61 protein-coding genes, 4 tRNA genes and 2 rRNA genes (1 of these 67 running past the window's edge) are annotated in these 55556 nt (G+C 55.1%); 52 read left to right on the forward strand and 15 right to left on the reverse strand.

Going from position 1 to position 55556, the window contains the following annotated elements; all coding sequences use genetic code 11:
- The 5 genes from KGZ89_01080 to KGZ89_01100 all read left to right on the forward strand — a co-directional run.
- Window positions 1-187 (forward strand): 23S ribosomal RNA (locus KGZ89_01080); the annotation flags it as partial.
- A gap of 105 nt (window positions 188-292) precedes the next feature.
- Window positions 293-407 (forward strand): 5S ribosomal RNA (rrf, locus tag KGZ89_01085).
- Window positions 408-514: 107 nt separating this feature from the next.
- Entirely contained in the window at window positions 515-742 is a 228-nt protein-coding gene (locus tag KGZ89_01090) for a NifU family protein (GenBank protein MBS3973452.1), read from the forward strand.
- A gap of 108 nt (window positions 743-850) precedes the next feature.
- Window positions 851-3136, forward strand: coding sequence for a vitamin B12-dependent ribonucleotide reductase (locus KGZ89_01095; protein MBS3973453.1), 2286 nt, complete (start codon window positions 851-853; stop codon window positions 3134-3136).
- A gap of 12 nt (window positions 3137-3148) precedes the next feature.
- On the forward strand, window positions 3149-3709 hold the full coding sequence (locus KGZ89_01100; protein ID MBS3973454.1) for a dCTP deaminase: 561 nt from the start codon (window positions 3149-3151) through the stop codon (window positions 3707-3709).
- A gap of 83 nt (window positions 3710-3792) precedes the next feature.
- On the opposite strand, the gene KGZ89_01105 is transcribed toward KGZ89_01100, so the two are convergent.
- A complete protein-coding gene (locus KGZ89_01105; GenBank protein MBS3973455.1) occupies window positions 3793-4887 on the reverse strand; it encodes an FAD-dependent monooxygenase in 1095 nt (364 codons plus the stop codon).
- Window positions 4888-5239: 352 nt separating this feature from the next.
- Between KGZ89_01105 and KGZ89_01110 the strand changes: the two genes are divergently transcribed.
- Window positions 5240-6094 carry a hypothetical protein gene (locus tag KGZ89_01110; protein MBS3973456.1) on the forward strand — a complete coding sequence of 285 codons (855 nt, stop codon included), beginning with the start codon at window positions 5240-5242 and terminating at the stop codon, window positions 6092-6094.
- On the opposite strand, the gene KGZ89_01115 is transcribed toward KGZ89_01110, so the two are convergent.
- The 3 genes from KGZ89_01115 to KGZ89_01125 are packed head-to-tail and all read right to left on the reverse strand — an operon-like array spanning window position 6078 to window position 8401.
- Entirely contained in the window at window positions 6078-7379 is a 1302-nt protein-coding gene (locus KGZ89_01115; GenBank protein ID MBS3973457.1) for a DUF1015 domain-containing protein, read from the reverse strand. The genes KGZ89_01110 and KGZ89_01115 overlap by 17 nt on opposite strands.
- Window positions 7380-7409: 30 nt before the next feature.
- Window positions 7410-7736: an AzlD domain-containing protein gene (locus tag KGZ89_01120; GenBank protein MBS3973458.1), complete on the reverse strand. Its 327-nt coding sequence runs from the start codon at window positions 7734-7736 to the stop codon at window positions 7410-7412.
- A complete protein-coding gene (locus KGZ89_01125; GenBank protein MBS3973459.1) occupies window positions 7736-8401 on the reverse strand; it encodes an AzlC family ABC transporter permease in 666 nt (221 codons plus the stop codon). Before KGZ89_01125 ends, KGZ89_01120 begins: the two co-directional genes overlap by 1 nt.
- Window positions 8402-8622: 221 nt before the next feature.
- On the opposite strand from KGZ89_01125, the gene KGZ89_01130 reads away from it, so the two are divergent.
- On the forward strand, window positions 8623-9021 hold the full coding sequence (locus KGZ89_01130) for a hypothetical protein (GenBank protein ID MBS3973460.1): 399 nt from the start codon (window positions 8623-8625) through the stop codon (window positions 9019-9021).
- Here the strand turns inward: KGZ89_01130 and KGZ89_01135 are convergent.
- On the reverse strand, window positions 9018-9641 hold the full coding sequence (locus KGZ89_01135) for a rhomboid family intramembrane serine protease (protein MBS3973461.1): 624 nt from the start codon (window positions 9639-9641) through the stop codon (window positions 9018-9020). The genes KGZ89_01130 and KGZ89_01135 overlap by 4 nt on opposite strands.
- A 229-nt stretch (window positions 9642-9870) precedes the next feature.
- Here KGZ89_01135 and KGZ89_01140 point away from each other — a divergent pair, with 229 nt between their 5' ends.
- The 10 genes from KGZ89_01140 (at window position 9871) to ruvB (ending at window position 18087) form a co-directional block, all read left to right on the forward strand.
- On the forward strand, window positions 9871-10350 hold the full coding sequence (locus KGZ89_01140) for a LemA family protein (GenBank protein ID MBS3973462.1): 480 nt from the start codon (window positions 9871-9873) through the stop codon (window positions 10348-10350).
- A 73-nt stretch (window positions 10351-10423) separates the two neighbouring features.
- Complete coding sequence (locus KGZ89_01145; GenBank protein ID MBS3973463.1) at window positions 10424-11317, forward strand: M48 family metallopeptidase; 894 nt, start codon at window positions 10424-10426, stop codon at window positions 11315-11317.
- A complete protein-coding gene (locus KGZ89_01150; protein ID MBS3973464.1) occupies window positions 11318-12109 on the forward strand; it encodes a prolipoprotein diacylglyceryl transferase in 792 nt (263 codons plus the stop codon).
- A 358-nt stretch (window positions 12110-12467) separates the two neighbouring features.
- Window positions 12468-13505: a DUF3048 domain-containing protein gene (locus KGZ89_01155; protein MBS3973465.1), complete on the forward strand. Its 1038-nt coding sequence runs from the start codon at window positions 12468-12470 to the stop codon at window positions 13503-13505.
- Window positions 13506-13623: 118 nt separating this feature from the next.
- Window positions 13624-14517 (forward strand): pyridoxal 5'-phosphate synthase lyase subunit PdxS, encoded by an 894-nt coding sequence (gene pdxS, locus KGZ89_01160; protein ID MBS3973466.1) that lies wholly within the window; start codon window positions 13624-13626, stop codon window positions 14515-14517.
- Window positions 14507-15094: a pyridoxal 5'-phosphate synthase glutaminase subunit PdxT gene (gene pdxT / locus KGZ89_01165; protein ID MBS3973467.1), complete on the forward strand. Its 588-nt coding sequence runs from the start codon at window positions 14507-14509 to the stop codon at window positions 15092-15094. The genes pdxS and pdxT overlap by 11 nt, the downstream gene beginning before the upstream one ends.
- Before the next feature lie 6 nt (window positions 15095-15100).
- Window positions 15101-15850: a YebC/PmpR family DNA-binding transcriptional regulator gene (locus KGZ89_01170; GenBank protein ID MBS3973468.1), complete on the forward strand. Its 750-nt coding sequence runs from the start codon at window positions 15101-15103 to the stop codon at window positions 15848-15850.
- A gap of 69 nt (window positions 15851-15919) precedes the next feature.
- A complete protein-coding gene (gene ruvC, locus KGZ89_01175) occupies window positions 15920-16423 on the forward strand; it encodes a crossover junction endodeoxyribonuclease RuvC (protein ID MBS3973469.1) in 504 nt (167 codons plus the stop codon).
- Window positions 16420-17016: a Holliday junction branch migration protein RuvA gene (gene ruvA, locus KGZ89_01180; GenBank protein MBS3973470.1), complete on the forward strand. Its 597-nt coding sequence runs from the start codon at window positions 16420-16422 to the stop codon at window positions 17014-17016. Before ruvC ends, ruvA begins: the two co-directional genes overlap by 4 nt.
- The gene (gene ruvB, locus KGZ89_01185; GenBank protein MBS3973471.1) at window positions 17017-18087 is read left to right on the forward strand and encodes a Holliday junction branch migration DNA helicase RuvB; all 1071 of its coding nucleotides are present in this window, start codon (window positions 17017-17019) and stop codon (window positions 18085-18087) included.
- A gap of 15 nt (window positions 18088-18102) precedes the next feature.
- On the opposite strand, the gene KGZ89_01190 is transcribed toward ruvB, so the two are convergent.
- Both KGZ89_01190 and KGZ89_01195 read right to left on the reverse strand, forming a co-directional pair.
- A complete protein-coding gene (locus KGZ89_01190; GenBank protein MBS3973472.1) occupies window positions 18103-18351 on the reverse strand; it encodes a hypothetical protein in 249 nt (82 codons plus the stop codon).
- A 76-nt stretch (window positions 18352-18427) separates the two neighbouring features.
- Entirely contained in the window at window positions 18428-18775 is a 348-nt protein-coding gene (locus KGZ89_01195; GenBank protein ID MBS3973473.1) for a class II SORL domain-containing protein, read from the reverse strand.
- 116 nt (window positions 18776-18891) lie between these two features.
- Between KGZ89_01195 and KGZ89_01200 the strand changes: the two genes are divergently transcribed.
- Genes KGZ89_01200 through KGZ89_01220 form a run of 5 tightly spaced genes read left to right on the forward strand, consistent with a single transcriptional unit; the run spans window position 18892 to window position 22423 of the window.
- Window positions 18892-19476, forward strand: a complete 585-nt coding sequence (locus KGZ89_01200; GenBank protein ID MBS3973474.1) for an isochorismatase family protein — start codon at window positions 18892-18894, stop codon at window positions 19474-19476.
- Window positions 19477-19524: 48 nt separating this feature from the next.
- Window positions 19525-20382: a bifunctional methylenetetrahydrofolate dehydrogenase/methenyltetrahydrofolate cyclohydrolase FolD gene (gene folD, locus KGZ89_01205; protein ID MBS3973475.1), complete on the forward strand. Its 858-nt coding sequence runs from the start codon at window positions 19525-19527 to the stop codon at window positions 20380-20382.
- Window positions 20383-20400: 18 nt separating this feature from the next.
- Window positions 20401-21174 (forward strand): hypothetical protein, encoded by a 774-nt coding sequence (locus KGZ89_01210; protein MBS3973476.1) that lies wholly within the window; start codon window positions 20401-20403, stop codon window positions 21172-21174.
- A 30-nt stretch (window positions 21175-21204) separates the two neighbouring features.
- Window positions 21205-21855, forward strand: a complete 651-nt coding sequence (locus KGZ89_01215; protein MBS3973477.1) for a TMEM165/GDT1 family protein — start codon at window positions 21205-21207, stop codon at window positions 21853-21855.
- A gap of 7 nt (window positions 21856-21862) precedes the next feature.
- Window positions 21863-22423 (forward strand): epoxyqueuosine reductase QueH, encoded by a 561-nt coding sequence (locus KGZ89_01220; GenBank protein MBS3973478.1) that lies wholly within the window; start codon window positions 21863-21865, stop codon window positions 22421-22423.
- Window positions 22424-22729: 306 nt separating this feature from the next.
- Here KGZ89_01220 and KGZ89_01225 read toward each other — a convergent pair whose 3' ends face one another.
- Window positions 22730-23128: a hypothetical protein gene (locus tag KGZ89_01225; protein ID MBS3973479.1), complete on the reverse strand. Its 399-nt coding sequence runs from the start codon at window positions 23126-23128 to the stop codon at window positions 22730-22732.
- Window positions 23129-23145: 17 nt separating this feature from the next.
- A complete protein-coding gene (locus KGZ89_01230) occupies window positions 23146-23667 on the reverse strand; it encodes a DUF4352 domain-containing protein (protein ID MBS3973480.1) in 522 nt (173 codons plus the stop codon).
- A 514-nt stretch (window positions 23668-24181) separates the two neighbouring features.
- Here KGZ89_01230 and KGZ89_01235 point away from each other — a divergent pair.
- Both KGZ89_01235 and KGZ89_01240 read left to right on the forward strand, forming a co-directional pair.
- Window positions 24182-24267 (forward strand) — tRNA-Leu (locus tag KGZ89_01235).
- Window positions 24268-24400: 133 nt separating this feature from the next.
- The gene (locus KGZ89_01240) at window positions 24401-25117 is read left to right on the forward strand and encodes a PHP domain-containing protein (GenBank protein MBS3973481.1); all 717 of its coding nucleotides are present in this window, start codon (window positions 24401-24403) and stop codon (window positions 25115-25117) included.
- Between the two features lie 5 nt (window positions 25118-25122).
- On the opposite strand, the gene KGZ89_01245 is transcribed toward KGZ89_01240, so the two are convergent.
- Window positions 25123-26367 (reverse strand): hypothetical protein, encoded by a 1245-nt coding sequence (locus KGZ89_01245; protein MBS3973482.1) that lies wholly within the window; start codon window positions 26365-26367, stop codon window positions 25123-25125.
- A gap of 169 nt (window positions 26368-26536) precedes the next feature.
- On the opposite strand from KGZ89_01245, the gene KGZ89_01250 reads away from it, so the two are divergent.
- Window positions 26537-26941: a hypothetical protein gene (locus KGZ89_01250; GenBank protein ID MBS3973483.1), complete on the forward strand. Its 405-nt coding sequence runs from the start codon at window positions 26537-26539 to the stop codon at window positions 26939-26941.
- Here the strand turns inward: KGZ89_01250 and KGZ89_01255 are convergent.
- A complete protein-coding gene (locus KGZ89_01255) occupies window positions 26934-27233 on the reverse strand; it encodes a metal-sensitive transcriptional regulator (protein ID MBS3973484.1) in 300 nt (99 codons plus the stop codon). The genes KGZ89_01250 and KGZ89_01255 overlap by 8 nt on opposite strands.
- Window positions 27234-27326: 93 nt before the next feature.
- On the opposite strand from KGZ89_01255, the gene KGZ89_01260 reads away from it, so the two are divergent.
- The 14 genes from KGZ89_01260 to KGZ89_01325 all read left to right on the forward strand — a co-directional run bounded on the left by KGZ89_01260 (window position 27327) and on the right by KGZ89_01325 (window position 43364).
- Entirely contained in the window at window positions 27327-28271 is a 945-nt protein-coding gene (locus KGZ89_01260; protein MBS3973485.1) for a cation transporter, read from the forward strand.
- Entirely contained in the window at window positions 28261-29238 is a 978-nt protein-coding gene (locus tag KGZ89_01265; protein MBS3973486.1) for an EamA family transporter, read from the forward strand. Before KGZ89_01260 ends, KGZ89_01265 begins: the two co-directional genes overlap by 11 nt.
- Before the next feature lie 86 nt (window positions 29239-29324).
- Complete coding sequence (rpoN, locus tag KGZ89_01270; protein MBS3973487.1) at window positions 29325-30725, forward strand: RNA polymerase factor sigma-54; 1401 nt, start codon at window positions 29325-29327, stop codon at window positions 30723-30725.
- On the forward strand, window positions 30722-32227 hold the full coding sequence (locus tag KGZ89_01275; GenBank protein MBS3973488.1) for a PAS domain S-box protein: 1506 nt from the start codon (window positions 30722-30724) through the stop codon (window positions 32225-32227). Before rpoN ends, KGZ89_01275 begins: the two co-directional genes overlap by 4 nt.
- A gap of 15 nt (window positions 32228-32242) precedes the next feature.
- Window positions 32243-33595: a sigma-54-dependent Fis family transcriptional regulator gene (locus KGZ89_01280; GenBank protein MBS3973489.1), complete on the forward strand. Its 1353-nt coding sequence runs from the start codon at window positions 32243-32245 to the stop codon at window positions 33593-33595.
- Window positions 33596-33888: 293 nt separating this feature from the next.
- Window positions 33889-34113, forward strand: coding sequence for a heavy-metal-associated domain-containing protein (locus tag KGZ89_01285; protein MBS3973490.1), 225 nt, complete (start codon window positions 33889-33891; stop codon window positions 34111-34113).
- Window positions 34110-34835 (forward strand): cytochrome c biogenesis protein CcdA, encoded by a 726-nt coding sequence (locus KGZ89_01290; protein MBS3973491.1) that lies wholly within the window; start codon window positions 34110-34112, stop codon window positions 34833-34835. The genes KGZ89_01285 and KGZ89_01290 overlap by 4 nt, the downstream gene beginning before the upstream one ends.
- 100 nt (window positions 34836-34935) lie before the next feature.
- Window positions 34936-38202 carry a SpoIIE family protein phosphatase gene (locus KGZ89_01295; protein MBS3973492.1) on the forward strand — a complete coding sequence of 1089 codons (3267 nt, stop codon included), beginning with the start codon at window positions 34936-34938 and terminating at the stop codon, window positions 38200-38202.
- 6 nt (window positions 38203-38208) lie between these two features.
- Window positions 38209-39039 (forward strand): anti-sigma factor antagonist, encoded by an 831-nt coding sequence (locus KGZ89_01300; protein ID MBS3973493.1) that lies wholly within the window; start codon window positions 38209-38211, stop codon window positions 39037-39039.
- Between the two features lie 43 nt (window positions 39040-39082).
- Window positions 39083-39652, forward strand: a complete 570-nt coding sequence (locus KGZ89_01305; protein ID MBS3973494.1) for a nitroreductase — start codon at window positions 39083-39085, stop codon at window positions 39650-39652.
- A 6-nt stretch (window positions 39653-39658) separates the two neighbouring features.
- On the forward strand, window positions 39659-40381 hold the full coding sequence (locus KGZ89_01310) for an HAD-IA family hydrolase (protein ID MBS3973495.1): 723 nt from the start codon (window positions 39659-39661) through the stop codon (window positions 40379-40381).
- Window positions 40382-40400: 19 nt separating this feature from the next.
- Window positions 40401-41891: a menaquinone biosynthesis decarboxylase gene (locus tag KGZ89_01315; protein ID MBS3973496.1), complete on the forward strand. Its 1491-nt coding sequence runs from the start codon at window positions 40401-40403 to the stop codon at window positions 41889-41891.
- On the forward strand, window positions 41888-42757 hold the full coding sequence (ubiA, locus tag KGZ89_01320) for a putative 4-hydroxybenzoate polyprenyltransferase (GenBank protein MBS3973497.1): 870 nt from the start codon (window positions 41888-41890) through the stop codon (window positions 42755-42757). Before KGZ89_01315 ends, ubiA begins: the two co-directional genes overlap by 4 nt.
- Window positions 42758-42764: 7 nt before the next feature.
- The gene (locus KGZ89_01325) at window positions 42765-43364 is read left to right on the forward strand and encodes a UbiX family flavin prenyltransferase (protein ID MBS3973498.1); all 600 of its coding nucleotides are present in this window, start codon (window positions 42765-42767) and stop codon (window positions 43362-43364) included.
- 9 nt (window positions 43365-43373) lie between these two features.
- On the opposite strand, the gene KGZ89_01330 is transcribed toward KGZ89_01325, so the two are convergent.
- On the reverse strand, window positions 43374-44582 hold the full coding sequence (locus KGZ89_01330; protein MBS3973499.1) for a glycosyltransferase family 4 protein: 1209 nt from the start codon (window positions 44580-44582) through the stop codon (window positions 43374-43376).
- A 192-nt stretch (window positions 44583-44774) separates the two neighbouring features.
- On the opposite strand from KGZ89_01330, the gene KGZ89_01335 reads away from it, so the two are divergent.
- Window positions 44775-44930, forward strand: a complete 156-nt coding sequence (locus KGZ89_01335) for a hypothetical protein (protein ID MBS3973500.1) — start codon at window positions 44775-44777, stop codon at window positions 44928-44930.
- 31 nt (window positions 44931-44961) lie between these two features.
- Here the strand turns inward: KGZ89_01335 and KGZ89_01340 are convergent.
- Window positions 44962-45036: transfer RNA gene (locus tag KGZ89_01340), tRNA-Cys, on the reverse strand.
- 86 nt (window positions 45037-45122) lie between these two features.
- Window positions 45123-45198 (reverse strand) — tRNA-Gly (locus tag KGZ89_01345).
- Between the two features lie 136 nt (window positions 45199-45334).
- Between KGZ89_01345 and KGZ89_01350 the strand changes: the two genes are divergently transcribed.
- The 10 genes from KGZ89_01350 to KGZ89_01395 all read left to right on the forward strand — a co-directional run bounded on the left by KGZ89_01350 (window position 45335) and on the right by KGZ89_01395 (window position 52772).
- Window positions 45335-45409, forward strand: a tRNA-Val gene (locus tag KGZ89_01350).
- Window positions 45410-45468: 59 nt separating this feature from the next.
- Window positions 45469-46014: a Na+/H+ antiporter subunit E gene (locus tag KGZ89_01355; protein ID MBS3973501.1), complete on the forward strand. Its 546-nt coding sequence runs from the start codon at window positions 45469-45471 to the stop codon at window positions 46012-46014.
- Window positions 46011-46304, forward strand: a complete 294-nt coding sequence (locus tag KGZ89_01360; protein ID MBS3973502.1) for a pH regulation protein F — start codon at window positions 46011-46013, stop codon at window positions 46302-46304. The genes KGZ89_01355 and KGZ89_01360 overlap by 4 nt, the downstream gene beginning before the upstream one ends.
- Entirely contained in the window at window positions 46301-46603 is a 303-nt protein-coding gene (gene mnhG / locus KGZ89_01365; GenBank protein ID MBS3973503.1) for a monovalent cation/H(+) antiporter subunit G, read from the forward strand. The genes KGZ89_01360 and mnhG overlap by 4 nt, the downstream gene beginning before the upstream one ends.
- Window positions 46600-46905: a DUF4040 domain-containing protein gene (locus tag KGZ89_01370; protein MBS3973504.1), complete on the forward strand. Its 306-nt coding sequence runs from the start codon at window positions 46600-46602 to the stop codon at window positions 46903-46905. Before mnhG ends, KGZ89_01370 begins: the two co-directional genes overlap by 4 nt.
- A complete protein-coding gene (locus KGZ89_01375; GenBank protein ID MBS3973505.1) occupies window positions 46898-47623 on the forward strand; it encodes a sodium:proton antiporter in 726 nt (241 codons plus the stop codon). The genes KGZ89_01370 and KGZ89_01375 overlap by 8 nt, the downstream gene beginning before the upstream one ends.
- Entirely contained in the window at window positions 47607-47921 is a 315-nt protein-coding gene (locus KGZ89_01380; protein MBS3973506.1) for an NADH-quinone oxidoreductase subunit K, read from the forward strand. Before KGZ89_01375 ends, KGZ89_01380 begins: the two co-directional genes overlap by 17 nt.
- On the forward strand, window positions 47914-49395 hold the full coding sequence (locus tag KGZ89_01385) for an oxidoreductase (protein ID MBS3973507.1): 1482 nt from the start codon (window positions 47914-47916) through the stop codon (window positions 49393-49395). Before KGZ89_01380 ends, KGZ89_01385 begins: the two co-directional genes overlap by 8 nt.
- On the forward strand, window positions 49392-52421 hold the full coding sequence (locus KGZ89_01390) for a sodium:proton antiporter (protein MBS3973508.1): 3030 nt from the start codon (window positions 49392-49394) through the stop codon (window positions 52419-52421). The genes KGZ89_01385 and KGZ89_01390 overlap by 4 nt, the downstream gene beginning before the upstream one ends.
- A gap of 21 nt (window positions 52422-52442) precedes the next feature.
- Window positions 52443-52772, forward strand: coding sequence for a hypothetical protein (locus tag KGZ89_01395; GenBank protein ID MBS3973509.1), 330 nt, complete (start codon window positions 52443-52445; stop codon window positions 52770-52772).
- Here the strand turns inward: KGZ89_01395 and KGZ89_01400 are convergent, their stop codons facing one another.
- Complete coding sequence (locus KGZ89_01400; protein ID MBS3973510.1) at window positions 52773-53699, reverse strand: NAD(+)/NADH kinase; 927 nt, start codon at window positions 53697-53699, stop codon at window positions 52773-52775. It abuts the gene before it with no gap.
- Between the two features lie 126 nt (window positions 53700-53825).
- On the opposite strand from KGZ89_01400, the gene rnd reads away from it, so the two are divergent.
- Window positions 53826-55013, forward strand: a complete 1188-nt coding sequence (rnd, locus tag KGZ89_01405; GenBank protein MBS3973511.1) for a ribonuclease D — start codon at window positions 53826-53828, stop codon at window positions 55011-55013.
- Window positions 55014-55082: 69 nt separating this feature from the next.
- On the forward strand, window positions 55083-55556 hold the 5' portion of the coding sequence (locus KGZ89_01410) for a zinc metallopeptidase (GenBank protein ID MBS3973512.1). It continues 192 nt past the right edge of the window; only the first 474 of its 666 coding nucleotides appear in the window; it begins with the start codon at window positions 55083-55085; its stop codon lies off the right edge, out of view.

Consider the following 55556-nt stretch of genomic DNA (forward strand, 5'->3'; position numbering starts at 1 on the left):
GCTGGTTAGCTACGTTCGGTTTGGATAACCGCTGAAAGCATCTAAGCGGGAAGCCAATCTCAAGATTAGGTCTCTCACTGGGCTAACCAGGTAAGGCCCCTCGTAGACTACGAGGTTGATAGGCCGCAGGTGTAAGCACAGCAATGTGTTCAGCCGAGCGGTACTAATAGGCCGAGGTCTTGATCTTATTCGAGTGATTATTAAGCGCTATGCGGCTCTCAGGGTGCGATGCACCTATGGGAACGGCTTTGAAAAATAAATATTGTGCGTTCACCGAGAGCCGGTGGATGTGTTCAGTGGTTATGGCGGAGGGGGTATACCCGATCCCATTCCGAACTCGGCAGTCAAGTCCTCCAGCGCCGATGGTACTGCGGTGTAGTCCGTGGGAGAGTAGGACGCCGCTGAACACATCCACCGGCTCTTGTTGTAGTATTTTGTTGTAGATGCACCAACCAAGGGTCTGTCTGCTAGATAGTTGAAGTACGCAATCGTGCGATAGTCAAGGAGGAAACAGATGATCGATTCCGCTCGTGTAGAAAGTGCCCTGGACAAGATCAGGCCTGCCCTACAGGCAGATGGAGGGGATGTTGAGCTCGTTGAAGTTGCCGAGGGCGGAGTTATCAAAGTCCGCTTGACAGGTGCCTGTCACGGTTGCCCCATGTCCCAGCTTACGCTGACCAACGGTGTTGAGCGTGTGTTGAAAGAGGATATTCCTGAGGTATCTCGCGTAGAAGCTGTCTAATTTTCTATTGAATTCAATATGTAGGATGGCGTAGACTAGCAACACACAACATATTGTGTGTTGCTAGTTCAATTTAGGGACATCTGAAAAGAAATGAGAGGGGCGATTATGCCATCCGAAGCCACTCGTAGAGATACTTTATCTCGCGCTATCGACGATTTATTGACCCCTAACTCCCTGAAAGTTCTTCAGAAGCGATACCTCATGAAGGATGATGATGGTAATTGCTCGGAGCGGCCTAGTGACATGTTTTACCGGGTCGCTGCAAACATCGCCAGCGCAGAGTCCCTGTTCGGTGGCGATGACGCCAGAGTCGCCGAGATTACGAACGACTTCTATGAGCTGATGACTTCTTTGGACTTCTTGCCAAACTCTCCCACGTTGATGAATGCTGGTCGTGAGCTTCAGCAGCTTTCGGCGTGTTTTGTGCTTCCTATCGAGGACTCGATGGAGTCGATATTTAGCGCGGTAAGAGATACGGCTCTGATTCACAAGTCGGGCGGAGGAACGGGGTTTTCTTTTTCCAGACTGCGCCCCGGTGGCGATCAGGTGCGCTCTACTCAGGGAGTCAGTAGTGGGCCTGTTTCGTTTATGCGGGTCTTCAATCAGGCCACTGAGGCCGTGAAGCAGGGTGGAACCCGGCGTGGCGCGAATATGGGCGTTTTGAGAATTGACCACCCTGATATTCTTCACTTCATCAAGTGCAAAAGCGATGGGGATTTTACCAACTTCAACATATCTGTGGCCCTTACCGAGCGCTTTATGGAAGCAGTGAAGGCCGGTGAGGCTTACGACCTCGTCAATCCGAGGACTAAGGAGATAGGGGGGCAGCTTGATGCGGGGGAGGTGTATGATCTAATAGTTAGAATGGCATGGGAGACCGGTGATCCTGGCATCATATTCATCGACAGAATGAATAGGGACAACCCGACCCCGGCTGTTGGTGAGATAGAGTCCACAAATCCATGTGGTGAGCAGCCGCTGCTGCCGTACGAGGCGTGCAATCTCGGCAGCATCAACCTATCGCGCTTCGTTGTTTTTCGTGAGGGTGGGGTGGATGTCGATTGGGATCGGCTTGGTGACGTAATCCACCGGGCGATCAGGTTTCTAGACAATGTCATCGAGGTAAACGAGTACCCGCTCGAGAAGATCGGTGAGCTTGCGCGTGCCAACCGGAAGGTTGGCCTCGGCGTGATGGGCTGGGCTGACATGCTCATCAGGATGGGGATTCCCTACGATTCGGATGCAGCGGTGGCTCTCGGCAAGAAGGTCATGGGCTATATCGATGCCGAGGCGAAGTCGGCTTCGCGAAAGCTCGCCGAGGAGCGAGGCGCGTTCCCGAATTTTTCCGGCTCGATCTATGACCGTGAAGGGGTGCCGACGATTCGAAATGCAACGGTTACAACGATCGCGCCTACAGGGACACTCTCGATAATCGCCAATTGCTCGAGTGGAGTCGAGCCCCTATTTGCGGTCTCGTACGTTAGAACGGTCATGGACAACGATCGCTTGATCGAGGTAAACCCGATTTTCGAGGAGGTCAGTGTCAAGCGCGGATTCTATTCTCAGGAGCTGATGTCTCTTATTGCCAATCACGGCTCAGTTCATGGAATCGACGACGTGCCCGTCGACGTGCAGGAGGTTTTCGTCACAGCACATGACATAGCTCCCGAGTGGCATATACGGATGCAATCTGCTTTTCAGGCGCATACCGATAATGCGGTGTCCAAGACTGTCAACTTCTCTCACGACGCGACAGTTGACGATGTCCGGCGCGTGTACGATCTTGCGTATGAGTCCGACGTAAAGGGTGTAACCATATATCGCGATGGCTCCAAGTCTGATCAGGTGCTGTCTACCGGAAAGACATCGCAGGCTTCCAGCTCTCAGGAGGTGGTTGTCCGAGCAGGGGAAATAGAGCCCAGGCCTCGTCCGATTGTGACTCACGGTCGCACCGAAAAGATATTGACGGGGTGCGGCAACCTGTATGTCACCGTGAACTGGGATGAAGAGGGTATGTGCGAGGTCTTCTCGCAAATGGGCAAATCGGGCGGGTGTGCCTCGAGTCAGTCCGAGGCGCTTTCCAGAATGATCTCGGTCTCCTTGCGCGCAGGCGTTGATCCGGAAGCGATACTTAGGCATCTTCGAGGCATAAGGTGTCCCAGCCCCAGCTGGACCGAGGGGGGTAAGGTGCTCTCTTGCGCAGATGCAATCGGCATCGTGATGGAGCATGCAGTAACTTATATGCGAACCGGTGAGGCTGGGCGTGGAGTCTCAAAGTCTACCGAGAAACTCGACTACCACTCGGGGGCTTGTCCCGAATGCGGCGGTTCGTTAGAGCATGAAGGTGGTTGTGATGTCTGTAGGGCTTGCGGTTACAGCAAGTGTGCTTAGGGGCTGGTGAAAATGGTTTTGTCTGATCATACGATCAAGGAACAGTTGCTCGCGGGTCGAATCAGGATTGAGCCGCTCAATCCTTCGGACATACAGCCCTCGAGCGTGGATATTCACCTGGGCGAGAGCTTTCAGGTCTTTCGGAATTCACGCTATCCATACATCGATCCCAGCAGGGAGCAAGTCGGCCTCATGGAGCCTGTTGTGGCTACCGCCGAGGAGCCTTTCGTGCTACACCCTGGTGAGTTCGTGCTTGGAACGACGATCGAGCGCATTGCGTTGCCCGATGATATCGTCGGCCGACTTGAGGGCAAGAGTTCGCTGGGGCGTATAGGGCTGCTTATCCACTCGACAGCAGGCTACGTAGATCCAGGCTGGGAAGGCAGGCTTACCCTGGAGCTATCCAATGTTGCGAACCTGCCGATAGTGCTCATGCCAGGAATGCCGATAGGGCAGATATCGTTTTCCAAGATGACTACTCCGGTAGACCGACCATATGGAACTCCTGGCTTGGGCAGCAAATACCAGGGACAAAGCGATACTGTGCCGAGCAAGATGCACTTGAGCTTTTAGCCAAGGCCGGAGGCAGGGCGGCGCCGCATCATAAGCGGTCCCATGATCCGGCACCCGCTTTCAGGGCGAGCCCAGGGTCAGGCCTATAGGCCCTCGGTAACTTTGCTGACTATTGGGGTTGGCACGAAGCCCGCGATATATTTTCCGGCTCGGGATTCCATGAATGGGAGCCATCCTAGCTTCCGCCGTATGTTTTTGACTATGGGCTCGATCGTTTTGGAGTACTCTAGCAACCTGTCCGCAGGCTTGGACGTAGCTATTGCCCTGCCGGCCAATCTTCCGGAGTTCAGAGCGTATGAGATACCCTCACCGGAAGTGGGTGACATAAAACCACCGGCCTCACCTGCCAAAAGGACGTTGCCTGTGCCTGGCACAATGTCTCTCGATTGACGGATGTGCAGCGCCACGCTCGCCTCTCTAAGCGTGCTTTCGCCAAGCTGTGGAAGTTTCGACCGCAGCATTTCAATGGCTCTGTCTTGCAGGAGGTAGGGTTGTTTAGTTTTGGGATAGTAGACTGACCCCACTATGGCCACTTCACCTTTGGGGACTAGATAGCTGTACGCGAATCCATCAGCCATCTCGCGCATGTATATGCAATCAAAGTAGGGCTCGATCGGGTCGCTCAGTACCAGGAAGTCCTGCAGGGTGACGTAGGTTGCAACGTTTTCGACGCCAAGTTTGCGCCTGACTGCCGAGCGAGCACCATCAGCACCGACAAGGGTTCGACAGCGTATCTGGCTGATGTGTCCGTCACCACTTTTTATTTCAGCGGTAACGCCCGACGCATCTTGGGTGAAGTCGATTAGAGAGGTCGATCCCATAAGTTCGACGTTGTCCGGCAGCAACGTGGTCATCCAGTGATCCCATTGGGCCCTGTCAACATTTTGGAACCTCAGCTTCGTGGGCTTTTTGATTTTGCGATCCCAGTCCCAGTAGCGAAAATTCACGTACGCCGGCTCAAGCTCAAGTTCTTTAGGAACAGGTGAGATTTCGTTTAGGAATTTTTGCGAGTATTCATTTATCATCCCGCCGCAGCTTTTGTTTCTCGGCAGCGAAGATGAGTCGATCAGTAGTACTCGCCCGGCTTTGGACGCCTCCAGGGCTGCCACAATACCTGCTGGGCCAGCACCGGCTACAATGGTTTCAAACTCGGCAGAAAGCGAGAGCTTAGTGGTCATCCAACACCTCCGGGCAGACATCAGGTCGCATCATGGGATGCGGTTTCTGTCTGCTAGTGAGATCAGATGCCGGACCGCAAAGCCCGTAGACAACCGAAACATAGTATCATTTCCGCTATCCGGTGAACCACAATGGAGGTTACGCGATTATGGCAAAGTGCTGGGAACAAAGGGGTTGTGATGAGGAGATGCAAGCGAGCTGTCCTCACGCAAACGAACTAAACGATAACTGTCCTACCAAATGTGCTTTTGCGACATGCGAGCGCAGTCAGCATGAGTTAACGACAGATCCGGCCTTGGTTTTCGATCCAGATGCCGACAGGAGTGCGGCAATAATGGATAACTGCACCTTTTGCGCCTTCTTCTTGAAGCATGGGCCGCGTGTCATTCGGTGATCGCTGCTGCTAGAGAGGAGACGCGCGCGGCGGTCTTCGATGAACTCATTCGGTTTGGTCTCGAGCTTGAATCTCAAAGTGCGGCGCAGGTCGGTGAAGGCTTTAGTGGCAGGCCGGAGGCGGATGCGTTTTTAGAGAGCGATCCGAATGCGTTTCTTCTCGGAGTGCTTTTTACCCAGGGCATACCTGCCGAACGTGCCTGGGCTGGGCCATGGGAGCTGAAGCGCCGACTCGGGCACCTTGACCTTTCTAAGCTGGCTAGCGATCTTGAGGCCGTCCAAGAGGCTGTGCAGCGCCCACCTATGCTACACAGGTTCAAAAACACGTTGCCCAGGTGGATATCGAGTGCCGCCAAGCGCCTTCTCGCCGAGTGGGATGGTGATGCCGCCCTGATATGGGCACCCGGGACTCACGTCGCCGATGTCACCGAGCGGCTTTCCGCATTTGAGGGTATCGGCAGAAAGAAGGCGGTGATGGCGGTTCAGATTTTGCTGCGTCACTTTCATGTCGCCCTTGCTGGTCGCGAGGCCGGCAGGGTGGCTTACGATGTGCAGACGCGCAGGGTCTTTTTGCGCTCCGGCCTCGTTGAGGTGGATTCTGTCGATTCTATCGAGGCTGCCGCAATCGAGGGCTATGCGCCTGCTCCAGGCATTCTCGATCTGCCGGCTTGGCTGATTGGCCGTCAAACATGCAGGCCGGCATTGCCAAAGTGCGATGAGTGCAGGCTGGGGAAGGTGTGTCCCCGCCGAACCTGGCTTAACCCTGAGGGAGTCGGTTTGCGGCGGGGGAAAGAGCCTACTCGGCTGATCTGAACACCAGGCCAGATGGAAGCTTGGGATAGAAGTATGTGGATTTTTGAGGCATTACATCTCCCGCTAGGGAGACTGCCTTCATTTGGCTCATTTTCGTGGCCCGCATGATGAACACGGCATCATGACTCTCTGCCATTTCGAGCGTTTCTCTTTCATCTTTTGAGAAATTCAGCCGGTTTAGCGACTCTGGCTCGTCTGGGTGGATGTTGAACAGCTTTCGCAAGACGAGCTCTTGCAGCACGGTCACATCCAGCTCCTTCCAGGCTTGTGATCCACCGGTAATCACACTGGAGAGATCGACCGATTCGCGCAGAACAGCCAGTTTAGACGCATCGTCAGACGCCGTCTTTACGAGAAACGCCGGGCGATCGATTTCGGAAAGTCGCCACCAGGGTTCGCTGCCGAAATCATCCGTATCGCTCACCTCGAAGTACTCGGACAGCCCGGAGTAGAAGAGCTCGGCCGAGAAGCTATCGAGGGCGTCGGCGATGCGATGGGTGGGTAGCACTACGAGCTCAGAGTCGTCCATGTCGACTAGCGCCATCAGCACATAGTCGTAGGCCGGATCCTGAGAGGTCACGTCGCTGGCAGCCGCGGCTTTGCGCATGGCGTTTCGGTGCGCGAGTGCGACCGTATACCGGTGGTGTCCGTCAGCGATGAAGATGTTCTTATCGGCAAGGATGGAGGCGAGCGCTTGAACTGTCTCGGGATCGGTCAAGGACCAGACCCTGCTCAAGACCCCGTCTGCGTCAGTCGCGGTCATAATGGGCTCAGCTGTCATGGCGGAGTCGAATATAGCTCCGGTGAGGCGCAAAGGGTCGGGGTACAAGCCAAAAACTGCCGAGAAATTCGCAGATGTGGCCTCCAGGAGCGCGTATCGGTCACCTAACGCTTTGGGTAATGTGCGCTCGTGAGGCAACACGACTCCTTCTTCGAAATCGTGCAGCTTTACCTCGGCGATAAACGCCTTGCGCCTGATCTGTTTTTCACCGACCGACCATGATTGCTCAAGCACGTAGATAGCCGGAGTGCCGTCTTGCTCTAGCGTTCCGTCGCCCATCCACTGTTTCCACCTATTAGCTCCGGTCTCGTAGCGATTTCCCGGAGTTGCCGGATCCAGCTCTCCTTCGGGAAGCTCAAGGGCAACGGCGTTTACCGGGGATTGCGCCAGCAAGGACTCTCTTTGAGATGGCGAAATGACATCATAGGGCGGCGCCGTCAAGGACGAAATGTCCTTGCTGTGGTGCGAGTATCTCCATGCGCGAAACGGGCGCACAGTAGCCATGTTCCCATCCTTTCATTCCAGTACGGCAGCTTAGCTGAGTAAAGACCTAAGTACTACGAAAGCGACTATACCCGCAATAGTTGCTCCAAGGAAACTGCTTGTGAATCGATAGGTTATACCGGTTATCAGAGCGGCCCAAAGATACGGGCTTGTCAGGGGGTCAACAAAGCGTCCTTGCGGCCTGAAGACTTCCAGCGCCACAAGAGAGCCCATCACAGCGGCAGGCACGAAAGAAAGCCAGCGTAAAATGGGCTTAGGCAGGGTCATGCGGGAGATCAAGGCGATTGGCGGGAAGCGAACAAGGTAGTTCAACACGGCCATGCCGATTATGACAGCCCAGATGTAGGAGTCCTCCATCACTGCCACCTCTCGTCTGGGTAGAGTAGAGCCCCTATTGTTGCTGCCGCCATTGAGGACACTATGATGTAGAGTGCGCTTGGCACCTCGATGCCCACAAATGAAAGCGCCGGCATTCCAATAGCTAGCGCGCCTGCCACACACCCGATTATCAGGTGCCGATAGTTTTGGGCTAAAGCAACAAAGAGTGCCGAAAACATGGCGGGCATCGCAAATTCCACACCCCAGCGTGAGGGATCGCCGATAAGACCACCCATGCTGGCTCCTAGGGCGGTTCCAACTACCCAGCCGCACCATGCGATGACCCCGACGCCGGCCATGGACGACGCGGTGGATAGTCCGCCTTGGCGGTCATTGATGTTGACGGCGAACGTCTCGTCGGTCAGAGTAAAGGCCAAGGCCGCCTGCTTTGGCAAGGTGAGCCGACGAAGATGCGGTGAGAGCGTCGCTGCAAAGAGAACGTATCGCAGGTTTACTACGGTAGTCGCCGCGAGCACCGCCAAAAGGCTTTCTCCCGCTCGCATCTGCGCTAAGGCGATAAACTGTCCTGCTCCGGCGAGTGCTGTAGCCGAACAGATCACAGCCTGAAGTGTCGAGAATCCGATACTTGTGGCTACGATTCCGAAAGCTGCTCCAACCGGTACGTATCCCAGAAAGATCGGCATCCCCAGTTTGGCGCCGCGAAGGAAGTGGTCGAGGCGCCACTGCCAGCGGGAAGTGTTTGTCCGGGATCGATCAAGCATTCGCGAATGATATCACGCCGCCAGCCGGAAAAGGGATAACATGAGTTGCGGCAATCTTTGCAGGGTTCTTGCTATAGGGTGAGAATCACTCGGCAAAGAGGTACAATATAAGTAGGCGCTTATCGCGCTAGGAGGCGAGAGCGATGGAGTTTGTTATAAGTTGCCCGGTCGATGGCCACGTAGAGGTGTCGCTCGAGGACATAGACACCGTTGTTCTCAGGGAGCCTGAGCAGGCCGAGGTTATCTTTTCCTGCCCCGAGTGCGGCACTAGAATCTCTGTGGCAGTTCGCATACCCAACTTTCTCATGACAGCCATTGAGACAATGGCCAGAGACAACGACTCTTTCGTCGCTCCGCTTGCCAGCCTGGTTGCGCTTGCAGCCGAAGCCGATGCTCGGCAGCGTGCCAGCAATGGCGTTCGCATATCAAGCACCTCCGAGATCGACCAGGAGGACGACAAGCGCATCGATGCTTACTGTGAGTACTTCCGTCGGCAGCTTTCAGAGATCGACTGTGTCGGCGATATGCTCAGGGAGTTTTAGCTAATCCTCCCGCCAACCCGCCGAGGTAATACCGCTACTGCCCCCAAGGCGAATCCGCCCAGATGCGCCCACCACGCTACATCGGCAGGCACGCCCAAAGAGCCAAGCCCCTGCGCCAGTTGGAGCAAAAACCACATCCCGATCACGAAGATCGCCGGAAGGGTTGCCAGCTCGATGATGAAGAAGATGGGTATGGCCGTTATGACCTTTGCCTTGGGGTGAAGAACAAGAAACGCGCCGAGCAGTCCCGAGATGGCCCCGCTGGCGCCCAGAACGGGCACGCCTGAATCCGGATAGATAAATCCATGCACTAGCGCCCCGGCAGCTCCGCAAATCAGATACAGGAGCAGAAAACGTAGTTTGCCAAGTTGATTTTCGATGGTGCCTCCAAATACCCACAGATAGAGCATGTTGCCACCTAAGTGAAGCCACCCTCCGTGGAGAAACATCGCGGAGAAAAGCGAGATCAGGCTCTGCGGATCCCAGCGCATATCGAAAAGGAGATCAGGCGTGAAGGCGTACGTTGCGACAAGCGCAAGTAGCTGCTCGGTATTGAGCGTAAGCTGATAGACGAACGCCCCAACGTTGAGCGTGACCAGAAGAATGGTAAGGTATGGCACTCTTCGTGCTCGGGTATCAACATAAATGGGTATCATATAGCTCAGTTTCTGCTACTGTCTTCGGGGCAGGGCAATGCTTTAGCTTAGTGTCTGTTTTTTCTGGCGTAAATGCGCCGGTTATTAGGGAAGAGGTGATTTAGCTGTGGCAGCTTCGATAACGGGAATACTCCTGGGGCTTGTCGGGCTACTGCTGTTTTTAGCCGTAGGCGTTATATTTTTATACAACCGAATGCTTGTGCTTCGCAACCGCGTTGACAATGCCTGGGCGCAGATAGGTGTTCAGCTCAAGCGCCGCTATGATTTGATCCCGAACCTGGTTCAGACGGTCAAAGGATATGCGGCTCATGAGCAAAGTACCTTTGAGCAGGTGGTAAAGGCGCGCCAGATCGCGATGGGTGCCTCGGCCATCAAGGAGCAGGGTGAAGCCGAGAATATGTTGAGCTCCACACTGAAGTCATTGTTTGCGGTCGCCGAGGCTTATCCTGAGCTAAAAGCGAACGAGAATTTTATGATGCTCCAGGAAGAGCTGGCCGGAACTGAATCCAAGATTGCCTACGCGCGGCAGTTCTACAACGACTCGGTTCTGAGTTACAACAACGGTATCCAAATGTTTCCGGCAAACTTGCTGGCCGGTATATTTTCCTTTACGCCTCGCGAGTCGTTTGAGGTAGAGGAGTCTGTGAAAGAAGCTCCACAGGTTAGCTTCTAGATGTTAGGCGAGGGCTTCCTTCCGAGCAAAGCGATGTGTATTTCTGGAATTATTTGGCCAGGAGAGCCCAAGAATGCATGACCAGATTTCATCAAACAAGTTCAAGAGCTTTGCCCTGGTGGTGCTATTTATCGCGCTTGTCTTTGGTGCCGCCTGGGCATTTAGCTATTCATTGAACCTAGGCCCGGAGGGGCTGATTTTGGCTTTGGGCTTCGCTTTTGTCTCTACATGGGGCTCCTACTGGTATTCGGATCGAATAGTTCTTGCGATAAGCCGCGCGCGGCCGGTGGACAAGACGAAGGAGCCGTACCTCGTCAATCTGGTTGAGGGACTTTCGATCGCCGCCGGCATGCCGCAGCCAAGAGCATACGTTATCGATGACCCTTCACCGAATGCGTTTGCGACCGGTCGCAACCCTCAAAATGCGGCAATTGCAGTCACCACGGGCTTGATTGAAAAGCTAGATCGCCTCGAGCTTGAGGGCGTCGTCGCCCATGAGCTGGCGCACATCAAGAATTACGACACTCTTGTCCAGACACTTGCCGCCGTGATGGCGGGTACGATAGTCCTGATGTCTGACTGGATGGTCAGGACCTGGCTTTGGTCTGGCCGAGGAAGGGGAGGTCAGGGAGGGGGCGGACCGCAGGCGATATTGGCGATCATTGCGCTGTTGCTGTTGGTGCTGTCACCGATTTTTGCTGCGATTATCCAGATGGCCATCTCTAGGCAAAGAGAGTACCTAGCCGATGCCAAAGGCGCACTACTGACGCGATATCCCGATGGACTCGCCTCTGCGTTGCGTAAGATATCGGCCGACCCGAATCGCCTGGCAGTGGCAAACAAGGCAACGGAGTCACTCTACATATACAACCCGCTGAAAAACTACAGGAAGGGGGGTGGCTTGAACGCCCTGTTCAACACTCACCCTCCTGTGGAAGAGCGAATTCGCAGACTTGAGGCGATGTAATTGGCCGAACTCATCTTTCCCGATATCAACCCGATACTCTTTGGCATTGGGCCCTTCGAGGTGCGCTGGTACGGCATCTCTTATGTCGCCGGATTCTTAGCCGCAGGCCTCATCCTGTCTCGGCTGAATCGGCGATGGAAGGTGGGGCTCTCAGGCGACGATGTTCTGACGATTGTTCTGTACTGTGTCGTCGGCGTGCTTTTGGGCAGCCGGATTGGATGGGTGCTGATCTACGGAGGAGGCGAGTATCTTGCTGATCCCTTACGCATCCTGGCCGCGTGGGAGGGCGGAATGTCGTGGCACGGCGGCTTCGTCGGCATTCTTCTCGCCGGGGTACTGCTTTCACGGCGTCTCGGCGTGCCCTTTACGACTCTGGCGGATATGGCCGCGATTGGCGCGCCGATAGGGCTGTTCTTCGGCCGGGTCGCCAACTTCATAAACGGGGAGCTTTGGGGACGCGTCAGCGATGTTCCATGGGCGATGGTTTTTCCGGCCGCCGGCCCACTTCCGAGACATCCATCTCAGCTTTACGAGGCACTGCTACAGGGTGTGGTGATGTTCACGGTGCTATACTTGCTCTCCCGCCGCCGCAGGCCTCCGGGCTTTTATCTTGGGGCCTTCATGTTGATGTACGGCGCATTCCGGGCTTTTGCCGAAGTATTTCGCGAGCCGGACGCGCACCTGGGATTCGTGCTTGGTCCTTTGACCATGGGGCAAGTGCTGAGCATCCCTTTGGTCGTCGCGGGGATATATGTTCTGTGGCGCTCTTTACGCCGAGAAAAACCGGCTTAGATGAGTGCTGCCTACTCGCAGATAGTATCGGCAGGTTTCCAGCACGGTGATTCCCGGTTCAGGCAGTGGACCGTTTCACTCGCGCTAAGTGCCTGCGGAGGCGTACACTGGGTGCAATAGCACTTCGGAAAAGCCCCTACAAGATCCTTGAGATTGGGATCGCTGTAAGGGTCGGGATCGGGCTGCTCTAAGATGTGTAATAGATAACAAGGCATAAACAGTTTCTACCTTTACGCAGGTTCGTCGGCTAAAAGACTAGCGTGACCGGAGTGATTCGACAAGCGATTGTGTTGTATCTGTGAGATTTGACCTGAAGTTTTGTGCGGTCGTATGCTTAGGTCAGGCACTTGGAGGAAGTATGCGAAATACAATTTATAAGAAGATGATGCTCGTCTCCTTGACCGTCATTGCGCTTGCGATGACGGGCTGTTTTGGGCAGCAACAAGCGGAAGTGACATCGCCTTGGCCAGTGGCAGAGGCGGAACGCACAATAGACAAGCCCCCGCCACCGCCGATATGGCCGTTGACCGGGTTGGGCGCGCCGGACTCGGAGGTCGTAGTAAATCGGCGGGTAGTCTCGGTGAAGATCGACAACGCTCCCGTCGCCAGGCCACAGTCAGGGCTGCAATCGGCTGATGTTGTTTATGAGTCCATTACCGAAGGCGGGATCACGCGCTTCAACTGCTTGTTTCACTCTGAGGTTCCATCGACGGTCGGTCCGGTAAGAAGTGCGCGGCTTTCCGACATCAAGATGGTTCCGCAATACCAGCCGCTCTTTGTGTTTTCGGGTGCAAGTGGCAGGGTCAATGCCGCGGTAAGGTCAGCGGGCTTGCAGAACCTCTCGCAGGACGCCGGCGTGAGCAGGGGATACTCCCGATCCAGAGCGCGAAGGGCGCCGCACAACTTGTATGTGGACTTGATTAAGATTCGCGAGGAGGGAGTCAACAGGGGCTATCCTGCGCAACAGGAGCTAAAAAGGCTCGCCTTCGATGGGAGCTCTCCTACAACCGGCGCCCCTGCTGCGGCGATCAGCATTCCTTTCTCTCGGGCGAACCGGGTCGACTGGACTTACGATGCAAGCCGTGCGGTTTATCTGAGATCCAACAACGGGGCTGTTCATCTCGACGCCTTGACGGGAGAGCAGTTGAGTGCTCGAAATGTTGTCGTAATGTGGGCGCAGGTTGTCCCCGCAACGGCCGGGACTTATGACATTCAGCTTGTTGGAAGCAACAGGGTAAGTGTTTTCAGAGATGGCATCAGGATCGATGGGACGTGGCAAGCCAGTGCTGATCAGCCCCCATCTTTTGTCGCTGCCGATGGCTCGGCGATAAGGCTGGCCCCAGGCAACACGTGGTTTCAGGTGATAGGAACCGATGTCAATATCGTGATTCGATAACTCTAGGCAAGAGTTGATCGGTGGCGCTTGTTGATAGATTCCCCCGCCGTTACAATGCTATGCCTGCACAGTCACCGAGTGGGCAGGTTTATTTAGCGCCGGAATCGAGAGGGTCAAGATGGACAACAATGAATTGACCGGTACGCTTCGTGTCAAGACGGGTCTTGCCGAGATGCTCAAGGGCGGCGTCATCATGGATGTCGTCAATGCCGAGCAAGCCAGAATCGCCGAAGACGCTGGAGCGGTTGCGGTAATGGCGCTCGAAAGGGTTCCCGCCGATATTCGTGCGGCCGGTGGTGTTGCGCGTATGGCCGATCCGACAATTGTCGAAGAGATAGTTGCTACCGTTTCCATTCCGGTTATGGCCAAGTGCCGCATCGGCCACTTCGTTGAGGCTCAGGTGCTTCAGTCGCTGGGAGTGGACTTCATCGATGAGTCCGAGGTGCTGACTCCCGCTGATGACAGATACCATGTGGACAAGCAAGCTTTCACTGTGCCGTTTGTTTGCGGCGCGAAGGATCTTGGAGAGGCATTGCGCCGTATCTCCGAGGGTGCGGCCATGATCCGGACAAAAGGGGAGCCCGGAACCGGCAACATAATCGAGGCGGTTCGGCATATGAGAACGATGACCGACGGGATCGCATACCTGATGGGCCTGCGCAAGGAGCAGCTCTACGATGCCGCCAAACAGCTCGGCGCATCGGTTGATCTGGTACGTTGGGTCGCCGAGCACAAAAAACTCCCCGTGGTCAACTTCTCGGCGGGTGGTATCGCGACCCCGGCTGACGCCGCCCTGATGATGCAACTGGGCTGTGACGGAGTCTTTGTCGGCAGCGGGATTTTCAAGAGCGGAGATCCCTCCAAGCGGGCAAAGGCCATAGTCGAGGCCACTACACACTTTGAAGACGCCGATCTCATCGCCAGGGTTTCAAGAGACCTGGGAGAGGCCATGGTCGGCATCAATATCTCCGATATTCCTGAAGCCGAGAGAATGCAAGAGCGTGGCTGGTAGACCTCGCGTAGGAGTACTTGCCCTGCAAGGAGCGTTCAGAGAGCATATAACGATGCTGGAGGCACTGGGCGCCGAGGCCACTCCCATCCGGCTTCCCGATCAGCTTGTCGGTCTTGCGGGTCTTGTCATCCCCGGTGGCGAGTCCACGGCGATTTCCAAGTTGATGGATTCATATGGGTTTTTCGAGGCGACAGTGCAGCACCATCTTGGCGAAATCGCTATTTGGGGTACGTGCGCCGGTACCATATTGGTTGCCAGGGATGTTCTTGATGCCACAGAAGGCCAGCGCACTTTGGGCCTTATGGATGTCTCGGTAAGGCGTAACGCCTTCGGTCGTCAAGTGGACTCGTTCGAGGCCGATCTGCACATCCGCGCCGGTATCGGAAGATATCGCGGAGTTTTTATTCGGGCTCCCTGGATTGAAAGCGTCGGAAAGGGCGTGGAGATTCTCGCCGAGCACTCCGGGCATATAGTAGCTGCAAGGCAAGGCAGAATGCTTGCGACAGTCTTTCATCCGGAGCTCACTGGTGATACCAGGGTGCACAGGTATTTCCTTGAGCAAGTGGTCGGGAGCTGACGGGGAGTGGCCGGTCACTCAAAGTGGGCGACTACCAAGCACAGGAAGGCCGCCCAGGACAAAAAACGAGCCGCGCTCTTTAGTAAGCTGGCTCGAAATATTTATGTGGCGGCAAAAAGCGGCGGTGATCCTAGTCCGGAGAACAACGCATCTCTTGCTGCCGCAATAGCCAAGGCCAAGAGCTACTCGCTTCCCAAAGACAAGATCGAATCCGCCATCGCGAAGGCATTTAGCTCTTCGGAAGGCGTTGACTTCGAGGAGGTCATCTACGAGGGGTATGGCCCGGCGGGCGTGCCGATCTACGTCGAGGCGCTTACAGACAATAGAAATCGCACGGCCGCAGATATTCGCAGGATCTTTTCGCGCTCCGGGGGAAACCTTGGCTCGAGCGGGTCGGTTGCGTTTCAGTTCGATCGGAAGGGTCAAATAGCTGTCGACCAGACGGGTTTTACCGAGGACGACATGCTCTTGCTGGTGGCCGAAGCTGGTGGACAAGATTTGATGCCGGGAGAGGATCAGTGGCTGGTCATGACCGAGGCTGTCGATCTTGCCCCCGTTAAGCGGTCGCTGGAGGAGCAGGGCGTTGCCGTTATCGGCGCCGAGCTGGTCATGGAGCCGGTAACTGAGGTCGCTCTCGATATCGCTGATGTAATCAAAGTATTGCGACTGGTAGACGCCTTGGAAGAGCTGGACGATGTACAAAACGTATTTCATGCCATGGAGCTGACAGACGAGATCGCCGCAGCGCTTGAGTGAATCGGCGGTAGCGCCCGGCGATCTTCAGTGATACCCTGAACGTATGTTCGATTTTCGAAGGGTCATAACATGCGATCGGTGATCGTGGGCATAGATCCTGGATTGGCCAACACCGGCTGGGGTGTAGTAGAGGTCCGGGGTTCTCGGCTACGTTGCCTGGCATACGGATGCGTAACCACCGACAGCCAAACTCCGCTTGCAGAGCGACTCACCGCAATACATGAGGAGCTTTTAGCCGTGGTGAGCCGTTACTCTCCGAGTGAAGCAGCGGTTGAAAACGTGTATTTCGGCGCCAACGCCAAGTCAGCGTTTGCGACAGGGCAGGCCAGGGGTGTTGCGATTCTTGCGCTTGCCAATGCGGGAGGGCTCCTCGGCGAATACAGTCCTGCTCAGATCAAGCACGCGGTAGTTGGCGAAGGAGCCGCCGATAAGTGCCAGGTGGCATATATGGTCAAGGAGATTTTGGGGCTTGACGCCGTGCCTCATCCGGACCACGCCGCCGACGCGCTTGCTGTTGCAATCTGCCATTCGAGTGCCTGCAGGTCGCTGGCGTATGGGCAGGTGGCGATTTGATAGCCTTTCTTGTAGGGCGGATTATTGAGAAGTCCTCGGTGCATGTGGTGTTGGACGTTGGCGGGGTCGGGTATCGATTGATGATGCCGACTACGTCTATTGAGGCTATGTCGCCGCTCGACCACGAGGCGCGTCTTCACACATACCTTCACTTGCGGGCCGAAGAGATCAGTCTTTTTGGTTTTGTTAGCGCTCAGGAAAAGATGTTGTTTGAGAAGCTCATAGGGGTAAGTGGCGTTGGGCCCAAGGTTGCCCTGTCGGTGCTGTCGTCGTTTAGCTTCGACATGTTGGTCGGAGCCATTATGGACGGTGATGTAGGGCTTATTGCCACAACACCTGGTGTCGGCAAGAAGACCGCTCAGCGAATCATCATCGACCTGAAGGATTCGCTTGAAGCCCTGGGCTTTCATGCCACCTCCTCCGCGCTATCGGCAAGCGCGGGCAGTGCGGCCGCCGAGGTTCGCGAGGCGCTTTGCGCGATGGGCTTTACGCCCTCCGAGTCCACAGCGGCCATGAGGCCGTTTTCGGGGGATACCGGCGACTCTAAGGCTTGGGTGCAAGACGCCCTACGAAGATTGGGTGGGGGAGTTTAGATGGGCACCGTCTGGGAAGCCAGTGATGCGGATCAACCGTCTTCGGACAACCCGGAGAGGTTGGTCTCGGCAGTTCTGACAAGCGATGATGTCGAGGCCGAAGTCGACCTGAGACCTAAAACCCTCGGGGAGTGCATGGGTCAAGCTCGGGTCAAAGATAACCTCGGCGTGTTGATAGAAGCAGCGATGGTCCGTGACGACCCGCTCGATCACCTTCTGCTCTCTGGACCTCCGGGACTCGGGAAGACTACGCTTGCCTCGGTAATCGCCAATGAGCTTGGCGTCAGACTTCGAGCGACCAGTGGCCCTGCCATCCAGAGGGCAGGCGATCTGGCTGCGATACTTACGAACCTTGAGGAAAGAGACGTTCTCTTCATCGATGAGATACATCGCCTGAGTCGGCCGGTCGAAGAGGTCCTCTACCTGGCGATGGAAGACTTCGTGATCGATATCGTGATCGGGAAGGGCCCTGCTGCAAGGAGTCTGAGGCTCGACGTACCGCGATTCACCCTTATTGGCGCGACAACCCGCGCTGGTCTGTTGACAACCCCCCTGCGCGACCGTTTTGGCGCGGCGTTTCGCCTGAACTACTACTCCGCCGAGGAGCTCGAGTCGATAATCCGGCGGTCAGCGGAGATACTCGGCATCTCGATAGATAGCGGAGGTACTGCCGAGATCGCGAGACGTTCGCGTGGAACTCCTCGGCTGGCCAATCGACTGCTCAAGAGGGTTCGGGATTACGCGCAGGTAAGACGTGATGGAGTTGCGAATGAGGACGTGGCAGCCGAGGCGTTGGCGTTTTTTGAGGTGGATCACCTCGGGCTTGATCGCATGGACGTTACGATCCTTGAGACCTTGATTCATCGTTTTGACGGCCGTCCGGTGGGGCTAAATACGCTTTCTGCTGCCATTGGCGAGGAGGCGGACACGGTGGAAGATGTTTACGAGCCGTTCCTGATTCAGCTCGGCTTTCTCATGCGAACGCAGAGAGGTAGGCAGGCTACCTCTCGAGCGTATGAGCATCTCGGAGTTAGCCCGCCCGAGAAGAGCGGACAGCCCGAGCTGTTTTAGTCCGGGCAGGCGGTGTCACACACGGCTTTCGGTTTTTGCCACCATTGCCATCGCCTTGTTGCGGGTGTGCAGGAGCATATAGTGATATAGCCAGCGCGCCAGCTTGTCGGGGTGCTTGCCGATCAGCCCGAATCGGATCAGCGTGCAGCTCGAAAGCGGGAAAGCCGGGTCGGCATATGTTTCATTCCAGTAGACGCAACTTTCCCGATCGCACTCGGGCGTCGACCGCATCATCGTTTTTAGATCGCAGCGCATTTTGCTCACCGTTTCTGGACTCCTTCAACAATGATATCGGCCCAACGGTGATTCGGTTTTTAGGGGTATCTGACAGGCGGTTATATTAAATGGTTAAATCTGCGGCCCACAGCCCATGGAGATTACAGTACTCGATTGCGCGAATTGAAGTGCCGGCACTCAGTCGCGCGGAAACAGATACCTGCGGCTCGGTGGCAACCGGAGAGAGGTCGAACCTGGCTATAGTGTTGCCGTCGGCCTGAACCTCGATCCACTGGATGAAGTGGTCTGGCTGGTTTGGGTGTGGAACATAGTGGCCCACACTTACCGATATCTTTACCAGATCACCCTCGGCCTGTACTGAAACAAATGGTGTGTGCTTCTTTTCAAAGTCACTGGCGGAGTCAATGTCGGCGATTTGATTCATTGGTGACAGGATAGGTGCGTCGTTCATGTGTAATTCCTTTCTCCAAGAGGTGCGGCTGAATGATCGTTCTACAAATCCGTTATACCCAAACCCGTGGATTATCGTAGAATCTCATAACCATCACGCATCGGATAGGAATGAAAATGTCTGCTCCGCAAGAGACACTGATCGATCGCTCGGATATGGTGCTGGTTCTTATCGACTTCCAGGAACGCCTTGTCGCCGCTGTGCCAGAAAGCGAATCGGCTCTTGACGCAGCCTCGCGCTTGCTCAGAGGCGCTGTTTTGGTCGGTGCGCCAGTGCTGGTAACAAGGCAGTACCCGCGAGGGCTTGGACCGACAGAGCCTCGCCTTGAGGAGCTGTTGATCGATCTTGCCGATGATGGCGCACGCGTGACAGGAGTCGACAAGACAGACTTTTGCTGTATGTCGGAGGCGACTTTCGTTGAGGCACTGGAGAGCACTGGACGTCGCCAGGTGGTGATGGCAGGTCTCGAGACCCACATATGCGTCACGCAAACCGCGCTCGCGATGGCTGGCCGCGGCTATCAGGTTCAGGTAGTCGCAGACGCTTGTTCTTCAAGAGACAGCCAGGCGCACAAGATTGCGCTGGACCGGCTTCGCGCGACTAATGTAATCGTGACACACTCGGAATCCGTTCTTTATGAGGCCGTCGGCAAGGCCGACACCAACGAATTCAAGTCATTACTCGCCATCATCAAGGGTTAACGGGGCCAGCAGCCTGTTCGTTTTCCGCTCGAGAGAGGAACTTACTGAATGCCGATTGTTATCGATGGTAATCAAATAGCCGCAGAGCTTCGAGAGCGCGTGGCCGCGGATGTAAGTACCTTGGCTTCCATATCTTTGACACCGGGGCTTGCGGTTATTCTGGTGGGAGATGATCCGGCTTCGCACTCGTACGTAACCATGAAGGAGCGGGATTGCGATCAGGTAGGCATCAGAAGCTACGACCTGCGACGCCCAGCCGGGATTTCCCAGCACGAGCTTGAAGCGATTATCGATGAGTGTAATCAGAACCCCGATATTCACGGCATCTTGTTGCAGATGCCTTTGCCACCCCACCTTGACTCCGAGGCGGCGATAGCGCGAATCGATCCGGCCAAAGACGTTGACGGCTTCCATCCATTCAACCTGGGTCAGCTTCTCCGAGGAGGGCGCACTTATCGCCCTTGTACGCCAAGCGGCGTGATGCATATGCTCGATTACCACGGCATAGCGCTGGAGGGCAAGCACGCCGTTGTCGTTGGGCGCTCCACAATCGTTGGCAAACCAATGGCGATGATGCTACTGGAGCGAAATTCCACTGTCACAGTGTGTCATTCGCGCACAGTCGATCTTCCTTCGGTTTGCAGGTCAGCAGATATCCTCGTCGCTGCCGTCGGCCGTGCCAATATGATTACCGCCGAGTTCGTCAAGCCTGGTGCGGTGGTGATAGATGTCGGTATCAACCGCGTCGAGTCAGGGATGGTCGGAGATGTCGACTATGATTCGGTAGCGCAAATCGCATCGGCCATAACTCCGGTTCCGGGAGGAGTCGGTCCGATGACAAGGGCGATGTTACTTGTAAATACCGTAGAAGCCGCAAGCGCAACTATCCCTCCGACAGGTCCTTGATTAGAAGAGAGAGCCACTATGCTAACGAGTCAATATGAGGGTCACAGGCGTCATTCGGGTGCGTTCAGTCGTTTTTTTGTGTTGGCAGTCGCCATTATCATGCTCGCGGCGGTTGCCTTGTTCCCGCATAAAGCGGCAGCGCAGCCTATTTCTCTGGCCGATCTCACTCTTGAAGTCCAGCTGATGCCTGAAGTTCAACCGGGAACCAACGGACTTGTCGTTGGCGTGAGGCTGCCCGCCGGCACCGCCCTGCCCGTCACAGTGCGGCTCCCTTTGCCCGAGGGCGCGAATGTGTTTTGGGCAGGAGAGATAACCGGAGGCCCGATGGAGCAGGACATCCAAAGGGAGTTCACCATTGTTGAGGGAGTCGGCGGCCAGGCGGTGGAGTTTACCGCCGAGACTACAACCACGGTACAGTATGACGCCATGTATGGAAGCGTGGGCATCGCTGGAAACGAGGCGAGAACGACCTTGGCCTGGCGCCAGACCGTGGACACCGGGGCGATTTCTATTGGAATCAGGCTGCCTCCAGGCACTGAGCTCGTTGAGCCAGATCCTCCTGCGCCTCCTGTCATGAACGCCGCTGGTGAGAGCCTCTATTCGTTGAGGCCTTTTGGTTTGGAGCCAGGCGCGGAAACTTCGATAGCGGTTACTTATCGCGCGGCCGCTGGCGCGGGTGCCGGCGCAGCGCAGTCACCCGTAAGGTACCTGATCTTCATGGGTCTGGGCATCGCTATCGTAGGACTGGTTTTGGCTGTTCTCGGACAACGCAAGCGCCAGATGAGCACCTGAGCGAGCACCTCATGGTTGTAAGGGCATAAGGTGTTCGAGGTCTTTCTCGTGACAGTGGCGTTTGTGGCGTTAGCCGAGCTCGGCGATAAAACTCAACTGCTGACGATGGTTCTGGCGGCGAAGGCAAGTCGAATATCCGTGATCCTTGGTGTTGTCGGCGCCATCCTGGCCTTGCAGACACTCGCTGTAGCCCTTGGCGCCACTGTCGGCTCTCTAATACCCGGAAATATTGCCGGTCTGATATCAGGCGTGCTGTTCCTGGGGTTCGGCGCATGGACTTTGCTGGCAAGCGGAAATCATGATGACCACGGAGCGGATAAGCAACTCGCGAAGGTGACAAAGTGGGGACCAGTCGTTGGAATTGCGCTAATATTTTTTCTGGCCGAGCTTGGCGATAAAACTCAACTGATGACTATCTCGATTGCCGCCAATCCAGCTGCGGCTATTGATGCTATGGCCGCTTTCGGATTGCGAGCTACTCCGACAGCTCAAACCGGCGGACTCGTTACGCTATCGGTCTGGCTTGGCTCAACAGCGGGAATGCTACTCGTAAACGGCCTCGCGCTTTTGGCCGGGACACTGCTACGCGAAAGGCTGTCTGCGAAAGTAATATCCGTTGTTTCAGGAGTGGCGTTCATCGGGTTTGGGGTTGCGGTGTTAGTTACGACACTTGTAGTGTGAGGCGGAAATGAAGCTGCTGCTACATGCTTGCTGCGCACCGTGCTTGTTAGTACCCTATGATGCCTTTTCGAACGCGCACGAGGTCGAGGTGTTCTTCTTCAACCCGAACATCTCTCCCGCCGAGGAGCACAATCGGCGGCGGAGTGCTCTGTTCGAATATGCGAATGCACGGGATATTATTGTGCATAAGGAGGCGTACGACCCTCAGATGTGGCTGGCTTCCGTGGTTCCGGGCGCTCGCGACCGCGAAGCCAGATGCGCCGATTGCTATCAGCTGCGGATGATGGCCACAGCGAGATTCGCTCAATCCTGTGGCTTTGACGGCATTGCATCCACACTGACGGTAAGTCCGTACCAGCAGCAGGATATGATCCGGTTGGCCGGTAGACGGGCAGCCGAGCAATCAGGGCTGGTCTACCTGGACGCTGATTTCAGGCAGTCGTTTCCCGATGCAGTCAGTAGATCACGTGAGCTTGGGATCTACCGCCAGAACTACTGCGGGTGCCTTCCAGGCATGAAAGAAGCGGAAGAAATCCGTGCCCACAAGCGTGAGACACGCCGCCGCTAGACCATCACGGTGGGAAAAGTTTATCGTTGTGCTCCCGCAGCCAACTTCCCTAGAAACTCGCGTCTGAATCCTTGATGCTGATGTTGAGCTCCTCGCGTCCCGCCGGTTGGATGGCTTGGAGGTCGCCGATTTGGTTGATACCGAAGGTGTGGTGCAGTGGCATTGGGGGGACTATGAGGCGGACTCGGACCCGCTGGACCTAGTGCGCGTTACTTAGTGCGGCGGTAGGGAGCACATCTCGCCTGCACGGGATTGGGCAAGGGCCCCGGCGGCGTCGGGGCCCTTGTGCGGTTCTGGACGTTCCAGCTAGGACGTAGGGGGGATTTCACTAGCGGGAACAGCCTGCGGTATTTCGGGTGCTGTGATATCGGCCTTCACTGACTTGGTGCCGACGACGGCAAGGACTCCGCCAAGCAGAGCCAAGATCATGAAGATTGCTACGAGTGTTCCCCCGAGGATGGACCCGAGAATGGAGGATAGTATGAGCAGGGCGGCCGGAACACGACCCTTCGCTCCTAGGACGATTGCTCCCAGGACGATGACCGCGAAGGAGAATATTACGCCGCCCCAGCCAAGCCCAACAACAGTTCCCGAGCCCTCTGCCTCGAATGCGGACGCAAGTCCGCCTAGTAGCAAGGTTGCTCCAGCCGCGAGCACGCCAAATACCCCGGCGATGATGGCGATGATGCCTCCTGCTTTCTTCACTGCGTCTCCCTTCGCTGTTATTCGGACAGGATTATCCTCACCTGCTGGGTGGAGAAGAAGTTGGGCTCCATGATGAGCGTCAGGCCCTTCATGTCTTTTGGAACCTCAAAGACGAGGTTAGCATCCAAATTGCCGCCGGGGGCAAGGGAGCCGCTGTTCATAGGGTTGGGTACGTCCGTGACGAACGCCGTGCCCGTCTGTACGCCGTTGGCATCCTCAATCTTGTAGTTAAATTCGTTGAAGTCCAGCGGCACGGTTCCGCCGTTTTCAATTTTGATATTGACGATGTAGAAGACCTTGCCGTCGCTCGGCTCCTCGAACTCGTTCGTCGGGTTGAACTGTTTGCCGGAAACGACGGCCATAACGGCATCGTCGACGTTGATTGGCTCGCCAAGTGCGAATTCCGTCTTCTCGGCCTCGACCTCGGCGGCGGGCTCGTCAATGCCGTTTGCGCCGCTTGGTGAAACCTCGGCCTCGCAACCGACGGTGCCAAGCATCAGGCCAGCGACGAGCAACGCAAAGATGGCACGCTTGAACATTTGTTCCTCCCTAATAATTGTTGGATATTCCCACACAGGCTCAGGTTAGCAATGGGATGCACTCCTGTAAAGCTCTGGAAGGCTCTTGCTAGCTGAGTCGTGCGTGTTATGACTACTGCAGGCGGCGGGGGACGTTCTTGTACCCCCTCGGAGGGGCTACCACAACGTCCCCGTTGCCTCGGGGCTCCTCGGAAACGGGGATGCCCTTCACGTCAGGGGCTGGAAGTGTCATAGGTGCGGTAGTTCTGGACGTGGTGAACGGGGAAACATGGCAGGCATCCGCTAGAGAGAGCAAGCGCTGCTGCCTTCGCTACCGGGATGTGGTGGGCGTGAACATGAGGTGGCCCCTGGGGCCATAACGGCGATGATCTCGGTAACTACCGTGGGGAAAATATGGCTCACGCGGCCCAAAGAAGTGATGTGCCCCCACTCGCCCATATTTGCTATGGCGTGCCGTTTTCGAGTGGGTTATACTTTCGTTCGCTGCGTGCCTGTAAGGGCATCGAAGTCTCTGGTCGGAGTGGCGGAACGGCAGACGCGCTAGGTTGAGGGCCTAGTGTCCGCAAGGACGTGAGGGTTCAACTCCCTCCTCCGACACCAAAGAAGTCTCACTATATTTTTTCGTGCCGAAGTTGCCTCGGCGGTGTAAAATATCTTTGTTGGCATGAGCCTTGCGATAGTTACCTGACCGGAGCACATCGGAGTTGGCAAGTGCCCGATCGAAGGGAATGACGTGTCAGAAAAGTGGGGTAAGGCGGATCTTCATATCCACTCCAACCATAGTGACGGGCTGGCTAAGATACCCGAGATTATGGAGTACGTTCAACACCAGACCGACCTTGATATCATTGCCATCACCGACCACAACACCATCGAAGGCGCGCTGTTTGCGAAGTCTCTCGAAGAGATGTACGACTTTGAAGTAATCGTAGGCGAGGAGATATCCTCGGCGTCAGGGCATATTATCGGATTGTACTTACAAGAGCATATCCCTGCCGGATTGAGCGTGATTGAGACGATCGCCCAGATCAACGATCAAGGCGGCATCGCGATAATTCCGCATCCTTTTTCCCAGCGTGGGATATTCGGGCCGCTCGGAAAAACGACGTTTGCTGAGGCCGTGAACGAGTTCGCGTTTCAGGCGCTTGAAGTCTATAACTCGATTCCGCACATTGGCTGGGCGAATCGTATTGCGGCCAAAGTCTTCACGGGGGGGCAGGGGATAGCTGCTACCGGCGGATCTGACGCGCACGTGCTTCAAGGCATAGGAACCGGCTACACTGTTTTCCGCGGCACTACTGCCGAGGAGCTTAAAGCCAGCATCGACGCCCTGGAGACTCGCGCCGAGTCCGGAAGAGTCGGTCTTGGCGTCGCCCTTCAATATGCTCGCAGCATTCGGAAGATTCGGCGCCAACAGGCCTGGAACTGGGAGAGATGCGGCGCAGACTAAGGCGATTAGCCCGGTCTTCGCTGTTGTACATCCACCAAAAGTTCAGAGATTGTTTCCGCTATTATTGAGGGAGTCGCCGCCTCTGTGCCCCAGTTGCCGAGTAGTCGAATCTCTGTGACCTCATCAACCCTGGCGCTTCGAATCGCAACGAAAATTTCGAGACGAGATGATAGGGTTTCGAAGGGCATACAGGCAGGTACCACGAGTATCTGCTTGCACTGGAAGGCAACCAGGTGCCGTAGCGTTTCCGTCAGATCCGGATTTCTCCACTCGAGCGAGCAAGAGCGAACCAGCTGCTCATTGGCACCGTGCTCGATCAGATTTGACCTGATTCGGCTGCAAAAGGCGGTTTCCTGAACGTCGAATGCTGGATGCGTGATACGGTGATGTTCCGGCTGGCCATTCATGACAAGCGCGACCCCCGTGGAGCTCAGGTCGTCTGTTGATACCCGTATCCGGTCGGCGATCATAAGGGAGAGCCGCTCAGAGCTCCAAAACGGAGCCGTATAGACGATTTCAATGCCGTGCGAGGGAAGGCGCAACTGGTCTACCAGTACTTTTGCGCGATCGGTTGCATAAGACTCACCGATGGAAACGTTCGCAACGATAATTCGATTGCATCCTTCGTTTGCAAGACTGGCGACAGTCGCATCCAGTGAGAGCTCGTCTGTGCCGGCGGTAATCGCCGCCTTCGTTATGCCAATCTCAGCCGGAAGGGTTGATTCGACACGATCAACCAGATCCTTCGCTTGTAGCATCGACAGGCCGGTGCCTCCTGCTGCACGGTATTTGGCTTTTTGTGCTGCGTAGAAAAAGGGAGTGATACCCAGCCATATACCAGACACTGAGCTTAGCAGCGTTTGATCGCCGGCAACCGAGGCGGGCTCATACTCCAGAGTATCGACATCTGCGAGGAGTACAACGGCCACCTTTCCCCGCGACCCTTCTGCTGCAGCAGGTATTTTTAGAATGGGCTGCTTTTTTCGGTTCAGCGACGGCAGCATGGCGGCGCCAAGACCGTATCCACCAATGAATGAGGCCACTGCAAGAAGCGAGGATAGCACCAGCACCTCGACCCTGTCGCTTACGGAGGAAATTTCAAATATTCCCCATGAGCACGACACTGCACCTGTCAGAAACAGCAGCGCCATTAGTGGTTCCGCTGGACGTTTTAGTACCAAAAGTCCCACAAATGCCGTACCGGATATAACGGCTCCGGCAAATAGTGCCATCCAACAGATCAGCGTCACCTGCGTCACCACCTTTCGCAACACCGATGATGATACTAGTGGCCTAGCCAGATGTCTTTGACTTATGCCTGCTTTCTGGGCGCTATCGGATACTCAACAGGGAATGCTCTATACTTATGTAGTGCGTGAATGGATATTTTTTGGCTTTTCTTATGCGAAAGGCTCGTTGGTGGATTACTTACATCGCCGCGAAAGTGCAAGAGGATTTTACGATACCGTTGAAGCCCTCATTAGCGCTGTCGAATGCCATGGGTTTGCCGTGGATAATCTGCATGATATATGCGCTAGGCTTGCCGCAAAGGGTTACGTTATCAATTCGCTCGTTATTCTGGAGATAGTTCCAGCAAGATCGATGTCATTCGATATCTCGCCGTTTATACCATGCCGTATCGCAGTTTCGCAGGAAAATGTGGTGGTGGTAGCCGCTCTGCGGCCAGAAGCTTATTCAGATGAGATCGCCATGATAAACGGGGCTACCCAGCGAGCCGAGGCAGAGCGTCAGTTGTTCCAGATCGTAGATGCGGCGGTTGGATCGATAGATTGCGAAGAGTTGCCGCGCAGCGAGGCTACTTGACGCAGGCGGAATACCTGATGAACAGCGCTATCGCCTCATCTATCATTGCTTCAGGGTCCTCGTCGACATTTTGCACTAGACAGCGCTTCATCGAGTGCCCGATGATATGTAATCCAACCTGATTCAGTGCGGATTTGACAGCCATTATCTGCGTTAGCACGTCTTCGCACTCTTTGTCGCCCTCTATCATCGTCTGCAAGCCCCGGATCTGTCCTTCAAGGCGCTTTAGCCTGTTGAGAATACGCTTCTTGTCCAGGGAGTCGTTGCTGACCTGGGATGTATGTTCAGACATCTCTCGCTCCTTCTTTAGCAAAGGGGTATTATCTTTGGGTTGCTTGCTAAAGAATACCCCCCTGGGGTATAGATGACAACCGGAGAGGAAGGTATGGGGTATCGCCGAGAGATAGGCGCTTTGTCCGGCCAGGCGCGCATGCCGCGAATTCGGCGTGTACTTCTGGTGATATTGCTGCTAAACCTCATGGTTGCAGGGGCCAAATTGATCTGGGGATATCTCTCTGGCAGTATCGCCATGCAGGCTGATGGATTTCATTCCCTTTTCGATGGAACCTCCAACGTGATCGGATTGATCGGCATCTATCTGGCCTCGCGCCCCGCGGACAGGGATCACCCTTATGGCCATGGAAAGTACGAGACCTACGCCTCCGTAGTCATTGGCGCGGTGCTCGCGCTTGCCGCATGGCACATATGGAGCTCGGCGATAACTAAGATCATGACAGGCGCTGAGCCGGCAACGGTTGGCCCGATCTCGTTCGCCGTGATGTTCGTGACGCTTGCGATTAACGTCGCGGTTACGGTCTATGAGCGACGCGTAGGACGCGAGCTGAAAAGTGACCTACTAATGGCCGATGCAAGCCACACGGCGAGTGACGTAATGGTCAGTGTGGGAGTTATCTTCGGGCTGATCGCAACTGCTCTTGGGTTTCCTTTGGCTGACCCCTTGATCGGCATCCTGGTTGGCCTGGTGATCGCCCGCACGGCCCTTGCGATCGTTGGCCAGGCGGCTGAAACGCTCTCAGATGCAGCCAGAATACCCCCCGGGGAGATTCAGGCAGCCGCAAGGAGTGTTGCAGGCGTTCTTGGAACGCATCACATTCGTACAAGAGGTCTGTCCTCGGAAGTTTACGTTGATCTTCATGTACAGGTTGACGAGAACCTGACAGTCGCTGAAGGACACGCCATCGCCGAGGCTGTCGAGCGGGCAATATGTCATCGATTTCCGCAGGTTGTGGATGTTATTTCGCATTTGGAGCCAATGGATAGGTATCAGAGCGAAAAATCTGCACTGGAAAGCGATGTCTATGACTCCTAACTCGACCTTGGAGCGTTTAGAGGGGTATGGACTTGCAGCTTTCGCCGCGATTTGCTGGGCTACCGGAGGGCTCGTTGCCAAGTGGCTTTTAGCTCCGCTGGACCCCGCGACTGCCAATTGGTTTGTGCCTCCAACAGGGTATGAGTTTGATCCCGTTGTTCTTGCGGGTGCCAGAGCGATTGGGGCCTCGGTGATCCTGGTTGCATACCTTGCGTTGCGGCGACCCTATACTCTAAGAGTTAAATTTGCCGATCTTTGGTTCTTGGCCTTTTTTGGCGTGTTTGGCCTTGCCGCAGTTCACCTTACATACTTTCAGACTATCGACCACACAGATGTTGCAACTGCCATTTTGTTGCAATATCTGGCTCCGATAATTGTGCTTATAGTTTCTGTGACCCTACTGGGCGAGCGCTTCACATGGGCGCTTCCGGCAGGGGTGGCATTAGCGCTACTAGGATGTGCGCTTGTAGTTGGAGTTCTGGCAGGCGAGGGCGTTACCATTGGTAGGGCCGGCTTGATGTGGGGGCTGGCATCAGCGGTGTTTTTTGCTATGTATTCTTTGCTTGGACGGCATGGTGTCAAGTCTTTTGGGTCATGGACGCTTCTTGCGTATGGCTTTAGCTTTGCGGCCATATTCTGGTTGGTTTACCTCGGCGGAGCATCAAAGGTCATCGATCTGATTTTGGCTCCTTTCGGAGCGGTCGCGCTTTTGTACCTCGTGGTGTTTGCTACAATTCTGCCTTTTGCGGCGTTTCTGAAGGCCCTTCAGCTCATCGGCGCGACGAAGACCATAGTTACTTCAACTATCGAGCCTGTTGTAGCGGGCACCGTTGCAATCTGGCTGTTTGCCGAGTCGTTTACCGGTCCGCAGATCCTGGGGGCACTGCTGGTACTGGCAGCCGTAGCGGTTATTCAGCTACAAGCGGGTCCTGGAGCCGCTCAGGAAATTCAGCCACCTGGCTCCTGATCCACAGAATCTCCACATAGTGTGGTATATAATTTGCTGAGCGCTCAATTTTTTCGAGCTCGGCGAATCCACCTAGGGTGATGGTCATGGAGTTAGCACAGAAGCCTGAATTAAAACAGCGCATGACGCTTTCTCCTCAGGTCTACCAGGGCTTGAGCATCCTTGCTATGCCGGTTATGGAGCTTCAAAATCTCATCGAGGCTGAGGTTCTGGAAAACCCCGTTCTCGAGACCGATGAGGTCGACGCTGACCCATACGACGCTGAATCTCCACCTTCAGAATCAGCACAAACGGATCAAGAAAGGGCGTGGGAGGAGTGGCTGGACATGTACGAGGATCTCCATCCCTTCAACGCGACCACTGCGATCGATTCCGACACTGAGGCAGACAGCGTCGGGGAGTATTCCCCGGTGACGCAGACTTTTGCGGAGTATTTGATGTCGCAGCTCGGTCTTTTGGACGTCAGCGGCGATGTTTATCGTGCGGCAGCGGCAGTGATCGGCCTACTCGATGACGACGGCTACTTCAAGGGTGAGCTTGCCGAAGTGGTAAGGATTGCCGGAGTCGATATCCCTACTGCCGAGGAGGGAATCTCGGCCGTTCAGAGCCTGGATCCTCCTGGGGTCGGAGCTCGGACGCTCGCCGAAGCCCTCAGTATTCAGCTCGCTTACCTGGGAATAGAAGACCCGTTGCTCGATCTGCTGATCCGTGATCACCTTCAAGATATCGCATCCAACCAGTTCGCCAGGATCGCGCGTTCGGCAGGGGTTCAAGAATCGGAGGTCCGTCAAGCCGTGTCTGTGCTTCGGCAATTGAATCCCAAGCCCGCAGGAGAGTTCTCGGCAGGCCCAGCACCGGGTTATCTAGTTCCGGACGTTACCGTCAGGCGGTTCGATGATGAGTGGATGGTTTTTCCCAATAGCGAATTCATTCCATCTCTGAGAGTCTCTTCCCGGTACAGAAATATGCTTCGCTCCGGGTCTCGGGTCGATGATGAGACCAAGCGCTATCTAAAGGACAAGATACGGTCGGCGGAGGCTTTTATACGTAATGTGGACAGGCGCAAGGACACAATCAGCCGCATCGCGGAAAAGGTGATTGAGGCGCAACAAGATTATTTTGAGAACGGGACAGGGCCGCTAAGGCCGCTTAGGCTTGAGGATGTAGCAGTAGAGCTCGGCGTACATCTGTCGACCGTCAGCCGCGGCGTTACGGGAAAGTACATGATGACCCCGTATGGGCTTTTCGAGATAAAGCACTTCTTTTCCGGGGGGTATCGTACACGGACAGGCATGGACGTGGCCTCTACCAGCATCAAGCATCGCATCAGGGATATCATAGCCTCGGAAGATCCAACGAAGCCGCACTCCGATCAGAAGCTCGTTGAGATTCTCAATCTTGAAGGAGTCACCGTTGCTCGCAGAACTGTGGCCAAGTATCGCGAAGAGCTAGGGATTGAGCCCTCGTGGGCTCGGAGACGCAGATGACACAGGAAGGTAGCTCCGCGAAGTTCTTCGCCGAAAAGGGCGATCCCGGGCGAATGATGAACCGGGCCGTGGTCATCATACTTGGACTTCTGTTTGCTGTTGCCTTGTTGGATGCATATGCCGTCACAGCGGAAGAGGCCGGCTGGTTACATCTGCTTGTTCAGCGCCTGTACTATGTGCCGGTTCTTTATGGGGCGTTTGTCTTTGGCAAGAGGGGAGGAGTGGCTGCTGCTTTTGCTGCAGCGTTGCCTTATACCGTATTTGCCTACTATTCCCCGTTGAACTATGCGGGCCTCAAGTGGGATAACGCTCTCGAGGTCATTATGTACTTTGTTGTCGGCGTACTTTTTGGTGCACTACGCGATGCTGAAGAGGGGAAGACCCGAGAGCTTCGCAGTATGAGCGAGCGCCTCGAGGATGCATACAAGAAGCTGGAAGAACGGGCGATACAATTAATTAATGTGCAAGACTACACGCAGTCCATCTTACGCTCGATCACTTCCGGAGTGCTTACTGTTGGGCCAGATGGATCTGTCACTACGATAAATCCCGCCGCGGAGCGCATGCTTGGAGTCACGGAGCATGATGTCGTGCCACGACCGATAGGCGCAGTGTTCGCCGATGATGGCGGGCTGGCCGAGGACGTAAGTAAGGTTCTCGCCGGCAGGCTGCCACTCATACTCCACGAGCTGGAGCTGGTGGCACTCGACGGCAACCGGATATTCGTGCAAGCAATGACTTCGAGGATGCGCGCTGTGGGTGGCAGGATCCTGGGTGCGGTGGTAACGCTGGAGGATGTTTCCGAGATCAACGCACTGACCGAACAACTAATCAGGGCCGACAGACTGGCGGCGATGGGTCAGCTGACCGCAGGCGTAGCGCACGAGGTGCGCAATCCGCTAGGGGTAATCAGGGCCTCTGTTCAACTACTAGAGGACGGTGTCAGCGACCGCGATCGCATAGAGCAGGTGGCTGGAGTCATCAAGCACGAGATTGATCGACTGGACCGAGTTATCAAGGCTCTTCTCGACTTCGGCCGACCCAACAGGCCGACTTTTGCAAAAGTCGATATCGAGGAGGTCTTGCACGATGTCCTCTTCTTCACGACGAGGTTTGCCAAGCAGTCTGGAGTTACAATCAGCGAAGAGTTCGAAGGTAACCTACCTTCGGTTCTGGCCGATTCGGATCAACTGAAACAAGTCTTCCTGAACTTGGTGACGAACTCGGTGCAGGCCATGGAGGATACCGGCGGCACGATTGCGGTTACGACCAGGCTGGGCGGAGAGTTTGTCCACATCATGATTTCGGATTCCGGTCCCGGAATCGAGGAGCCAAATTTGGGTCGGGTTTTCGATCCGTTTTTCTCGACACGCCCCGAGGGAACAGGTCTGGGACTTACCATTGTTCACAGGATCATAGATCAGCACAACGGCCACATAGAGGTTTCCAGCGGCAAAGGGGTTACCACTTTTCGTATACGCCTTCCGATAGCTGTGGATTAGGGATGTGGAGGACAGATGAAACGTAGCGTGCTTATCGCTGATGACGAAAAAAACATGCGCTGGGTGCTGAGCCAGGCCCTTCAGGCAGAAGGTTTTGAGGTCATTGAGGCCACTGACGGGAAGGAGGCGCTATCGGTGGTGGCCGAGCGCTTACCCGATGTCATGATCCTGGATTACAAGATGCCCGTTCCTGACGGCATGGAGGTTTTGAGCAGGCTAAGAGCGAAAAATCATACATTTCCGATCATCATGCTTACCGCACACGGCAACGTGACTCAGGCGGCCGAGGCTATAAAAAAGGGGGCAACCGAGTATCTGACCAAGCCATTTGACTTGGAAGAACTGAAGTTGGCGATTGAGAAGGCACTGAAGATGAGCGAGCTGACCGCCGAGGTCGAGCGCTTACGTGAGGAGCTCTATCGCGAATACAACGTCCATGGAATTGTGGCTGCAGATCCAAAGATGATGGACGTTCTTGACCAGGTTAAAAGGGTGGCGCCAACCGATGCCACGGTGATGGTTTATGGCGAGTCAGGGACAGGGAAAGAGCTGGTTGCCAGAGCGCTTCATGCGATGTCCGAGCGCATACACGGCCCCTTCATCTCTGTAAGCGCTGGAGCCTTGCCGGAAACATTGCTCGAAAGCGAGCTGTTCGGGTATGAGAAAGGCGCGTTTACGGGAGCCGTGACCGCCAAGCCAGGGCGATTTGAGCTCGCAAACGGCGGCACTTTGTTTCTCGACGAGATAGGCGATATCTCGCCTGGCGTTCAGGTCAGACTGCTGCGCGTTCTTCAGGAGCGTCAATTCGAGCGTCTGGGTGGAACCCGCACCATAGAGGTGGATGTGCGTGTAATCGCCGCTACAAATCGCGATCTGCAGCAGCTTATCGCCGAGGGCGTGTTCCGGGAGGATCTGTTCTACAGGCTCTCGGTAGTTCCGGTCACGCTTCCCGCACTGCGACACCGCTCAGGAGATATTCCGCTCCTTATTGCACATTTTCTCGCAAAGTTCAAAGCTGGTGACAGAAGGATTTCACCAGAGGCGATGCAGGCTATGGTCGATTATCAATGGCCTGGAAACATTCGTGAGCTGGAAAATACCATCGAGCGAATCCTGATACTCTCACGCGAAGAAGATATCGCACTCTCTGACTTGCCTGCCGAGGTACGCGCAGGCGCAGTTTCCGCTACCTATGCGCGATCGCAGATCGCGCTACCTGAAAGAGGATGCGACCTGGAAGAGGTTGAGCTTGATCTGATTCGGCAGGCTATCGACAGGTCGGGAGGCAATCTTCCTAAGGCCGCAAAGTTGCTTGGCTTGACAAAGAAGACGCTGGAGGCGCGGATGACTCGACTTGGTATCGAGTAGACGTCTTCCCGAATCCCCATTGGCACAGCGTTTGCAATTTTGTCCATGGATAGCTTGTTGGTTTCGCGCGGGTAAGGGTGGTGCATTCGTGTTCACTGCGTTTATGGCAGCACTCAGAAATAGAGGGCGCTCTGGCGGCAATGGCAGCCGACAGGTAAAGTGCTTGTCGTGTGATCATGACATCTTGGTCGGGTGGAGGCTGTGCCCCTACTGCGGCGCGCTGCTGGAGAGCGATATTCGACCCGCGATGTTTGCAAAGTCAGATACGAGCGATACAACCAAGGGAGTAGGCGATGGGGAACATCGAGAGCCTTCGCTTTAGGACACAAGGCATGCACTGTCCGTCTTGTTCGCTGCTGGTTGACATGATGGTCGGAGAGTTGGACGGCGTGCAAAGTGTCAGCTCCGATCACGTAACGGGCGAAATTTCCATAGAGGTCGACACCGATCGAAGTAACAGGGATGCCGTTGTCTCTGCTATCAGAAAAGCCGGTTATGAGCCGGAGCTGATTGCGTGAGCGCAGTGGTAGGGGTAGCCGGGGCGTTCTTCGCCGGCGTACTCTCTTTTCTTTCCCCATGCGTGCTCCCGCTGGTCCCCGGGTACCTTTCCTTTATCACCGGCTACTCTTACGATCAACTGCAGAGCAGCAGCAGTAGATGGAGCAAAGTTCTTGCGCCCAGCCTGCTTTTCGTCGCGGGATTTACCATTGTTTTTGTCAGCCTTGGGGCTACAGCCTCCACGTTGGGCTCGATGCTCCTTGCGTATCGCGAGGTACTGCAGGTGATTGCAGGCGGCATGATTTTCTTGCTTGGACTATTCTTATCCGGGATTTTCAAGCTTCCATCGCTTTACGGTGAGGCGCGCTTCGACCTTGGAAAAACCAGGGTGCTTGGCCCTTTATCGGCCATGATCACCGGGATGGCATTCGCCTTTGGCTGGACTCCATGTGTGGGGCCGGTTCTCGGCTCCATTCTTGCACTGGCGGGCTTCGGGGGAAGTCTGACGCAAGGGGCTACGCTATTGTTTGCGTACTCTCTTGGCCTTGGGTTGCCCTTCATTCTGGTCGCCTTGTTGTTCGGGCGCGTTAGCGGGTCCTTGAGGCTCTTCGCGAAATACGCAGCCCCGATAAACAAGGTTTCAGGTCTTCTACTCATGGCCGTAGGGGCTCTCATCGCGTTTGATCAGCTGTCCGCCCTTAGTGCCTGGTTTACATCTGTGTTGCGCCTTCCCTCGCTGTGAGGGTAAGACGATCTCGCTTTCTGTGTTAGCGGGAGGTATAAGACCAAAACTCGTGTACGATAAACTTATTTCGCGATAGCTTCGATCGGGGGCTTGTACGGTGGCTCGCAGCACCAAACGCGGAGAGTCGTTAGCGTTTAACCTGGCATTGATTATGTTTATGGTCGTCACGATCTCACTGACCATCGTGATGGTAGTGTCTATCGCTGGTGTAGTAGACCTTGCCGTTAGGCATGCAAGTGCTCGTCAGATGGCTTATCAGCAAGCGCTGGTAACGGAGATGACTGCCAGACTGACTGGCACATTGGGGGTCATGTCGAGGGCGACTGCGGTTCTTGAGCGCCCGGAAGGAACGGAGCCCAATCGAGTCGCACTGGCGATGCAGCTCGATGCGGGCGCCGAATTCGTGGATTCGATGATAGTGGCATTGCCGGATGGCCTGGTTGTTGCCGCGTATCCGACGTTTCAGGCCCCTCGCGACGTTTTTGGTACTCCAAAGTTCGAGGCCGCTCACTCTGACGAGCCAGAGTTTGTTTATGTACCGGAGGCAGGGGAGCTTTGGGTTTCTCGGCGCATCGAGACTCCTAATGGAGACAATATCTTGATGCTCAGGGTACGGACCGCGTTTCTTGAGCTTCTGGTCGAAGACTTTTCTTCAGTGGCGGAAAGACGTGTCGCCATGATAACTGACGCAAAGGGAACTGCGGATATTGTCAGCCCGAGACGCCCAAAGATCGAGTTTCAATCCTGGAGATTCGAGCCCGAGGGCGATCTTGACGCTGGCTACGTACATGCGCGCTCGTTCGATGAAACCGACTTTGTCGGACGTTACTCCACTCTAACCGGGTATCAGGGTATCGTTTGGAGGATTTCGGTCGTTGAGCCCCGAATGGCGATATTTGAGGAAACTGGCCGCGCTCTGGCGCCAGCCGCTCTGGCCCTGGCTTTTGGCGGACTTCTTTCGATAATCGTGTCATTTGTGTTTGTTCGTCGCCAGGTCAGGCCGATAAAAGATCTCGAATCACGAGCCCGGGCAGCGATAACCGGCGCACATGTCCAGCCGATCGAGTCCGATCGCGCTGATGAGCTTGGGAGGATGGCCGATGCCTTCGACGCCATTGCGCTACGCCTGAATCTACTCAACCACCTGTGTCAACTGCTCGCGTCATCTTCAAATCTCAACCAGGTTCTGGATGGAATACTAGTTGCGCTCAGGCAGTTATTGGGCAGTGAATCGGTCGCGGTTCTGATCCTTGACAAGAGTGAAAGCAAGGTCGTAGGCGTACGAAGTGCGGGTCTGAGCATCTCTGATGATACCGTTGTAGACATATCCAGGGTGAAGTGGCTGTCCGCGGCAGTTCAGGCTGAAGGGCCAATTTCAATCACTGGCACGGATTATTCCAATGAAGACGCGCCTTTTGCTGCTTCCTCCATAGAGAACCTGTTGTTCTCAACGGGTATGGTTGTTCCCTTGAGGGTAGGAGAGAGCCTTTTGGGTGTGGTTGCAATCTTTGAGTCGGGCAAGCGAGAGTTCACGGCCGCTGAAGTCGAGATACTCAGAACCTTCTCGGCGCAGGCATCTATCGCTGTTTTCAACTCGAGGTTGTTTGAGACAGAAAGTGTGATGCGGCAGGAGGCGGAGGCTCTTCGGGAGATAGCAGGTATACTTGCGCTTCCTCAGGCGCTCGGCGATTCAATCAATGCGTTCGACGATGCAATTGGGAGGCTGTTTGGTGCGGATGGCGTCCTGACAGTCCTGATCGGTTCTGAAAAACTGGGCTTTACGCAGGGCGCCAAGTCCGAAGTCGGGGATTTGTTGCTCAAGGTCTGGGCGACCCACCAAGGCACACCAGAGGGAGTCAGCCTGATAACGATCGAGCGTGGCCAGGATGTTGATATCGATCGATTGCTGGAGTTACTCGACAGCGAGCAGGCATGGTTGCTGAGTGCGATGCGGCCCGACATGGCTGGAGTGATTGTTGCGCTGAAATTTGGCGCGGATGCCCCGCCCCCTTCCTTAGATGAGCGTATCCACTCCCGGGCTCAGGCGGTGTCAAGTCAGTTGAGCCTGGTTCTGGAGAATACGTACAACCTTGCTGCCGCAAAATCCCACGCCTCAAACCTCGAGACCATATTTCGAATCTCCCAGGCCGTTAGCTCTTCTCTGCAGATCAATGTGGTTCTCAATCGCGTTCTTGATGTCGTCCAGAAGATATTCACTGCTGACGCCATGACGCTAATGAAGTACGACGAGGCGAAGCAAAAGATATCTACCGTCATGGCAAGAGGGAAAATATCAAATAAGCTGCTTCACTTTGAGTGCGCTCCCGGCGAAGGGATTTTTGGTGAGATATTCAACGCTGGCGAGCCGCTGAGAGTCGGATATTTGTCCGATTATGACAATAGCGCAGGACTCGAAGATATGGCAGAAGGACTCAACTCGCTCCTTTCCGTTCCGCTGATTACCAGGGGCAGAAGTATCGGTCTTCTTGCAATCTTTTCGGTCAACTCCGATGCTTTCAGCGATGAAGACATGGACTTGCTCCATACATTTGCCTCGCAGGCAGCCTTAGCGATCGATACTGCAAGTCTCTACAGCAGGGAGCACCACGTCGCCTCGGTGCTTCAATCTGGTATTTTGCCCCAAAGCCTGCCGGATTATCCGGAAATAGTGTCAGCCAGCATCTATCTTCCATCAGGAAAGGACGCCGAGATCGGCGGTGACTACTATGACCTGTTCAGGGATCCACAGGGCAGGATTGCCTTTGTAATCGGGGATGTTTGCGGCAAGGGAATCGAGGCTGCCACCAAGACATCGATGATCAAGTACTCCGTCAGGGCACTCATAGCTGCCGGGCTTCGCCCTCATGAGGTGCTAAGGGAGACCAATCGTTTGATCTCCGAGACGGGCACCGCCAGCGATATCGTTACCTTGTGGGTGGGAGTGCTTGAGCCGGATACTGGGCTGCTCCACTATGCGAATGGGGGGCATCCCCCTGCATTACTGTGGAGACCAGGTTCGCGAAAGAGCGAGCGCTTATGCACAACTGGCCCTCTACTGGGTGCGTTTGCCGATGTTGATTACGAAGAGATGCACTCTCAGCTTCTCGCCGGAGATATGATTTTGCTCTATACGGATGGCGTGACTGAGGCGCGAAGTGGGAATAAATTCTTTGGAGAAGGTCGTATACGAAGGGCTCTTTCCAAAGGATTGACACCGGTAGATGTTGCCGATGAACTTTTGTCTGCACTGGACGACTTTGTTCCCGGCGACCTTCGCGACGATGCTGCTGTTCTTGTGATTCAGCTTGCAGATCGGATAGTTGACCAAATGGGCACTACAGATGGAAACGCAAAGGGCGTGTAGGGAGTCATGGCGCATCGGATAGCCAGGCGTCCTGATATCGGGGTTGTAACGTGCGCAATCTCTGGAGATATCGACCTAGCTACAGTTCCGGAGTTGCAAAAATCCCTGGGTTCGATCATTGAAGCCGGCTACACCAGCATCATTCTTGACCTCGCAGAGGTAGATTATATTGATTCTACAGCTTTTAGCCTTCTGGTTTGGCTGGATCGGCAGCTGGTCGACGCGCAGGGTAGCGTTATTCTTGCAGGTGCCAACGAAAAGGTTCAAAGAATTCTCGATATGACCCAGATCGTGACGTACATGTCTGCCCTGAACACAAGCGAAAACGCTGAAACTGCCCTTATGGCTTTAGATCGAGGTGAAATAGAGTCAGATTTGCTCTGGGAACATCGATTTGAAGTGGAGTCCTCGATCGATAACCTTGCCAATATGCGCCAGCAGTCGGATGAAATACTGTCCTCACTCGAATTTACCGACGCCGAGAAGTTCGATATCCGAATCTCGTTAGGTGAAGCCTTGGCTAATGCCGTCAGACATGGATCGGGCGAGGATGGCGAGATGATCACTGTGGCGATAAGGGCCTTTGAGGACCGGGTTGCGATCGACGTGATCGATTCAGGAACAGGCTTCAGTGGCGATCATTGCGCTAGCGATGACCTCTATGCTCCGAGCGGCAGGGGTATAATGTTTATGAATGCATTGATGGATTCGGTCAGCTTCGCCCCAGGCAGTGATGGCGGTACAGTTGTCACTATGGAAAAGAGGCGAGGTGGCTTTCCGGCCACCGCGGTAGAAAAAACGGATAAGATTTTGGGTAGAAATAGTTACGATGGGTAAGGTTGCCATAAACTGTTACAGCTAGCTGTTTGGAGGAGAATTCATGCTACTTCTGGAGGCACTGGAGAGAAGGCACTCGATTCGGGCGTATCGCTCTGATGCGGTTCCCGGCGAGCTGATCGACAAGATTATATATGCGGCGTCTCTCGCGCCATCTTCATTCAATGAGCAGCCATGGCGCTACTATATCGTCACGGGAGAGAGCCGGCAGCGGCTCGGCGAGATAATGGTGCAAGGAACTCACTTTCTTGAGGAATATATTCAGATGCTTGGGCATGAGATGAATGAGTATGTACTGCGGTGGTACAGTGAGTTGGGCCACGCTCCTGCAGTAATCGTTTGTACGCTTCAAAATACCGATGACGAACTCATGAAGGACAATGGGTATCTTGCGATTGGTTCTTCTATCCAAAACATGCTATTGACCGCAACGGAGTTGGGGCTGGGCTCTTGCTATATGACCTTTTCATATTGGGTCAGAGATGAGCTTGCCAGGATGCTTGGAGTACCGGAAGACCGAACCATAGTCGGGCTTATCGCGCTGGGTTATCCGGCGGAGGAGCCGTTGGCGCCGGAGCGAAAGATCAACTCTATCGTGGAATACCGAGACTGATCGGCCTTGGCCCAGGCGATCTTTTTTGATATTGGCAACACGCTCCTAAGGCCCCATCCTGGGGTCTCGGAGGTGTGTAGGCAGGTTCTGAGCAGGATGGGCCACTCAGAAGACCTGTCAAAGATCGATGCCCTTATGCCTTTGGTCGACGACCACTATGAGCAACGGTATCGCGAGGACGATACATTTTGGACCTGTGAAGAGCGAGCTAGTGAAGTTTGGGTGGGTATGTATTCCCTGCTCGCCAGAGAGCTTGAGCTCGACTGCGATCACGCTCACTACGGCAGGCTTGTATACGATGAGTTTGGGTATGCCGGACGGTGGAGTCCTTACGAAGATGTGTTGCCTTTGCTGAAGAGACTGCACGACAATGGCTTGAGGCTTGCGGTAATTTCAAATTGGGACTCGCGGTTGACTTCGCTGCTCGACGACTTGGGACTCGCGCACTACTTCGAGCTCGTGATCTCCTCTGCTGATGTGGGGCTTCACAAGCCTGACCCAAGAATCTTCAAGCTTGCCTGTGATCGCCTGGGTGTCGCCCCATCAGAGGTCGTTCACGTCGGAGACCATTATTATGCCGATATGTTGGGAGCTTCCTCGGCTGGAATACGGCCAGTGCTGATCGATCGCGGCGGAACCTACAGACTTGGAAGCAACAACAAGATATGCTCACTTGATTCGCTTGAGAGTCACCTGGGACTGACGCAGTCTTCCAAAGTGGTCACCTGAGAGAACAGGAGTGTTACAGATGGCGATGAAGGACCTTCGTGAATTCATTGATATTCTCGATCGACAGGGTCAACTCGTGCGCATTACCGAGGAGGTGGATCCTTACCTTGAGATAGGCGAAATCGCGGACCGAGTGAGCAAGGGATTCGGGCCCGGACTCCTCTTTGAAAACCCGATCAATCGCAAGACGGGCGAGCGCTACTCAATGCCCGTCGCCATCAACCTGATGGGAACATACGAGCGCATGGCCTGGGCGATGGGAGTTGATGCCCACACTGGCACCTGGAAGGATCTCGACGCAAAAGCCGCCGAGCTTATGGAGATGCTCCCACTCGACATGCCTGGCAGCATGAAGGGAAAGCTTGACTTGCTTGTTGGCCTTAAAGACATTGCTACGGCCGGACCCAGGGAGGTCAAGTCCGGTAAAGCACCTGTTCAGCAGGTGGTTTTGAGGGGCGACGATGTTGACTTGACGAAGCTGCCGGTACTTACCACCTGGCCGAAAGACGGCGGCCCGTTTATTACCCTGCCACTGGTAGTCACGAACAACCTAAAGAATCGTCCCAACCTCGGTATGTATAGACTGCAGGTTTTTGACAAAAATACGACAGGACTCCACATTCACGAGCATCACGATGGCGCCAAGAACCTTCGGGCATGGGCCAAAGCTGGCTCAAAACGGGTACCCGTAGCCGCCGCTCTCGGATCTGATCCGATCACGATATTTTCTGCAACTGCTCCTGTTCCGCCGATGATAGATGAGTACCTTTTTTCGGGAATTTTGCGCAAAGAGCCAGTTGAAGTCGTAAAGTGCGTTACCAATGATCTTATGGTGCCAGCGCATGCCGAAATTGTGCTTGAGGGATGGTGCGACCCGGATGAGGTTCGGTGGGAGGGTCCATTCGGCGACCACACCGGCTACTACTCGCTACCGGATAATTTCCCGGTTTTTCACGTAGAGGCGATCACCATGCGGCGCGACGCCATCTATCCTACGACGATTGTCGGCAAGCCTCCAATGGAGGATTGCTATATGGCCAAAGCCACCGAAAGGATATTTTTGCCGGTGATCAGGGCCATGTTGCCCGAAGTAATCGATTACGATTTGCCGCTCGAAGGCGTGTTTCATAACTGCGCCATATTCCGAATCAAGAAGGAGTTTCCCGGTCAGGCTTTTCGAGTTATGAACTTTGCGTGGTCTATGGGCCAGATGATGCTGACAAAATACGTTATCGTTGTCGACGAAGATGTTGACTGCCACAACTACAGTGAGGTTGCCTGGCGATGCTTTAACAACGTGGATCCCAGTCGCGACATCCTGATCAGCAAAGGTCCGCTCGACAAGCTGGATCATGCGAGTAACTTCGAGAGCTTTGGATACAAGATGGGGATCGACGCGACCAAGCCCTTGCCGGGAGAAGGATATGATCGAGAGTGGCCAGAATCCCTGGAGATGGATGCGGAGGTCAAGGCCCGGATAGATGCGATGTGGGATGAGCTAGGCTTGTGACCTCATCGGCGTATAAGCTCCGCGGGCTTTTACAGATAGTCAAGTTCGAGCACTCGGTTTTTGCGCTGCCATATGCCTATGTAGGTGCCCTTTACGGAGTCGCCTCAGGGCTACCCCGGTTGGTGGATATCGTTTGGATTACGGTTGTGATGATCTCGGCGCGTGCTTTTGCATTTCTGATCAACCGCATCGCGGACAAGGAGATAGACGCCAGAAATCCAAGGACCGCATCCCGTGCGATTCCCGCCGGAGTGATCAAGGTCAAAGAGGCACTGTTTTTTGCTGTGGCCATATTGGTGTTGTATCTTGTTGGGGTTTGGCAGCTCGATCCCGTCGCTCGATATCTATGGCCGATACCGCTCGTTGCGTTCATCGTATACCCCTACACCAAGCGCTTTACCCCGTTTTGCCACTACTGGCTGGGGATGTGTCTGGGGCTAGCCCCGGTCGGCGGCTGGGTAGCTGTAGGCGGCTCTATCCTGGATCCAGCGCCGTGGATTCTCGGCGTGGCAGTTATGCTTTGGACTGCAGGATTTGACATCATATACGCGACGCAGGATGTGGAGTGCGACGTTCGGGACAAGATCCACTCAATGCCTGCGGACTATGGAGTTTCTGCGGCATTGCTGCAAACCCGCATAGTTCATGCGCTAACGGTCGCGCTGCTGATCTTTGCCGGGTATCTGCTTCAAGCTGGTATCGCATGGTTTGTGGCTGTGGCACTGGCGGCGGTGCTGTTATTCTATGAGAACAGCATTGTTTCGCCCAAAGATCTATCGCGCGTAAATGCCGCTTTCTTCCTTGTAAACGGCTGTATAGCGATAATCATCGGCAGTGGCGCTTTTATCGACAGAGTTTTCGGATAGGAGAGCTATGGCTCGTTACACGGTCATCATAACGGGTGCTTCGGGAAGCGTTTATGGGCTCCGTTTGATCGAGCAGCTGCTTGTGCGCGAGCATGAGGTGGTGATCTCGTATACGAAGACCGGGCGCGATGTATGTTCTTTCGAAACCGGGTTTGATCTTGGTAGTGAGGATATAACCAAGGCTCTTCTGCGATTCTTCGAGATTACCTCAGAGAATGCCAAGCTGCGCGTCGTTGAGCCTGACCGCATGTTCGACTCGATCGCTAGCGGATCACATCGGGTTGACGCCACGGTAGTTGCTCCGGCAAGTATGGGATTTGTTGCACGGGTTGCAGGGGGGCTAGCCAACGATCTTCCCTCCAGAGCCGCGGATGTTGCGCTCAAGGAGCGTTGGCGCCTGGTGCTGGTGCCTCGGGAGACGCCCCTTTCCTTGGTTCACCTGCGCAATTTGACTGCATGCGCCGAGGCTGGTGCGGTCGTGCTTCCGGCTATGCCGGCATTTTATCAACAACCGCAAACGCTCGATGACTCAGTGAACTTTGTTGTAGGTAAGGTTCTGGACACACTGGGGGTTGAGCATCAGCTGTTTCCCCGATGGGGGACGTGAAGACGGGGGCTATCGCCTGCGCAATCGCTTTTGCCTGATCCTTCTTAGCGTCGCCAGCCCGGGGATTCTCGGTCTTGGGACGTACTCCGAGATTGCAGTCAGGTAGTGCGCCTCCAGCTTTTCAGCCTGCCTGGCTATGGAGTAGTCGGCAATCTTCTCGACGGCTTTTTTCGAGTACTCCTTCAATATCGAATCGTCGAGGAAGATCCTGTCGATCGCAGCGGCCATCGATTCGGGCCTTGGGGCCGTGATGAGTCCGGCTACTTCATGGGAGACGAAGTCGCAAGTTGCCGGATCGCGCACCGCAATTACTGGCAGACCCGCTGCCATCGCCTCACCTATGACCAGCCCTTGTGTCTCCGTTGTTGAAGAGAATACGAAGGCGTCTGCCAAGTGATAGGCCGCAACCGACTCATCGCCTTTGAGGTATCCGGCAAAGGTGACTTTGGATTCGATGTCGAGCTCTCGGGCAAGCGATTCCAGCTCGCCGCGATATGGGCCGTCACCGCAGATCAACAGGCGAATCGCTTCTGTATTGCAGTGCCATAATGCTCGCAATAACAGTTCGATGTTCTTTTCTCGGCCGAGTCGTCCCATAAACATCACTACTCGCTCGCCGGGTTTTATCGAGAGCCTCTGTTGTAGCGTCGTGATCGATGACGGGTTCGCTTTCGCGTACTTGTCTACGTCTACCCCTGTGGGTAGCACCTCGATCGGCCGCTTGACTCCCCAGTCATATAGATATCCAGCGACCTTGCTCGAGGGAGCGATGATCGAGTCGCAGGCTTCACAGAATTCCCGGGAAAGCCTCTCGGCAAGCTTTCGGGTCAGGCGCGTGTCCCAGACGTAGTGGACGTACTCCGGGTAGAGGGTGTGGTATGTGTGTACATAAGGGATGCGCTGTCGTCGTGCCAGGTTCAATCCAAACAGGCCGATGCTGAACGGATCATGGGAGTGGATGATGTCGAAGCGTCCCTTGTCGAGCATCCGAAGTACTTCGATTGAGAGCGGGAATGCGACACGCATCTCTTTTTGGAACAAAAAGGGCATCGATGGGAATCGGATGGTAACATCGCCGTCGTCGTGGTGGTCGGGATCGGGAGCGAAGACGTAAACTTCGTGACCTCGCTCCTCTAGTGCGTTTTTGAAAAGACGAATAGACGTCACCACGCCATTGATCTGTGGGGTGTAGGTATCGGTAAAAAAGCCTATTCGCACTGCTGGTCAGTTACCTTTCACGACTTAGTAAAGCCCGGGAAGACTCCTGTAATCTGGCGGTTGACGCTTACGAGTTTATCGCTGCTTGACTTTTTGGGCAAAAGGATACGATACTACGGACTACAGGGTCGGTTTTTTACCGTAGCAGTTGCACTCTATTTGTAGCCACAATAGTACCAGGAGGTATTAGCGATGACCCTCGCACAAGCGCGTAAGCGCTATCCTTTGGTTCCCACCGAGATCATCCAGTGGGCGCTCGATAACATTCCCAATCCTGCCGATGCCGAGCGCGGTCTTTTTCGGCTGGAGCAGGCCAAGCGCCTGGAGATCAAGTACGCCCGGATGTAACAGCGAGGGCGCTGTTTCGGCACAAGGTGAGTGGAGGCGACGCCCGGATTCGAACCGGGGATGAGGGCTTTGCAGGCCCCTGCCTTAGCCACTTGGCCACGTCGCCACAGTACTACGATAGATCTATCTTTCAATCGGTCCCAAGCCCTTGCTTGCCTGTCGCATCTGCTTGACCGACTCGTGTAGGATGAGTGGAGCGGACGACGGGATTCGAACCCGCGACCCCAACCTTGGCAAGGTTGTGCTCTACCAACTGAGCCACGTCCGCGCGAAGGGTAGTGTAGCAAGGGGTCTTGACCTGCGCAAGATGCTAGGTGTCTATGAGAATCTTCTTTCTCGGCTTTGCTTTTTTTCAGAGATTGGTACAATACCGTTCGTTGCAACTATTATGGCGATCACAAAACGGGCGCTTAGCTCAGGGGGAGAGCGCTTCCTTGACACGGAAGAGGTCAGAGGTTCAAATCCTCTAGCGCCCACCATCAGTACTTCATGTCAGTATGACTTATTTGAATGGACCGGCATGTTCAAGGCGCTGACTTTGAGCCAAGGAAAGCGGGCTGGAAGAACATCACGTGTCCGTAGATTTCTCGGGCACGTGGTCTTATATCTGCTTATCTGGTTGGTAATCACCGGCGGCGATCTCTCTTCGCTCTTCTTCGGCGTGCCGTTTTCGATTATGGCTGCAGTTGTCTCAACTTCAATGTCGCGCCAGGACGCTTTACGGTTGAGCCCTTTGGGTATCGCGAGGTTCTTACTGTATTTCATGAAAAACTCACTTGTTGGAGGGGTAGACGTCGCGCTGCGGGCGATAAGGCCGTCAATGCCCCTCAATCCGGGATTTATAAACTTTGAATTCCGACTGCCATGTGATTTTTCGCGCGCCCTGCTATGCGACACCGTTAGCCTGTTGCCAGGCACATTGAGCGCGGGGTTCGTTCGTGACTCTGTGTATCTTCACGTTCTTGACGTGTCGCAGCCCGTGGAGAAGGAGACGCGCAAGATCGAGCAACTTATCGCCAATGCGCTCTGTATTGACCTCCCGGAAGCACCGGGCGATCATTTGACGGTTAGTGAAGATAGATGATTCCAGATGTGATATTCATGGGTTTTGCAACAGCAGTGCTGCTTACTATGTTGCTTGGATTTCTGCGAATCGAAATGGGTCCCACCCCTACCGATCGCATGCTTGCAGCCCAACTCTTCGGCACATCCGGAGTAGCCGTACTTCTCCTTCTCGCCGAGGCTCATTCACTGCCTGCCCTCCGGGATGCCGCTCTCGTTTTGGCTCTGCTGGCCGCTATCACAGGAATTGCGTTTGTGAAGCGTGCTTATCAGATTGATAGCAAAACCGCCGAGGAGGTTCAGGCCAAATGAATTTCTTCGGCTACCTGACGATCGGTTTACTTGTTGTCGGTACTCTATTTTTTATAGCTGGCACCGTCGGACTACTTCGATTTCCAGACGTATATTCGCGTCTGCATGCTTTGACCAAGGCCGATAATCTCGGACTCGGGCTTGTGGCAATCGCGCTCGCAATCAACTCTAGCTCTGCGATTGTGTCGATCAGGCTGCTGATCACCTGGCTTCTTGTGCTCCTGGCCACCGCGACGACGAGTCACCTGATCGCACGCGCGGCACGCGAAAACAATATTGAGCCCTGGAGACGACCGTGAGCACTTGGGAGTTTGCATTCGATGCATGGCTCGTAGTGGTGCTTATCTGGCTGGCTATTCGCACTCTGAGTGAAGCCAGGCTATTCAAGTCGGTAGTGCTGTTCATAGCGCTAGGCCTATTTGTGGCATTCGCCTGGGTCAGGCTGGATGCGCCTGATGTGGCCTTAACTGAAGCTGCGCTCGGGGCCGGAATAACCGGTGCACTGCTTCTCGACACCGTTGGTCACCTTCGTGGCCGAAAGGTTCCTTACTCCTCCGCCGAGAGAGATTCTCAAGGGAAGGCGAGTGCGAGCGATGTCTGATATCACGGGAAACACTACGCGATGGCAGCGTCTGGCGATAATCTTTATCTTGGCGATAGTTTTTGTGATTATCGCTCGTGGTGTGGTGGCGATCCCAGAAGATATTCTCGGCGTGGCTCCGCACATAACATCCAATTTGACCGTTAGCGGAGTTGCCAACCCGGTTACCGCGGTGCTCCTGAACTTTCGCGGGTACGATACCTTGCTGGAGATAGGAGTCCTGATGTTGGCGACCATCGGGGTGCTCTCCCTGGCCAAGAACCTTTCACTTGCGCAGATGAGGTTTAGTCCGCCTGCAGATCCGGTTCTCGCATTGATGACGCGCATATCAGTTCCGCTGCTTGTGCTCATCTCAGGCTATCTGCTGTGGGCGGGGGAGAAGGCGCCCGGAGGCGCTTTTCAGGCCGGTAGCGTATTGGGTGCCGCGGGGGTTCTGCTTGCCTTATCGGGTCATACCCGCCCAGCTTGGCTGAATGTGTCGATGCTGAGGGCATCGATAGCGGTGGGATTTGTCGTGTTCCTCGCTGCAGCTGTTGTGCCGATGTTCCTCGGCAAAAATTTGCTCGAATATCCTGTTGCGCTGGCCAAAACGCTAATCATCGTCATAGAAACGTGGCTCACCCTTTCCATCGGTTTTATGTTGGTGAGCATGTTCATCGCATCTGCCGCGCCGATCAGCCGTAACTTGGAGGAGCCCGTTGATGCCGAGTCAGACTGATCTTTTTTCACTTGCAGGGGCGGCGATATTCGTCATCGGGCTCTATGGCCTTCTTGTCCGTCCCCACTTTCTGCACAAGGTACTTGCACTCAACATCATGGCCGTGGCGATTTTTCTTCTTCTCGGCGCGATTGCCAGGCGCGTACCCGATCAGGCGCCCGATGCACTCCCTCATGCAATGGTGCTCACAGGAATCGTGGTTTCTGTTGCTGCGACTGCCTACTCGCTCGCTCTGATAAAGCGCATCTTTACCGATACGGGAGCTGTCTCATTCGAAGATGAGGTCTCCGATGAGTGAGGCGCTGGCTCAGCATCTTCCAGTTATGGCGATCGGAGTGCTGCTTTTTGCTGCGGCGGCTGCATTTCTGACGAGCTTCAGGGTCGCCCGCTGGATCGCGCTTGTAACCGCGGGCACACAGCCTCTACTTGCCGGCTGGCTGGCGGCATCGGTTATGCAGAGTGGTCCGGTGGTCTACTCTATCGGCGGCTGGGGGGCGCCATTAGGGATCGATCTTTACGTTGATGGCCTGTCGGCCCTGATGATTTTACTGACCGCGATAGTGGGTTTTGTGGTTACGCTTTACTCGGCAGGCTACTTTGAGCCAAAGGAGAAATACCGGCTCTTCTGGCCTTTGTGGCTTTTCCTTTGGGGCTCGCTCGTTGCCCTGTTTGCTTCTAACGACATATTTAACCTCTATGTGTGCCTGGAGCTGCTCAGCATCTCTGCAGTAGCGCTGGTGGCTTTGGCGGGTACGCGCACAGCCTTGTTCGCGTCGATGAGATACCTGCTGTCAGCGTTGGCCGGCTCGCTGATATATCTGTTCGGTGTGGCGATGGTGTACGGCTCCACTGGCGTTCTTAGCATCGACCTTTTATCCGAGTACAGTGGTGTCGACCCCGCGACCCAGGTAGGGCTTGCTTTGATGGTCGTGGGTCTTTTGATAAAGACGGCTCTCTTTCCAATGCATTTCTGGCTGCCGCCTGCGCACGCGAATGCTGTTGCGCCGGTCAGCGCGGTACTTTCAGCTCTCGTTATTAAGGGCTCGTTCTACATCATTTTGCGTATCGTTTTCACCTTGCCCACCGAGGATCTGATTCCCGCACTGCCCACACTGCTGGGTGCCCTCGGAGTCGCTGCTATCGTTTGGGGCTCGGTAATGGCGTTTATGCAGAAGCGGTTGAAGATGATGGTGGCCTATTCGACGGTTGCGCAGATCGGGTATCTGTTTCTCATGTTCCCGCTGGCCTTTTCCGCCCTGGATGTCGAGGGCTCGATTCTTGCGATAAACGCCGGGGTGTTCCATGCGCTGTCGCATGGTTTGGCCAAGGGAGCCATGTTTCTCTCGGCGGGTGCGGTAGTTGCCTCCATTGGCCACGACAACATCGAGCGGCTTTCCGGACTCTCCCGGGTGGCGCCCGTCCAAGCGCTTACTTTCGGGCTGGCAGGCGTCTCGATGCTTGGATTACCGCCGAGCGGAGGTTTCGTCTCGAAATGGCTTTATGTTTCCGCTGCGCTCGATACAGGGCAGTGGTGGTGGGCGGCGGTTGTTATGGTCGGAGGGCTGATGGCCGCAGCCTATGTGTTTAAGGCGGTTGGAGTGTTTATGCGCGAGCCGCAGGGGATCAAAGTGGAAACTACGCTCCCGCTGTCTACTTCGTGGGCCCCGCTTTCACTGGCGCTTATCTCACTGTTTCTGGGTGTATTCGGTCAGCCCGCACTCGATCTTCTTGCGCCCGCCGCACAGGCGCTATCCGAAGGAATCCTCTCATGAGCGCTGTGCAGATTGCGATCTTATCCGCTGTAGGTATTCCGTGGATTGCCGCTGCAGGCCTGCTCGCGCTTGGGGAAAACAGAAACAGGGCTCGCCTTGTCACTGGCGTTGTAGCCGCGATTGCAACGACAGCCGCAGTGCTATACCTGGGTTTCATCGTGGCGGGCCCGGCCGATCCGCCCTCAATCTATCTGCCGCTGCTGGGTATCGGGTTTGGGCTAATGGCTGACGGCCTGGGAGTTTTGTTCGCGCTTTTGGCAGCGTCGCTTTGGCTGGTAACTACGATCTATGCGACAGGCTATATGGCGAGCGCAAAGGACAAGGCTCGCTTTTTTGGATTTTTCGCAATATGCGTCGGCTCGGCAATCGGAATCGCGCTGTCATCCAATCTGCTGACGCTGTTCATATTCTACGAGGCCTTGACTTTGGCCACCTATCCACTGGTGGCTCACAAGGGAACCGAAGCCGCAATTCGTGGCGGCCGGACGTATCTCAAGTACGCCCTTACCGGCGGAGCAGCGCTTGCGCTTGGCACTATCTGGCTCTACTCGATGGGGGCTGGGTCATTTATCCCGGGAGGATCAATCCCGGCGGAGCTCTTTGACTCACACGGCGGTCAGCTGACCGTCATCTTTGCATTGTTGATTGCGGGATTTGGTGTGAAAGCAGCGCTATTTCCCGCACATGGGTGGTTGCCTGCGGCTATGGTCGCTCCCGCTCCGGTCAGCTCGCTGTTGCATGCTGTTGCCGTAGTCAAGGCGGGCGTTTTTGGCATTGCACGCGTTGTCCTTGACCTCTTCGGTCCAGCCGGCGCAGCATATCTCGGGGTTCTTGCGCCACTTGCCGGCCTAGCTGCCTTCACAATTGTTTTTGCTTCTATAAAGGCGCTCTTGCAAGACGACATCAAGAAGCGGCTCGCTTACTCGACTATCGGTCAGCTCTCTTATATCGTCCTTGGGATTGCTATTGGTACTCCGATTGCGATCGCTGCAGCTTGCGCTCACCTTGCTCACCATGCGTTGATGAAGATCACGATGTTTTTCACAGCAGGAGCGCTTGAGAAGGAGCTGAAGATAAGTCGAGTAAGCCAGATGGACGGTATTGGCAAACGGATGCCACTGACCATGCTCGCGTTCTCCGTCGCCGCGCTAGGGATCATTGGTGTGCCCCCGGCTGCGGGGTTTGTCTCCAAGTGGGGGCTAGGTCTCGGCGGTCTTGAAGCGAATCAGTTGTGGCCTCTTGGGGTTCTGGCTCTAAGTAGCGTCTTGAACGCCGTTTACCTGATGCCCATGATCGGGCGCGCCTGGTTCGGTCAGCTAGATCCGAAACTGGCCGAAACCTGGCGCACGCCGAGCAGAAACTCTAGCGAGGCTGACCGCAGGCTCGTATTGCCGCTGGTGTTCACCTCCGCACTTGGCTTACTGGCCGGTCCTGCAGCAGTGTTCGCGTGGTCGCCCGCCTCATGGTCTGCCGCCATAGCGGGCGCCGACCTTTCGCTTGCTATACCTTGGCGCCTCGCTGCATTAGCACTTGATGATTACGGCCTACTCTTTCTTTGGGTTACGGTTGTGGCTTGGAGCGCTTCTTTCATCGCCCTATGGAGATCAGGGCTATCCGAGAAGCCTCGTTTCTACACCTTTTTCCTGCTTTCTGCGTTGGGCTCCGTTGGGCTCGCTTTCGCTTTGGATCCGGCAATATTTTATGCGTGCTTCTCGGTCATGGCGCTCTCTGCCTATGGCTTGATAGTTCACAGCGGAACCGCCGAGGCCAAAAAAGCGGGCAGAATCTATCTTGCCTTCACGGTTGTTGCCGAGGCGCTTCTTCTTGCTGGACTGCTGATCGGGTCTTACGGCGCTGCAGGGTTTTCGATTGTGCTTGCCGAGTCGCAGTGGCGTGATTTGGGGATCGGTCTTTTGATTGCCGCATTCGGCATCAAGATCGGCGCGCTTGGCGTTCATGGGTGGATGCCCTTTGCTTATCACGCTGTGCCAAGAGGTGTCGGCGCGGCAATAGCAGGAGTGGTCTCCTCGGCGGGTATTCTTGGAATGATCAGATTTTTGCCCGGAGGTGTCGCTGATTTTGAAGCGTGGGGTATATTTCTGATCGGCATCGGCCTTGTGACAGCGTTTTATGCGGCGCTCGTCGGTTGTCTTCAGCACGAATCCAGGCACGTACTCGCGTATTCAAGCATGAGTCAATTTGGCATCATGGTTATCGGGATCGGAGCGGGGATGGCTTCAGCCGAAATGTGGCCTGTCGCCGCCTCCGCGGTTGCCATTTATATGCTTCACCATGGGTTCGCCAAGGCCGCCTTGTTCTCTGGCGATGATCATCGTACTGCCTTCGGGTCAGGCGTGTTGATTTTGGGCGCGCTGGGTGTCGCCGGTGTGGCTCTAGCCGGGTTGCCCTTTACAAGTGGGGCCGTAGCCAAAACAGCTCTGAAAGAAGCGCTATATCTTGCCCCCCTGGCCAACGCTCTCGAAATCCTTCTCCCATTGACCGCGGTTGGCACTACCTTGTTGATGTCGAGATTTCTCGTGCTTGTTGCAACAGGCTCAGGTGCGGAGAAAATCAGCAAGGGTCAAAAGCCGGGATCCGCCGCATCACTTGCAATACTGATTGTGTTTACAGCGGGATTTGCGTGGCTAAGTAGTTATCAGCCGATATCTTATGCCGCCGATAAGTCACTGTCGTTGGCCACCTCTGTCGCGCTGATTTGGCCCGTCGCACTTGGTGCTGTGATCGCCCTAGCGTTTTGGATCGCGCGCGGCACTAGAGCCGTCAGGTCGCTTCCTGGACTCCTTCCACCCGGCGACCTCATGTCACCGATTATGAACTCCTTCGACCGGCTCTGGCTCGCTTACCAGGGGTCATTGATAGAGCCGCGTCCCGAGAAAGTCCGGACGCCCTTCTCGGCAGAGCGCTTATATATTGCGCTTGGACTGGAAAAACGACTGATTACATGGCGGATCGCAGCTGTTGGGGTTGCGCTTCTGTTGGCAGTTATACTGTTGATGACGCTGTGAGCATCACGAAAGGGGCGACAGATGAAGGCTTCTCGGCTAGCTTTGGCAGGACTGATGGTTGTACTGTCAGTAGCGACTTTTGGCGTGCTGGCTGGCTGCGCTCCGACTGACGCAAGTCAGGACCCGCCAGCAGAGGTTCAAGAAGATGCGACCCCCGCTGCGGAGGATCCCCTCAGCCCGCAGGCGCTCGTTGAAAGCAGATGCTCGGCGTGTCATACACTTGATCGGGTCCAAGCTGCCGAGTACGATAGGGCGGGATGGGAGCGGACTGTTGATCGCATGGTGGGCAAAGGCCTCAATCTGACGGACGAGGAGTACGCCGCTATAGTCGAGTATCTCTCGACGCGGTAATCATGTCTGGCTAAACAGCTCTTCGGGCACAAGGAGTCTCGTCGCCCCGGGAAGCACTCGTGCCTCAAATGGGGTTGTGGCAGATAGTAGCTCGCCGTCGAACTGAACCTGCAAGGCAGGCTCGGCCTCAACGATGATGTGCTTGGCGACGTATGCCTCCACTCCAGGGCTTCGATCGGCGTAATTGCCGGTGGTCAGGTCGACGATTGCGGCCCAGACAACAGGAAGCAGCTCAAGCGCGTTTTTCGTTCTCAATACAATGACGTCGAGAAGCCCATCGGTCGGATCACTGTGGTGTATAAGCGGGATATCGAATTGCAGTCGAGCCACATTGAGAACCAGCACGGCTATACCTTCAGTCCTCACGACCTTATCGTTGTCGAGAGTCAGTGTGAACTTTGATATTGTCGGCATCAGGTTGGCAAGTGCGCCCACAAAGTATGCACTGACCCCCAAGGACTGCTTGAGATCGTCCGCTACCTCTACTATTGAGGTGTGGAATCCCGCTCCGGCACCGACCAAAAAGCCTTCGACCCGGCGATCCAGCGAGCCGGGTGAGCCGATTCGCACTTCTCCCATGTCTAACTCCATCGTAATATCTCCTAGGGCTATCGATGCCAGCCTTTGGGGATCTGAGGGTATTTTGAGGTTCATCGCCAGCAGGTTTGCCGTGCCTGCAGGATACGCAAGCACCGGAACGTTTGTTCCGCGCAAGGCATAGCATACGCCGGTAACTGTGCCATCGCCTCCAGCTGCGATTACTCGGTCAAACTTGTGGCCGTCGCGTACGATGTCCCTGAGCGTGGTTCCCCCATGGAAGTGGCGTAAGGTAACTTCAGCGCCCGTGTGGCCGATCGCTTTTATAGTCTCGTATATCCCGGCGCCGCTCTGACCGGACCGTGCATTGATTACGCAAAGTACCCGCATTTTTGGTGTCCTGACCCTGATTAGCACGATTGCCGGAAGAAAGTCGGCGCTCAGCTGGCCTGTTTGTTTTTTGGAGCTATCGGACAGGAGCGCATTACGATAGTCTAGCTAATGAAGGGAGTCTATGTGTACGTTGATGACGATGATACGCTAAATACGCTATGTGAGAGTATCAGAAGCTCTCCGCTACTAGCTATTGACACGGAGTTTATGCGAGAGCGCACCTACTATGCGCGCCTGTGTTTGATCCAGGTGGCTACTAGTGATGTCACTGCAATTATCGACCCACTTGCGGTAAAAGACCTAAAACCTCTCGAATCCCTGTTGACGGATGAGCGAAGCCTAAAGATATTCCACGCCGGACAACAGGACCTTGAGATATTCTTTCAGCTCATGGGGGAGCCCGTGCGCCCAGTATTTGACACTCAGATCGCCGCGACTCTCGCAGGGTTTCCGCAGCAGGTTTCTTACCGCACGCTGGTGAGTGACTGTGCTGGTGTGGAGTTGGACAAGTCGGATACCTATACCGATTGGGCTCGAAGACCTCTTTCTGCGACCCAGATCGAGTACGCGCTAAACGATGTACGCTATCTGCCCGTTATATATTCGCATCTAATCGACGAGCTTCATGCCGCCAATCGTATGGAATGGCTGAAGCCGGATCTCGAGCGGCTTGTCGATCCGGCAACTTTCACGCTGAACCCTGACACAACTTTTCTCAAAACAAAGAAAACATCATCGCTGAATCGCCGTCAGCTTGGGGTATTGCAGAAAATCGCTGCCTGGCGGGAGTATGAAGCACAAAAAAGGAATATCCCAAGACGATGGGTGCTTACCGACGAGTCGCTGGTGGAGATTGCTCGCCGAGCACCTTCGGATATAGAGCAGTTGATGTCGATCCGCGGCGTTAAAGACAAGCTGCCAAAAGCCGTATATCCCCAACTACTTACTGTAATCGCCGAGGGCTTGGCTCTGAAAGACTCCGAGTTGCCCGGTGCCTATAAGCGTCGACACCGTCCCGCTGAAGTGGACGGAGTGGTTGAGCTGATGGCGGCACTGATTCGTGTGCGTGCCAAGGAGCATAATGTTGCAGCAACTTCTCTGGGTTCAAGAGAAGATATCGAAGCCTTGGCGGCTGGAGATCGTGATGGAACTCCACTGTTGCAGGGCTGGAGAAGGGCTCTTGTCGGGGATGAGTTGCTGCAGCTACTTGAAGGCAAAGTATCAATCTCGGTTGCCGACAACGTGCTCAGTATCAAAAGAGTATATGAGGATCCAGTGGGGGATGCCGAAGATGGCACACATCTTGCGTAATCATATTGCTTGAGCAGCATCGTTTCGGCCTATAGTTTAAGGCCTTGTAGTTTGGAAGGGGCGTTCGTCATGGGTTGGTACTGGATCATATTGATTATCGGCCTGGCCCTGGGCGGCTTGACCCAGTTGTTTGTAAACAGCTCGTTCAAGAGGTTCAGCAAAGTCGCGTTGGCAACTGGACAATCCGGGGCGGAGGTTGCCCGAAGGATGCTGGATGCCGAAGGATTGCACAATGTGCGCATAGAGCGTGTCGATGGTCATCTGTCGGATCACTATGATCCGCGAACTAATGTGATCAGGCTCTCCCCAAAGGTTCATGACGGCCGGACTGTTTCAGCGGCAGGAGTTGCTGCTCATGAGGCTGGCCATGCCGTTCAGCATGCTCGGCAGTTTGTGTTCGCCCGCATACGGTCAGCGTTGGTTCCTACTGCCCAGCTAGGCTCCTCGCTCTCTTTTCCTCTGATAATGGCAGGGGTATTCATGAACTTCGCCGACCTTATACTTCTCGGAGTACTAGTGTTCGCTGCGGCCGTTCTGTTTCAG

Source organism: Actinomycetota bacterium (genome assembly GCA_018334075.1).
Lineage (GTDB): Bacteria > Actinomycetota > Coriobacteriia > Anaerosomatales > UBA912 > JAGXSC01.

What these genes read in the sequence shown, in the direction of transcription:
- KGZ89_01230 (MBS3973480.1), bottom strand. Translation starts at nt 23,667, where the DNA reads ATGTTCAAGCGTGCCATCTTTGCGTTGCTCGTCGCTGGCCTGATGCTT.
- KGZ89_01375 (MBS3973505.1), top strand. Translation starts at nt 46,898, where the DNA reads ATGTCTGATATCACGGGAAACACTACGCGATGGCAGCGTCTGGCGATA.
- KGZ89_01385 (MBS3973507.1), top strand. Translation starts at nt 47,914, where the DNA reads ATGAGTGAGGCGCTGGCTCAGCATCTTCCAGTTATGGCGATCGGAGTG.
- KGZ89_01120 (MBS3973458.1), bottom strand. Translation starts at nt 7,736, where the DNA reads ATGGAGGACTCCTACATCTGGGCTGTCATAATCGGCATGGCCGTGTTG.
- KGZ89_01280 (MBS3973489.1), top strand. Translation starts at nt 32,243, where the DNA reads ATGAAACGTAGCGTGCTTATCGCTGATGACGAAAAAAACATGCGCTGG.
- KGZ89_01305 (MBS3973494.1), top strand. Translation starts at nt 39,083, where the DNA reads ATGCTACTTCTGGAGGCACTGGAGAGAAGGCACTCGATTCGGGCGTAT.
- KGZ89_01315 (MBS3973496.1), top strand. Translation starts at nt 40,401, where the DNA reads ATGGCGATGAAGGACCTTCGTGAATTCATTGATATTCTCGATCGACAG.
- ruvB (MBS3973471.1), top strand. Translation starts at nt 17,017, where the DNA reads ATGGGCACCGTCTGGGAAGCCAGTGATGCGGATCAACCGTCTTCGGAC.
- KGZ89_01400 (MBS3973510.1), bottom strand. Translation starts at nt 53,699, where the DNA reads ATGCGGGTACTTTGCGTAATCAATGCACGGTCCGGTCAGAGCGGCGCC.
- KGZ89_01390 (MBS3973508.1), top strand. Translation starts at nt 49,392, where the DNA reads ATGAGCGCTGTGCAGATTGCGATCTTATCCGCTGTAGGTATTCCGTGG.
- KGZ89_01275 (MBS3973488.1), top strand. Translation starts at nt 30,722, where the DNA reads ATGACACAGGAAGGTAGCTCCGCGAAGTTCTTCGCCGAAAAGGGCGAT.
- mnhG (MBS3973503.1), top strand. Translation starts at nt 46,301, where the DNA reads ATGAATTTCTTCGGCTACCTGACGATCGGTTTACTTGTTGTCGGTACT.
- KGZ89_01090 (MBS3973452.1), top strand. Translation starts at nt 515, where the DNA reads ATGATCGATTCCGCTCGTGTAGAAAGTGCCCTGGACAAGATCAGGCCT.
- KGZ89_01125 (MBS3973459.1), bottom strand. Translation starts at nt 8,401, where the DNA reads ATGCCGATCTTTCTGGGATACGTACCGGTTGGAGCAGCTTTCGGAATC.
- folD (MBS3973475.1), top strand. Translation starts at nt 19,525, where the DNA reads ATGCCGATTGTTATCGATGGTAATCAAATAGCCGCAGAGCTTCGAGAG.
- KGZ89_01100 (MBS3973454.1), top strand. Translation starts at nt 3,149, where the DNA reads ATGGTTTTGTCTGATCATACGATCAAGGAACAGTTGCTCGCGGGTCGA.
- KGZ89_01335 (MBS3973500.1), top strand. Translation starts at nt 44,775, where the DNA reads ATGACCCTCGCACAAGCGCGTAAGCGCTATCCTTTGGTTCCCACCGAG.
- KGZ89_01255 (MBS3973484.1), bottom strand. Translation starts at nt 27,233, where the DNA reads ATGTCTGAACATACATCCCAGGTCAGCAACGACTCCCTGGACAAGAAG.
- KGZ89_01200 (MBS3973474.1), top strand. Translation starts at nt 18,892, where the DNA reads ATGTCTGCTCCGCAAGAGACACTGATCGATCGCTCGGATATGGTGCTG.
- KGZ89_01300 (MBS3973493.1), top strand. Translation starts at nt 38,209, where the DNA reads ATGGCGCATCGGATAGCCAGGCGTCCTGATATCGGGGTTGTAACGTGC.
- KGZ89_01140 (MBS3973462.1), top strand. Translation starts at nt 9,871, where the DNA reads ATGCTTGTGCTTCGCAACCGCGTTGACAATGCCTGGGCGCAGATAGGT.
- rpoN (MBS3973487.1), top strand. Translation starts at nt 29,325, where the DNA reads ATGGAGTTAGCACAGAAGCCTGAATTAAAACAGCGCATGACGCTTTCT.
- pdxS (MBS3973466.1), top strand. Translation starts at nt 13,624, where the DNA reads ATGGACAACAATGAATTGACCGGTACGCTTCGTGTCAAGACGGGTCTT.
- KGZ89_01195 (MBS3973473.1), bottom strand. Translation starts at nt 18,775, where the DNA reads ATGAACGACGCACCTATCCTGTCACCAATGAATCAAATCGCCGACATT.
- KGZ89_01380 (MBS3973506.1), top strand. Translation starts at nt 47,607, where the DNA reads ATGCCGAGTCAGACTGATCTTTTTTCACTTGCAGGGGCGGCGATATTC.
- KGZ89_01155 (MBS3973465.1), top strand. Translation starts at nt 12,468, where the DNA reads ATGCGAAATACAATTTATAAGAAGATGATGCTCGTCTCCTTGACCGTC.
- KGZ89_01285 (MBS3973490.1), top strand. Translation starts at nt 33,889, where the DNA reads ATGGGGAACATCGAGAGCCTTCGCTTTAGGACACAAGGCATGCACTGT.
- KGZ89_01360 (MBS3973502.1), top strand. Translation starts at nt 46,011, where the DNA reads ATGATTCCAGATGTGATATTCATGGGTTTTGCAACAGCAGTGCTGCTT.
- KGZ89_01395 (MBS3973509.1), top strand. Translation starts at nt 52,443, where the DNA reads ATGAAGGCTTCTCGGCTAGCTTTGGCAGGACTGATGGTTGTACTGTCA.
- KGZ89_01265 (MBS3973486.1), top strand. Translation starts at nt 28,261, where the DNA reads ATGACTCCTAACTCGACCTTGGAGCGTTTAGAGGGGTATGGACTTGCA.
- KGZ89_01115 (MBS3973457.1), bottom strand. Translation starts at nt 7,379, where the DNA reads ATGGCTACTGTGCGCCCGTTTCGCGCATGGAGATACTCGCACCACAGC.
- ruvC (MBS3973469.1), top strand. Translation starts at nt 15,920, where the DNA reads ATGCGATCGGTGATCGTGGGCATAGATCCTGGATTGGCCAACACCGGC.
- KGZ89_01145 (MBS3973463.1), top strand. Translation starts at nt 10,424, where the DNA reads ATGCATGACCAGATTTCATCAAACAAGTTCAAGAGCTTTGCCCTGGTG.
- KGZ89_01325 (MBS3973498.1), top strand. Translation starts at nt 42,765, where the DNA reads ATGGCTCGTTACACGGTCATCATAACGGGTGCTTCGGGAAGCGTTTAT.
- KGZ89_01095 (MBS3973453.1), top strand. Translation starts at nt 851, where the DNA reads ATGCCATCCGAAGCCACTCGTAGAGATACTTTATCTCGCGCTATCGAC.
- KGZ89_01105 (MBS3973455.1), bottom strand. Translation starts at nt 4,887, where the DNA reads ATGACCACTAAGCTCTCGCTTTCTGCCGAGTTTGAAACCATTGTAGCC.
- KGZ89_01130 (MBS3973460.1), top strand. Translation starts at nt 8,623, where the DNA reads ATGGAGTTTGTTATAAGTTGCCCGGTCGATGGCCACGTAGAGGTGTCG.
- KGZ89_01210 (MBS3973476.1), top strand. Translation starts at nt 20,401, where the DNA reads ATGCTAACGAGTCAATATGAGGGTCACAGGCGTCATTCGGGTGCGTTC.
- KGZ89_01260 (MBS3973485.1), top strand. Translation starts at nt 27,327, where the DNA reads ATGGGGTATCGCCGAGAGATAGGCGCTTTGTCCGGCCAGGCGCGCATG.
- KGZ89_01220 (MBS3973478.1), top strand. Translation starts at nt 21,863, where the DNA reads ATGAAGCTGCTGCTACATGCTTGCTGCGCACCGTGCTTGTTAGTACCC.